The following is a 57,671-nucleotide window of genomic DNA, read 5'->3' as shown; positions in this document are numbered from 1 at the left end:
ACGTCTGATGCATGGCCACCACGGCCGCGGAACTGACCACCGCGCCCGTCGGCACCACCGGCACCAGCGCGCCGATCACGACGAGCAGAAACAGCGACGGATAGCCGACGGCCTGCTGCGTCGACTCCGGCGGCAGCACCGTCACCGTGGGGATCATCACTGGGTGACCTCCGGACGGACGCTCTCGCCGTGCCCGAGCAGATGCACCGCCACCTCCGGCGTCCGCAGCGCCGCCTGCCGTACGAACTCCTCGCCCGGCGCGTGGAACTCGTGCGGCCGCACCGCGTCCAGGCCGATCGGCCAGTACGTGCCGAAGTGCACCGGCACGGCGCTGCGCGGACCGATCCGGGCGAGCGCCTCGGCGGCCCGGCCGGCGTCGAGATGCCCGTGGCCGAGGTGCGGGCCCCAGCCGCCGACCGGAAGGAGCGCCACGTCCACCTCGCCCACCGCCTCCGCCATGGAGTCGAAGAGTCCGGTGTCGCCCGCGAAGTACGTACGGGCCTCACCGCACACCACATATCCGAGCGCGGGCGTCCGGCGCGGACCCACGGGCAGCCGCCGGCCGTCGTGCTGGGCGTGCACGACGCGTATCCGCACGTTGCCGACCGGCACCTCGTCGCCCGGCTCGACCTCGACGAGCCGCAGCCCGGTGAGCCGGCGCAGGCCCGGTACCTGAGCGGGAGCGCCGCGCGGGACCAGGACCGTGGTGCCCGGGGCGAGCCGGGCCATGGAGGCGGGATGCAGATGGTCGGCGTGCAGATGGGAGACCAGGGCCGCGTCCGCGACGGCCGCCTCGGGCGGGGGTACGGCGCCGCGGCGCCGGCGCAGATGCGCGAGACGCCGGACGAACAGCGGATCGGTGAGCAGCCGGGTGCCCGAGTCCTCGACCGTGCAGCTGGCATGGCCCCACCATGTGATCTCCACCGGCACCCACGGCCTCCCATCGCTCTCTCCCTACGAGACTACGGGCGGAGTAGGGTCTGCCGCTGAGGGACCGGCACGCCCCAGGGGCGGCCTCCCCGACGGTCGGGCCGCAGGACGAGGGGACACGAGCGCATGGCCAAGGTCCGGGTGGCGGCCATCGCCAGCCTGACGCCGCTGGAGCGGCTGGACGAGGAGCCGTTCCTGGTGGACTCCCGTGCCCAGCACGCCCAGTGCGCCCGCTGGGCGGAGAAGCGCGGCTATGTGATCACCGCGGAGCTGCTGACCCACGGGCTGCGCTTCGACCACTGCAGTCTGTGGGAGGACGCCGAGGCGGGCCGGGTCGATCTGTTCGTGGCACCCAGCCGCCGGGTGCTCGAGTGCGCCCTGGACTCCGCGGACGCCTTCGCCGCCGAATGCGCCCGGCGCGGACTGCGCCTGGAGACGACCGGCCTGGACGAGCCCGGATACGACGCGACGGCCAAGGCCCGGCTGCACCGCCGGCTGTCCATGCCGACGGCGGGATACGACGGGACCTGAGCAGGGCCGGCTGATCGCCGGGCCGGTGCCTTCGCCGGGCCACTGCCTTCGCCGGGCCGGCGTCGAGCCGTCCGAATCCGGCCGATTGCTGCGCATACCAGCCGGTGTGAGCTGCCCCGCGCGGTCCGTCCCGCCTCGTATGACACGCTGGGCCGAGGGCTCGAAGGCGGTGCCCGGAACGTGAGGTGACAGTGGTCCGGCGGCAGTGGCGGGCGATCGGCAAGGCCCTGTGGCGCGTCGTCGCCGTCTGGGCGGTCAGCACGGTGACCATGCTCGCGCTCGCGGGCATCCTGCCCGACTTCCGGCTGCAGTCCGCCGACGGCGACACCGCCACCCGGATCGGCATCACGGCGGCGCTCGGCGCCGGCGCCTTCGGCCTCCTCGGGGCGCTGGTCTGGCCGATCCTGGTGCGGGCCCTGCTGCTCGTACCGGCGCTCGTACTCGGCCTGCTGGTCTTCTTCCTCAACGGCTCACTGCTTCTGGTGGCCCTGCGTCTGATCCCGGACGGCCGGGGCGAGGCCAATCCCGAGACCGCGGTCGTGGTGGCCGCCGTGATGTCGGCGGTCGCCTCCGCCACCTCCACCGCGCTCGCGGTGCGCGACGACGATGCGTACCGCCGCCGGATCTACCGTCTCGCCGACCGCCGCGGACGGCTCGCCCCGCCTGCGGGCACACAGCCGCCCGGAACCCTCTTCCTGCAGTTGGACGGCGTCGGCCACGACGTGCTGCGGCACGCCGCGGACAGCGGTCTGATGCCGACCGTCGCCGGCCTCATCGAGTCCGGGCACCGGCTGACCCCCTGGCGCACCGACTGGTCCAGCCAGACCGGCGCCAGCCAACTGGCCATCCTGCACGGCACCAACCACGACATCCCCGCCTTCCGCTGGTACGAGAAGGACACCGGGGTGGTGATGGTCTGCAACCGGCCGGCGAGCGCCGCCGAACTGCAGCGGCGTGCCGTGGCCCGCACCGGCCACGGCGGACTGCTGACCGTCGACGGCGCCAGCCGCGGCAACCTCTTCAGCGGGGGAGCGGACCAGTTGGCGCTCGTCCTGTCGATCGCCGCGCGGCGCGGCCGGGCGAACCGCTCCCGGGCCGGGTACTTCGCGTACTTCTCCGATCCGGCCAACGCCGTACGGACCGCCCTGTCGTTCGTCGCCGAAGTCGGCCGGGAGATCGGCCAGTCCGTACGGGCACGGCTGCGCAAGGACCGGCCCCGGGTCGGCCGCGGCGGTCTCTATCCGTTCATCCGGGCCTTCGCGACGGTCGTCGAGCGGGACGTCGTGGTGGCCGCGGTGATCGGGGACATGCTGGCCGGCCGCAGCGCCGTCTACGCCGATCTCGTCGCCTACGACGAGGTGGCCCACCACTCGGGGCCGCGCAGTCGCGACGCGGAGCTGGTGCTGCGGCGCCTCGACCGCTCGCTCGCGCTGATCACCCGGGTCGCCGAGCACGCGCCGCGGGACTACCGGATCGTGCTGCTCTCCGACCACGGGCAGAGCCCTGGCGAGACGTTCCGTGCGCGGTACGGGCTCGGGCTCGGTGACCTGGTGCGGGCCGGGTGCGGGCTGCCGGTGCCGCGGCGGGCGACGCGCACGCACAGCGGTGCCGAGGCGCGGTCCGCGGTGCTCGCGGCGTTGCACCGGCCGGTCGAGGAGGGCGGCGAGGAGCGGGGGCTCAGCCGCCGGGCCGAACCGATCGTGTTGGCCTCCGGCAATCTCGGTCTCGTCTCCTTCCCGGGTGTGCCGCACCGGATGACCCGGGAGGAGATCGACCGTCGCAACCCCGCGCTGCTGACCACGCTGGCGAACCATCCGGGCATCGGCTTTCTGCTGGTACGCAGCGAGGAGCACGGGCCCGTGGTGCTCGGGGCGAGCGGCGCGGAGGTGCGGCTCGCCGAGTTCGCCGGGGATCCGGCCGCGGCGCCGGGGCCGTTGGCGCCGTTCGGGCCGGGGGCAGCCGCGGCGGTGCTGCGGACGGACGGGTTTCCGCATGTCGCGGACATCATGGTCAACTCGGCGTACGACCCCGAGGACGGGGAGGTGTTGGCCTTCGAGGAGCAGATCGGGTCCCACGGGGGGCTCGGGGGCGAGCAGTCTCGGGCGTTTCTTCTGTCACCGGCGGCGTTCTCCGAACCGGTCGCCGGGGGCGGCGAGTTGGTGGGGGCGGAGCAGGTGCACGGGGTGCTGCGGCGGTGGCTGCTCCCTGCGGGGAGTGCGGAGGATTGTCCCGGGGTGCCCCCGGACGGGGTGCAGGATGTCCCCAAACTCCCCCAGACTCCGTCCGGGTGCGACCCCCAGACGGGCTGAATCTGCCGGGTTCGGTGGGTGTGCGCGCGGCGCACGGAAATTGGGCTGCGGCGTCCGCCCCGTAGCGCGCAGACTGGGCACTCCGAATTTTCGAGGAGGGCCCCACCTTGCAGGCTGCCGTGTCCGTGACCCCGTCGCGGGTGCCCGAGTTGTTGCTCGGTCTTGCGACCGTGCGGCCCGTGTTCATCTGGGGGGCGCCCGGGATCGGGAAGTCGTCTCTGGTGCGGGCCTTCGCGGAGTCGCTGGGGCTCGAGTGCGTCAGCCTGCTCGGTACGCAGCTCGCGCCCGAGGACCTGATCGGGGTGCCGCAGATCCGGGACGGCCGCTCCGTGTTCTGCCCGCCCGAGGCCATCGCCCGGGACGAGCCGTACTGCCTCTTCCTCGACGAGTTGAACGCGGCGACGCCCGACGTCCAGAAGGCCTTCTACTCGCTGATCCTCGACCGCAGGATCGGCGGCTACGAACTCCCGGAGGGCTCCCTGGTCATCGGCGCAGGCAACCGCGCCACCGACAACGCCCTGGCCCGCCCCATCGCCTCCGCCCTGGTCAACCGCCTCACCCACATCCACCTCGAGGCCTCCCCGAGCGACTGGCTGACCTGGGCCGCGAACAACGGCATCCACCCCTGGATCACCGACTACCTCACCGACCGGCCCGACCACCTGTGGTCCAAGCCGCCGCGCACCGAGGAGCCGTTCTCCACACCCCGGTCCTGGCACATGCTGTCCGACGCCCTGCACTCCTTCGGACCGGCCCTCGACGAGGAGACCCTGAAGATCGTCGCGCACGGCACGCTGACGCCCGCGCACGCGGTCTCGTTCTGCGGGTACGCCAAGATCGTGCGGCATGCGTACGGCATCGAGGCCATCATCAAGGGCGACGCCTCCTGGCCGCGGCGCCTGGAGGACCGGGACCTGCTCTACTACCTGGCCGACGCGTTCCGCGGCCGACTGATCAAGGATCTGCCCGCCTCCAAGGAGCAGGTCTCCACCGCCGGACGGCAGACCGCGTTCCGCGCCAAGTCGCTGCTCGTGCAGCTCGCCGAGATCTCCGTGGAGGTCGCCCAGACCGTCATCGCCGACGACGCCGACGGCCAGCCGGTGCTGCCCGCCTGGTTCCTGGTGGAGGCCGCCCGCGACCTGCCGCGCCTGGTGGAGGCGCGCCGGTGAGCCGGACCCGTGGCCGCCGGGCGGCGCAGCGCCCCGACCCGGCGGCCGAGGCATTTCTGGAGGGGCTCGCGAAGCTGCGCCGCAATCCGGCGCTCGCCGCCGTCGGCGCCCACTTCTGCCGGGACAAGGACTGCAAGCTGGCCCCGGCGCACGGCCTCGCGCGCGTGGACTCCGACGGCACCGTGCACGTCCACCGCACCCGTCGCGTCGAACCGTCCGAGTGGGCCTGGGCGTTGGCGCACTGTGTGATCCACCTCGGCTTCGGCCACGTACCGGCCGCCCGAGGCGTACGCGTACAGCCCGACCGCTTCGATCTCGCCGCGCGCTGCGCCGTGGTCAACCGCTTCCTGCTCACCTTCCCGGTGGGCAGCCCGCCGGACGACCTGCCCGCCGACTACCCCGGCGGCGAGGAGGAGGAACTCGCGGCCCGCTGGCGGCGCGACGGCATTCCGCCCGACTACCAGGACTGCGGTACGGGAGACCGGGACGGCGACCAACTCCTGCTCACCTGGGGCTCGTTGGACCCGCCGCCGGACTGGCAGCTGGCCTTCGCGCACTCCCTGACCCGCACCATGTCCGAGGCCATGGACGTCGCGGGCGGGCTGCGCGAGTCGGTCGGCGCGGAGGCCGCGCCGCGCCACCCCTGGGGCCAGGCGCTCAACTGGTTCGTCTCGTCGTACCCGCTGCTCGGCGGCATCGCCTCCGGCATGAAGCTGGTCGCCGACGCCGAACTGGCCCGTGCGCACGACATCGCCGTCGCCGCCGTGGACGCCGGAGCCGGCGAGATCTACGTCAATCCGCACGCGAACCTGAGCGCCGAGGAATGGCGCTTCGTGCTCGCCCACGAGATGCTGCACGCCGCCCTGCGGCACGGCGACCGCTGCGGCGCCCGCGACCCGTACCTGTACAACGTGGCGGCGGACTACGTCATCAACGGCTGGCTGGTCGAGATGCAGGTCGGCGACATGCCGGCCGGTCTGCTGTACGACCCGGCGCTCGCGGGCCTGTCCGCCGAGGAGGTCTACGACCGGATCGCCGGCGATCTGCGCCGGATGCGCCGCCTCGCCACCCTGCGCGGCAAGGGCACCGGCGACATCCTCGGCGCTCCGCTGCGCGAGGCGGGGGAGTACGTCGACCTCGACACCTTCTACCGCCGCGGGCTCACCCAGGGCTTCGACCTGCACCGGCAGGGCGAGCGCGGGACGCTGCCCGCCGGCCTGGTGCAGGAGATCCAGGCACTGACCCAGCCACCGCTGCCCTGGGACGCCCGACTGGCCCGCTGGTTCGACGAGTTCGTGCCGAGCCCGCAGCCGGTGCGCACATACGCCAGGCCCGCACGGCGGCAGGCCGCCACCCCCGACATCCCGCGGGCCGGCCGGTACTTCCCGCCCGAGGAGATCCAGCGCTGCACCTTCGGCGTCGTCCTCGACACCTCCGCCTCGATGAACCGCACTCTGCTCGGCAAGGGCCTCGGCGCCATCGCCTCGTACGCCACGGCCCGGGACGTCCCCGCGGCGCGGGTGGTGTTCTGCGACGCGGCCCCGCACGACGCGGGCTATCTGCCGGTGACCGGCATCGCCGACCGGGTGCGGGTGCGCGGCCGCGGCGGCACGGTGCTGCAGCCGGGGATCGATCTGCTGCACCGGGCCGACGACTTCCCGCCGGGCGCCCCCATCCTGGTGATCACCGACGGCGACTGCGACACCCTGCGGGTCCGGCGGGAGCACGCGTACCTGCTGCCGCGTGGCGGACGGCTGCCGTTCACCGCACGGGGGCCGGTGTTCCATGTGACCTGACGCCGGATGTGGTCGGATGGACCGCGTACGGCAGCTCTCCCGAACGAAAGGCATGCATCGTGGCGACCACGCGCAGCGCGCACACCGTCTGGAACGGCAACCTCCTGGAGGGCCAGGGGAAGGTCGCGTTCGACTCCTCCGGGGTCGGCCAGTTCCCCGTCTCCTGGCCCTCGCGCGCGGAGGAGGCGAACGGCAAGACCAGCCCCGAGGAGCTGATCGCCGCCGCGCACTCCAGCTGCTTCTCGATGGCGCTGTCCGCCGGGCTCACGAAGGCGGGCACGCCTCCGACGAAGCTGGTGACCCAGGCGGAGGTCACGTTTCAGCCCGGTACGGGCATCACGGGGATCCACCTGAGTGTGGAGGGGGACGTGCCGGGTCTCGACGAGGACGGGTTCCTGGAGGCGGCACAGGGTGCCAAGGCCAACTGCCCGGTCAGCCAGGCGCTTTCCGGCACGGACATCACGCTGAGTGCGAAGCTGAGCTGACGCAGTCGCCGGAGGGGCTCATCTCTCGAGCCCCTCCGGTCAGGACCCCGTCCGCTCCCACCCCCGCCGCTCCGGCCGCGGCCCCAACTGCGACTCGTCGCGACTGCGGTACACGACATACGGCCGGAACAGATACTGCACCGGCGCGCTGAACATATGGACGAGCCGCGTGAACGGGATCAGCGCGAACAGCACAAGCGCCATCACCACATGGATCTGATACGTCAGCGGCACCCCCACCATCAGCTCCGTCTTCGGCTGCAGTGTGAACAGGCTCCGCACCCAAGGCGCAATGGATTCGCGGTAGTTGTAGCCGTGGTCGAACGTCGAGTTGGTGAGCTTGGCCCACATCCCCATCACGAGCGATCCGAAGAGGACCACGTACATCAGCTTGTCGTTCGCCGTGGTCGCCCGGAACACCGGCGCCTTGGTGCGCCGCCGGTAGATCAGCATCACGATGCCGGCCACCGCGAGCACCCCGGCCACCGTCCCGCCGTAGAGGGAGATGACGTGGTACGCGTGCTCCTTGAGCCGCACCGCGTCCGTCCACGACTCCGGGATGAACAGGCCCATCAGATGGCCGACGAGCACGAAGAGGATCCCGTAGTGGAACATCGGCGATGCGATGTTCAGGAGCTTCGACTCGTACACCTGTGAGGAGCGGGTCGTCCAGCCGAACTTGTCGTAGCGGTAGCGCCACACCGTGCCGGCGATGAGCAGGGCCACCGCGACGTACGGCAGCACACCCCAGAGCAGCGTCCTCATGAGTTCTCTCCGGTCAGTACGGGCAACAGGCGTGCGGCGCCGAAGGGTTCGAGTCCGACGTCCTCGCGCGGCGGCCCGCCGCGGGCGAGCGCATGGGCCTCGGCGCGGTCCTTCGGCGTGGGTCCTGGCAGGGTGGCGCACACCGCGTCGAGCACGCCGGCGTACGGGGTGCCGTGGTCGGTGAGGGCGAGCCGCAGTAGTTCGAGGCCCGGCCGGTACTCCTCCAGGAGCACCGGCCCGGCCTGCGCGGTGAATTCGAGGACCGCCGGCAGGAAGTCCGGGAGCTCCTCGCCGGTGAACTCCAGGCCGTGCTCCCGGTACACCTCCTTGAACTGCACCAGGGTCATGCCGCGGCGCCGGGTGTCACCGTCGCGCCACCAGCTCAGATACAGGCTGTGCCGGTTCTTGAAGTCGAAGACGCCGACGTAGTGGGCGGCCAGTTCGCCGGGTCCGGACTGCTCGGCGAAATCGACGAACTCCCCCAGTTCCGGGGCCGCTTGGCGGACCAGGGGGAGCCCGGACCAGAAGGCGCCGTCGGGGTAGCCGAGGCAGTGCGCTGCCGCCTGGTACAGCACGGCGTGTCGGTTCACGAGCTCTCCTTTCACGAGCCCTCCTTGATGTCCTCGACGCGCGGTTCCTCGTCGGCGGTTTGCTTGTCCCGCAGGCGGTGGAAGTTCTCGATCGTCACCAGGGGCAGGTTCTTGCGCCCGGAGTCCTGGCCGAAGGGACCCTCGCCGCCCATGCCGGGCCCGTCCTCGTAGTCGAGACTGCAACTGTCCGGCAGTGCGGACTCCTCGAGGCGCTGCGCGTCCCCGACCGCCGCCGTCGGGATCACATAGCGGTCCTCGTACTTGGCGATCGCGAGCAGCCGGTACATCTCCTCGATCGTGCGCGCGTCCATCCCGACCGACTCTGCGATCGACGGATCGGGCTGCTCGCCGAGATTCACCGCCCGCATGTGCGAGCGCATCGCGGCGAGCTTCGTCAACGAGGCCCGTACGGGGGCGACATCACCCGCCGTGAAGATCTCCGCCAGATACTCCAGCGGGATGCGCAGGGTGTCGATCGCGCCGAAGAGATTGCCCGCCTCCTCGCCGTCGAAGCCGGTCTCGGTGAGCGCGTCCACCACCGGCGACAGCGGCGGGATGTACCAGACCATCGGCATCGTCCGGTACTCCGGATGCAGCGGAAGCGCCACCTTGTACGTGCTGATCAGGGCGCGCACGGGGGAGCGGCGGGCGGCCTCGATCCAGTCGTGCGCGATCCCCGCCCGCTCCGCCTCGCGCCGCACCTCGGGGTCCTCCGGATCGAGGAACACCCCCAACTGGGCCTCGTACAGGGCCTTGTCGTCCTTGGTGGAGGCCGCGGCGGTGACCTTGTCCGCGTCGTAGAGGATCACCCCGAGGTAGCGGAGCCGGCCCACGCAGGTCTCCGAGCACACCGTGGGCAGGCCCACCTCGACCCGCGGGTAGCACATCGTGCACTTCTCGGCCTTGCCGGTGCGGTGGTTGAAGTACACCTTCTTGTACGGGCAGCCGGTGACGCACATCCGCCAGCCGCGGCACTGGTCCTGGTCGACCAGGACGATGCCGTCCTCGCTGCGCTTGTACATCGCCCCCGACGGGCAGGACGCCACGCACGACGGGTTCAGACAGTGCTCGCAGATCCGCGGCAGATAGAACATGAAGGTCTGCTCGAAGGCGAACTTCACCTTGTCCGCGGCCTGTTGGCGGGTCTTCTCCACCATCGGGTCCTGGCCGCCGTGCTCGGTGGCGCCGCCCAGATTGTCGTCCCAGTTCGAGGACCACTCGATCTTCATGGGTTTGCCGCTGATCAGCGAGCGCGGCTCGGCCACCGGATAGTCGTCACCGAGCGGTGCGTCGGTGAGGTTCTTGTACTCGTACGTCCAGGGCTCGTAGTAGTCCTTGATCTCCGGCAGCTTCGGGTTGGAGAAGATGCCGGCGAGCTTCTTGAGGCGGCCGCCGTTCTTGAGCTTGAGAGCGCCGCGCTTGTTGAGCGTCCAGCCGCCCTTCCACTGCTCCTGGTCCTCGTAACGCCGTGGATAGCCCTGCCCCGGGCGGGTCTCCACGTTGTTGAACCAGACGTACTCCATGCCGGTGCGGTTGGTCCATGCCTGCTTGCAGGTGACCGAGCAGGTGTGGCACCCGATGCACTTGTCGAGGTTCATGACCATCGCGATCTGTGCCATGACACGCATAGTTCGAGCTGCTCCCCGCTCTAGTAGGACACTGTCTGGGAACGTCTGCGGATGACCGTCACCTCGTCGCGCTGATTGCCGGTCGGGCCCAAGTAGTTGAAGGCCCAGGAGAGTTGGGCGTAGCCGCCGATGAGATGGCTGGGCTTCATCAGGACCCGGGTGAGGGAGTTGTGGATGCCGCCGCGGCGGCCGGTGGTCTCGGCCTTCGGCACATTGACCGTGCGTTCCTGTGCGTGGTGCATATAGACCGTGCCGGCCGGCATGCGGTGCGAGACGATGGCGCGGGCCACCACCACACCGTTGCGGTTGACCGCCTCGATCCAGTCGTTGTCCTTCACCCCGATGGACTCGGCGTCCTGCGGGGACATCCAGATGCACTGGCCGCCGCGGGACAGGGACAGCATGAAGAGGTTGTCCTGGTACTCCGAGTGGATCGACCACTTGTTGTGCGGGGTGAGGTAACGGACCGTCACCTCCTTCTCGCCGTCAGGCCCGAGGACCGGTTCGTTGAAGAGGCGGTGCATGTCGAGCGGCGGCCGGTACACCGGCAGTGCTTCGCCCAGCTCGTGGATCCAGTCGTGGTCGAGGAAGAAGTGCTGGCGTCCGGTGAGGGTGTGCCAGGGCTTGAGATGCTCGGTGTTGAGGGTGAACGCCGTGTAGCGGCGCCCGCCCGACTCGCTGCCCGACCACTCCGGCGAGGTGATCACCGGGACCGGCGCGGCCTGCGTGTCCGCATACGTGATGCGCTTGCCCTCGGCCTCCGCGGCCAGATGCGCCATCTCCTGGCCGGTGCGCTCCTCCAGAGTGTGGAAGCCCTGGGTGGCGAGCCGCCCGTTGGTGGTGCCGGACAGCGCCAGGATGGTGTTCGCGGCCTTCACCGCCGTGTCCAGGAGCGGGCGCCCGTCGGCCGGACCACCGTGCGCCGTGCCGTTGCGCCTGGCCAGGTCCGCGATCTCCTCGTCGGGCCGGAAGGCGATGCCCTTCACCGGCAGACCCAGCTTGTCGGCGAGCGGACCGAGCGAGGCGAACTTCGCACCGATCGCCGTGTAGTCCCGCTCCACCACGGTCAGTTGGGGCATCGTCCGGCCCGGCACCGGCTCGCAGTCCCCGCGCCGCCAGTCCAGGCACACCCCGCCGGGCTGCGCCGTCTCGCCCGGGGTGTCGTGCTGCAGGGCGGTGGCCACCAGGTCCTTGCGTACGTCCAAGTGGCCTGCGGCGAGTTCACTGAGCCGCTGCGCAAGCCCGTGGAAGGTGTCGAAGTCGGTGCGCGCCTGCCAGGGCGGGTCCACGGCAGGGGTGAACGAGTGGACGTACGGGTGCATGTCGGTCGACGACAGGTCGTGCTTCTCGTACCAGGTCGCCGCGGGCAGCACCACGTCCGAGAGCAGAGTGGAGGAGGTCTGCCGGAAGTCGAGCGAAAGCAGCAGATCGAGCTTTCCCTCCGGTGCCTCCTCGTGCCACGTCACATCCCGCGGCCGTTCGTCCTCGGACGCCTCCGTCGCGTTCAACGACGAGTGGGTGCCGAGGAGATGGCGGGTGAAGTACTCGGCGCCCTTCGCCGACGAACCGAGCAGATTGGCCCGCCACAGGGTCAGCACCCGCGGCCAGTTCTCCGGCGCGTCCGGGTCCTCGCAGGCGAACTTCAGGCTGCCCGCCTTGAGCCCGGCCACCGCGTCCGCGACCGGGTCCGCACTGTCGGCGAGATCGAGCGGATTGCGGTCGAAGGTCGGATACGAGGGCATCCAGCCCGCGCGCGCCGACTGGGCGAGGCAGTCGGCCCCCGTCATCCCGTCGAAGCGGCCCTCACCGAGCGGCGAGGCGAGCACATCGGCGCCGAACCGGTCGTAGCGCCACTGGTCGGTGTTGAGGAACCAGTACGCGGCGCCGATCATCTGCCGCGGCGGCCGGCTCCAGTCGCCCGCACCGGCGAGGGTGGCCCAGCCGGTCGAGGGGCGGCACTTCTCCTGGCCGACGTAGTGCGCCCAGCCGCCGCCGTTGCGCCCCTGGCAGCCGGTCAGCTGCAGCAGCGCGAGGAAGGCACGGTAGATGGTCTCGGAGTGGAACCAGTGGTTGGTGCCCGCGCCCATCAGGATCATGCAGCGGCCCTCGGACCGCTCCGCGGTGTCCGCGAACTCCCGGGCGATACGGACCGCCGCCGCGGCCGGCACCGAGGTCAGCGCCTCCTGCCAGCCCGGCGTCCCCGGCGCGTCGACATCCTCGTACGACGACGGCCAGTCACCCGGCAGACCGTCGCGGCCCACCCCGTACTGGGCGAGCAGCAGGTCGAAGACCGTGGTCACAAGCGGCCCGTCCTGGCCGCCGAGCCGGGTGGCCGGCACCCCGCGGCGCAGCACCTCGCCACGTCCCTGCCCGTGCTCACCTCCCTCGGTGTCGAACCGCGGAAGCAGCACCTCCACCCCGGCGGCCACGTCGCTGCCCTGCAGCGAAAGGCGCGGCTCGATCTCACCCAGGTCCAGATTCCACTTGCCCTTGCCCGACTCGGTCCAGCGGAAGCCGAGGGAGCCGCCCGGCACCACCGGCTCGCCCGTCACGTCGTCGAGCACCACGGTCTTCCACTCGGCGCCCTCGGAGGTGTCCCCGACATCGCTCGCCCGCAGGAACTTGTGCGGCACCCAGGCACCGTCACGGCGGGTGAGGGTCACCAGGAACGGCAGGTCGGTGAACTTCCGTACGTAGTCCGAGAAGAACGCGGACTGTTTCTCCACGAAGAACTCGCGCAGGATCACATGCCCCATCGCGATGGCAAGGGCGCCGTCCGTGCCGGGGTGCGGATGCAGCCACTCGTCCGCGAACTTCGCGTTGTCGGCATAGTCCGGGGCCACCACCACGACCTTCTGGCCGCGGTAGCGGGCCTCCGCCATCCAGTGCGCGTCCGGGGTCCGGGTCACCGGCACATTGGAGCCCCACATCATCAGATACGCCGCGTCCCACCAGTCACCGGACTCCGGCACATCGGTCTGGTCGCCGAACACCTGCGGAGAGGCGACCGGCAGATCCGCGTACCAGTCGTAGAACGACAGCATCGGGGCGCCGATCAGACTCATGAACCGCGCGCCCGCCGCATGCGACACCATCGACATCGCGGGGATCGGGGAGAAGCCGGCGACCCGGTCCGGGCCGTACTTCTTGATGGTGTGCACATGCGCCGCGGCGACGATCTCCTGCGCCTCGTCCCAGGTCGCGCGCACCAGACCGCCCTTGCCGCGGGCCTGCTGATAGCGGCGCCGGCGCTCCGGGTCGTCCTGGATGTCCGCCCAGGCGAGCACCGGATCACCGAGCCGCCGCTTCGCCTCCCGGTACATGTCGAGCAGCACGCCCCTGATGTACGGGTAGCGCACCCGGGTCGGCGAGTAGGTGTACCAGGAGAAGGCGGCGCCGCGCGGGCAGCCGCGCGGCTCGTACTCGGGGCGGTCCGGGCCCACCGAGGGATAGTCCGTCTGCTGGGTCTCCCAGGTGATGATGCCGTCCTTGACGTACACCTTCCAGCGGCAGGAGCCCGTGCAGTTCACCCCGTGCGTGGAGTTGACGACCTTGTCGTGGCTCCACCGGTCGCGGTAGAAGGCGTCCGCCGCCCGGCCGCCCTCGATCTGCACACTGTGCATGTCCGGTGCGGCGGTGCCCCGGCGGAAGAACCTGCCGGCGCGCAGCAGCGCCGCGCCGGGTTCGGTGACGGGGTCGGTCGAGTGGTCGGTCACCGGACGGCTCCCTCGGGTCTGCGCGTGGGCACGTTGGTCGTATCCGGGAAGTCCTGTGCGGTGCTCGCGGTGTCCGGTGCGTGCTCTCGGCGTGCCGGCCGGAAGTCCTCGTACTGGATGTACTTGGGCTTTCGGCCGGTGCGGCGAGAGTGCGTGCCGGGCGCCGTGTGCGCCGTGCAGGACTTCCCGGATACGACCTAAGACCCGAAGTTAGGCGCGCGACGGGGGAGCCACCTCTCCGTGGGGGCCGTACGGGTTGCGCGCGGCGCCGGTGCGGGGGGAGGGGTGTACGGCTCAGGTGTGCTGCGGGTCCCGGTCACGCAGCATCCACAGCGCGAACCCCGAGCCGAGGACGATGACTCCGGACACCACGCTGAGCGCCACCTGGGTCGCCCCGGAGAACAGGATGCTCGTGAACACGTTGAAGAGCAGCGAGCAGACGAGCACGAACCAGAGCAGGGCCTTCATGGCGAACTCCCGTGAGGTGAGCGGCGACGCGCGGCCGACGCGGCGCGTCCTGATGTCTCCATCCTGAGCGACGAGCACCGGCCCCCGGCAGGGCACAGACCCGTCGACCGATGGTGTAGCCCGCTCCACCCCGCTGACCAGGTCAGGTCACATACGCTGAGCGCATGGACGAGGCGGTACGCAGGGCCGGGCGGGCGACGCGGCATCTCGCCGTCGGCTTCGGACTCGGCTGCGCCTGCTACGTGCTGCTCGGGATCGTCCTCGTCGGCCTCGCGGCGACCGCCCTGGTGGTCGGTGCCGGGATGCTGCCGGAGACCGTGATGACCGTACGCCGCTTCGCCGGCTTCGAGCGCCGGCGGGTGGCCGCCCGCACCGGAGTCCCGGTCCCCGACTCGTATCCGCCGCTCACCGGACCGCTCGCCGAACGGCTGCGGAACGCCACCACCGACCCCAGCACGTACCGCGATCTGCGCTGGGTGGTGGCCCAACTCGTCTACGGGCTCCTGCTGTTCTACATCGCCCTGATCGTCTGGGTGCCCGCTCTGCTCGTCGACGCCGTCTGGTGCGGACTGTGCCGGCGGCGGCCGGTCGCCCTGCCGGTGCTCGACTTCCTCGCCGACCTCGAATGCGTCTGGGCGCGGGCTCTGCTGACCCCTTCGGACAGCGCGGGCCTGGCCCGCCGGGTCGAGGAGCTCGCCGAGACCAGGGCCGGCGCGGTGGCCGCGCACGGCGCCGAGCTGCGCCGCATCGAGCGCGATCTGCACGACGGCGCACAGGCCCGCCTGGTCTCCCTCTCGATGCGGATCGGCCTCGCCAAACGCGCCTACGACGCCGACCCGGTGGCCGCCCGCGCCCTGCTCGACGAGGCACAGGACCAGGCCGAGGAGGCCCTCGCCGAGCTGCGGCACGTGGTGCGCGGCATCCACCCGCCGGTGCTCACCGACCGGGGCCTGGACGGTGCGGTACGGGCGCTCGCCGCGAGCAGCGGGCTCGACGTGGAGGTCGTCACCGCCGAAGGCGACACCGACGGGCCGCGCGCACCCGCCGCAGTGGAGGCCGCCGCGTACTTCGCCGTGGCGGAGGCCCTCACCAATGCGGCCAAGCACAGCGGCGCCGAACGGGCCACGGTCACCCTCGACCGCACGCCTCGGCTGCTGCGGGTCCGGGTGCGCGACGAGGGGCGCGGGGGCGCGGAGGCAGCGCTCGGGAGAGGCGCAGGTGCCCTCGGTGCGGGGCCCGAACACCCCCTCGGCACCGGCCTGTTCGGCATCCGCCGCCGGGTCGCAGCGCTGGACGGCACCGTGCGGGTGACCAGCCCCGACGGGGGACCTACCGAGATCGAAGTGGAGTTGCCGTGCGCGTGGTGATCGCCGAGGACAATGCCCTGCTCCGGGAGGGCCTGGTCCTGCTGCTGCGCTCCAGCGGCCACGAGGTGGCGGGAGTCGCGGCCACCGGCCCGGAGATCCTGCCCCTCCTGGTCGAGCAGCGCCCGGACGCCGCGGTCCTGGACGTACGGATGCCGCCGGGCTTCCGGGACGAGGGACTCAGGGCCGCCCTCGAAGCGCGCGTGCAGCTGCCGGGGCTTCCGGTGCTCGTGCTCTCCCAGTACGTCGAGGAGACCTACGCGGCCGAACTGCTCGGCGGCGGTGCGCGCGGGGTCGGCTATCTGCTCAAGGACCGGGTCGGGCGGGTCGACGAGTTCCTCGATGCGCTCGGCCGGGTGGCCGAGGGCGGCACCGCGCTCGACCCCGAGGTGGTCACCGAGCTGATGTCGCGCCGGCGCCGCGACGACCCGCTCGCCACCCTCACCCCGCGCGAGCGCGAGGTGCTGCAGCTGATGGCCGAGGGGCACGACAACGCGACGATCGCCAACTCCCTCGTCATCACGGAACGTTCGGTGCACAAGCACATCGGCAATGTCTTCACCAAGCTGGAACTGCCGCCCAGCGACAGCGGGCACCGCCGAGTACGGGCGGTACTCGCGTACCTCAACGCCTGAGACCGCCGGCCGGCCTGCGCTGCTCGCGGCAGCGGCGGATACCGTGGTACTCGGCCGGCCGGCCGCTCAGCGCAGCGCCCCGCGGGCCGGGGCCAGCGTGCCCACGAGTGCGGTCACCGCGACCACTCCCACGATCAACACCCCCTGCAGCAGCGGCAGATACGGCAGTACCCGCGCCGTGGCGAAGCTGAATGCCAGCAGTGGTACGGCCGCCACCCCCGCACCCACCAACAGCCCTGTCGCGGCGATCAAGGCGGCCTCGGCGCGCAGCATCCCGCGCAGCTGGGCGCGCCCCGCGCCGACGAGGCGCAGCAGACGCAGTGCGGGCCGCCGTCCGATGCCGATCAGCGTCAGGGTGCTCAGTACGGCGATCACCGTGAACGCGCCGATCGCCGCGACCGCGACACCGCCGAGAATCTCGGCCGGACGCTCGTCGTCCACCACGAGCCTGATCGGATCCGGATTCTGACGCAGGGTCACGGCGCCGGTGTGGTCGAGGGACGGACCCAGGTGCTCGCCGATGTGCGCCCGCACCGCGGCGGGGTCGCTGCCGCGGGTGACCGCGATGAGCGCCTCCGTGCTCTGCGGCCGGCTCGTGTGCGGCGCGAGAGTGCCGCGGGAGAACAGGAAGTCGCCCAGGGCCAGGGCGCGTTCGTGCACCGCCACGACGCGCAGTGAGCGCTCCGTGCCGTCACCGAAGCGGATACGGACCCGGTCGCCGGGATACAGACCCATGGACCGGGCGCGGTCCTGGCCCACCGACACCGTGCCCGCACCGAGCTGCGACAGCGAGCCCTCGACGACGCCCGGATCCAGGGTCCGGCGCAGCGAGTTCGGGGTGACCCCGAGGGCCGGCAGGCGTTCGAGGCGCGGTGAGCCCGCCTCGCGGTCCGCCAGGACCACCGTGCTGCGCAGTACGTCGTTCACGGCGGCGACCCCCGGTGTCCGGCGGACCCGGTCGAGCGCACCGGACGGCAGACCGTCGCCCGTGGCCGTCACGGCCAGCTCGGCGCGCAGCGCGGCCACCGCCTGCTCGTCGCCGGCCCGTCTCATCGTCGCGCCCGCCGACAGCTGCACCAGGACGAACGCGGTGACCAGGACGACGGGCGTGATCGCCGCACCGAGGCGCCGCGCTCCCGCCGCGCACTCCGCCGCCGCGAGCCGCCCCGCAGGACCGCCGAAGCGCCGCAGTGGTACCGCCACCACCCGCGTCGCCCCGCGCGCGATCCACGGGCCGAGCACGGCGCAGCCGACGACCATCGTCAACGCCGCCGTACTGGCCGCGGCCGCCGCCACCGAGCCGCTCCCCAGAGTCGCGGTGCCGGCCGCACTGACACCGAGTCCGAGGAGCACCAGGCCGGCGATCCGCCGGGCCGGCCGCTCACGGGTCGGCTCGACCGCCGTGGCCCCCAGCGCCTCCGCCGGACGGGCCCGGGCGATGGGCCCGCAGCCGAGGAACGCGGTGAGCCGGGCGATGCCCACGGTCAGACCGGCCGTGACCAGGACCCCGGTGAACAGCCAGCCGGGCGTGGCCGGTTGGAATCCTGCGGGGAGCGCGCCGCCCGAGCGCAGCAGCCCGAGCAGACCGAAACAGGCCGGCACCGACGTGGCTGCGCCCAGCAGCGCCGGCCACACCGAGATCCGCAGCACCTCCCGGCCCACGGCCGCCCGCAGCTGACGCGGGGACGCGCCCACCGCCCGCAGCAGCGCCAACTCGCCCGCGCGCTGGCGCAGCGCCTGCCCGACGAGCGAGACCGTCACCAGGACCGCGATCAGGACCACCGTTCCCGAGACGGCCCCGCACATCTCCAGGAGTGCGGACCGCGCGGGCGCCGCCGCCAACTGCTCGGCCGCGCCCCGCCCGTCACCCGTGAACACCCGCAGCGAGGAGCTGTCGTCGGCAGCCCGCACCTCCGCGCGGGCGTCCCGCGTCTCCGCACGGTCCAGGGCGTCCCGCACCCGCGAGTGCAACTCGCCCGCGCCCAGGCCCGGTTCGGCCACCAGACCGATGGCGTCCGCGGTGTCCGGATGCCCGGACAGCCGCCGCGCCTCGCCCGCGGCGAAATGCACGGCGTCCGTGCCCTCGGCCACGCCCACCACGGTGTACGTACGGGCCACCCCGCCGGACCGCACCCGCATCCGGTCGCCGGGTGACGCCCCCTGGCCCTGTGACACCACCACCTCTCCCGCCGCGCGCGGACCCCGGCCCGAGCGCAGTTCGTACGGGGCGAGGCGCGCAGCGTCCCAGGAACCGCCGGTCAGGGCCCGCTCCCCGTCGCCGCCCGTCACCGGGAAGGTGCTGTCGGGAACCGCCGCCCGCACCCCTGCCACCTGCGTGAGCAGGCCGACCGTGCGCCACGGCACCCCGATCCGCTCGGTCAGCGCGGCCTCGGCCGTCTCGGGATCGCTGCCCCACGGCTTCGCCCGATAGCGCGTCGTCTGGTCGGCGGCCACCACCGCGTCGGCGGCCGCATACCGCTCCACGCGCGCGTGACCGAGCGCTGTCGCTCCGACGACCAGCGCGAACGTGCCGAGCAGCAGCGAGGCGAGCGCGAGCGACGCGACCACCGCGGCCCACGCCCTGCGGTGCGTACGACGCCAACGCGCGGCGATGAGTGCCACCCCCGGTGCGGCACTCATCGGCGGCCCAACTCGTGCAGCAGGCGCCGCACTTCGCCCGCATCGGGCGTGCCCATCCGGGCCGCGAGGCACCCTCCGTGCAGGAACACCGCCTCGTCCGCCCAGGCCGCCGCCACCGGATCGTGCGTGACCATCAGCACCGTGCGTCCGGCGTCCGCGGCCCGGCGCAGCAGGGCAAGCACCTCGGCCGCGGTCACCGGGTCGAGGGCGCCCGTGGGCTCGTCGGCGAAGACCACGTCGGGATCGGTGACCAGCGCTCGGGCCACCGCAACCCGCTGCTGCTGGCCGCCCGAGAGCAGGTCCGGGCGGTCGTCCGCGCGGTCCGCCAGACCCACGGCGTCGAGTGCGGCCCGCGCCCGCCCGGCCTCCTCCTGCTGCGTCCCGGCCGGCCGGCGCGTACGCCCCGGGCCGCCCGCAAGGAGCAGCGGCAGCGCGGCGTTCTCCAGGACGCTCAGCGACGGCACCAGATTCAAGGACTGGAAGACGAAACCGACCCGGTCGCGGCGCAGCCGCGTGAGTGCCGCCTCGCCGAGCCCCGTGAGACTCGTCCCACCGATCCGCACCGTCCCGGCGGTCGGCCGGTCGAGTCCCGCCGCGCACTGAAGCAGCGTCGACTTGCCCGAACCGGAACGGCCGAGCACGGCCACCATCCGGCCCGCCGGCACCCGCAGGCTCACCGCGTCGAGCGCGGTCACCCCGCCTCGGTAGGCGCGGCTCACCCCGTCCAGGGCCAGGGCAGGGGCCGGCTCGGCCTGCACCGTCCCGGCAGGGCCACCGCCGCCCACGACCCGAGTACCACCACGACGCCAGAACATCTTCACGCCCCTTCGATTCGCCCCCGCACCAGGTGGCCGAGAACCGCCCGGACCCGCCCAGGGGGCCGAGGACTTCCTGCTCCTCACGCTAGGAATCCGCGGAATCGATCACGAGGGCGCAGACACCCGTCCCCTGGGTGGAGCCTGCTCCACCGCGCCGGCGCCCTTACCTCCGACGTAATCGACCGACCTCGCCGGCCCCGGCATCGTGAGAGGCACCGGGCCCCGGGACGGCGCACTCCGCCCCGGTGTCCGGCCCACCACCTGTCCGTGCACCCATCCACCACGGAGGTCACCATGTCGACGTATCAACTCGCCGCAATCGCCCGCACCCCCGAGCCGCGGACCGCGCTGCGCCGCTTCCTCGCCGCGGACGCCCTGGTGACCTCCGCCAACGGACTGGCCTATCTCGCCCTGTCCGGACCGCTCGGCCGCCTGCTCGGCGTGGACTCCGGGCTGCTGCTCCCGCTCGGCGCCGGCCTGGTCGCGTATGCGGTGGCCGTCGGCCTGATCGCCCGGCGGGCCGAACCGCCCGCCCTCGCCGTCCGGGCGGTCGTCGAGGCCAATCTCGCCTGGTCGGCGCTCAGCCTCGTCGCGCTCTTCGCCTGGCTCTCGCCGTCCACCGCCGGCGCCGTGTGGATCCCGCTGCAGGCGCTGGTGGTGGCAGGGTTCGCGGCTCTGCAGCACACCGCCCAGCGTGCTCTGAGGGCCTGAGCCGTGCTCTCAGGCCCTGAGCCTGCGATCGCGCACCGGGCTCAACCCGCCAGCGCGTTCAGGTACTTGACCGTCGCCGGGTCGGCCGGGAGCAGCGTCTCGATGGCCAGCTCGGCGACCGTCACATCCATCGGTGTGTTGAACGTGGAGATCGACGACACGAAGGACAGCAGCTGCCCGTTGTGCTCGATACGCAGCGGCAGCGCGAAGTACGGCGCAGAACCGGGACCCGTACGCTCATCGCTCGCCGTACTCCCCGGATCGTCCACCGGGTACGCGGCGACCTCCTCGTACAGCGCCCGCAGGGCGTCGGAGCGCTGCAGGGCGATCTGCCGGTCCATCTGATGCAGCAGATGCCCCCGCCACTCGGCCAGATTGCGGATGCGCGGGGCGAGCCCCTCCGGGTGCAGGGTCAGCCGCATGGCGTTGATCGGGGGCTCGAGGAGATGGCCGGGCAGCCCGTCGAGCAGGAGCATGATCGCCCGGTTCGCCGACACCACCTGGTACGTGGCGTCCACCACCAGCGCCGGATACGGCTCGTACCCCTGCAGCAGCTGCTCGACCGCCTCCCGGAACGTGCCGAGGGCGGGGTCGTCCAGCGGGGTCTCGGGGAACCTGGGCGCGTACCCCGCGGCGAGCAGCAGCGCATTCTGCTCCCGTACGGGTACGTCGAGGTGCTCGGCGAGGCGGAGCAGGAACTCCTCGCTCGGGCGCGACCGGCCCGTCTCCACGAAACTGATGTGGCGGGCCGAGGAGTCCGCGCGCAGCGCCAGGTCCAGCTGGCTGATCCGGCGCTGCTCCCGCCAGCCCCGCAGGAGCGGGCCTACTCCCTTGCCGGGCGCGCCAGTTGTCATGGGGAGACGGTAGCCGATCGGTGGGCGTCCGGCCGTTTCGCGTGGCAGGCTTGAAGCAGGGGGCGAGTCCCACCCGTACCACGCATCGAAGGAGCGCGGTCATGCCGGACGCACCGCTGTCGCAGCAGGACATCGCCACCCGCCTCACCGAACTTCCGGGCTGGAGCCACGAGGACGACCGCCTGGTGCGTACGTACCGGGTGAGCTCGCACTTCGCGGCGGCCGCCCTCGCCATGCACATCGCCCAGGTGCAGGACGAGCTCGACCACCACTCCGATCTGACGCTCGGCTACAACACGGTCGGCATCGCCGTGAACACGCACAGTGCGGGCGGTGCCGTGACCGCCAAGGACTTCACGCTGGCGGCCCGGATCCAGCTGCTCGCGGCGGCGCACGGGGCGGACTGAGCCGCGCGAGCGGCCTTTTGCGGTATCGGCAAGGCGGGTTGCTCCCGTGCTGGAGGCGGCCGAGGGTGGAGCCGTAGCCGGCGATACGACGGAAGGCAGAGGGCGGCGGGTCATGGGCGGTCATCACGGGCACGGGCAGGGACATGCGCAGGCGCAGGCGCAGGGACATGCGCACGGGCACGGTGGGGCGGATCTCGACTGGGGCGCGATGGGGGACACCCTGGAGCGCCGCGGAGAGCTGTATCTGCCGCTCTACCGGCAGATCATCGACGACGTGCGGGAGATGGCCGCCGCTCCCCGGCGCATGCTCGACGCCGGCAGCGGCCCAGGGGTGATCTCCGCACTGCTCGCCGAGTCCTTCCCCGACGCCGCGGTGACCGCCGTCGACGAGGCGCCCGAACTGCTGCGGCGAGCGCGGGAACGGGCCGAACGGATCGGCATGGGCGACAGGGTGGCCACTCTGCAGGCCGAACTTCCCGACGGCCTGGGTGACTTGGCCGACCTCGACCTCGTATGGCTCGGGCAGGCGCTGCACCACATCGGCGATCAGGGCGCCGCGCTGGGTGAGTTCGCGCGGCGGATGGCGCCCGGCGGTGTGCTCGTCCTGCTCGAGGGCGGGCTGCCGGCGCGGTATCTGCCACGCCAGTTCGGGATCGGCCGGCCCGGGCTCGAGGCGCGGATCGATGCACTGCATGCGGAGTGGTTCGCGGAGATGCGGGCGGGGCTGCCGGGGGCGAAGGAGGAGCCGGAGGACTGGTCCGCGCTGCTCGCCGGGGCGGGGCTGCGGCATGTGGTGTCCCGTACGTATCTGCTGGATCTGCCCGCGCCGCTGTCCGAAACGGGGCGGGAGCATGTCGTGGCGACGGTCTCGCGCATGCGGGACGGCCTTCTGGACGGCCTGACGTCCGAGGACCGGCGCACGCTGGATCGGCTGCTCGATCCGGCGGATCCGGAGAGCCTCCACCAGCGTCCGGACGTCTTCGTCCTGGATGCGCAGACGGTGCACTTCGCCGCCCTGCCGGGCTCCTCCGACTGATTCAGCCCGTCCGGGGATCCGGACGAGGACCGGGGGAGTTCGAGGCGGGGGACCCGCAGACGGACCGAATCCGGTGCCGTACGGGCCGGCGGTGCGCGGGCGCTTCTCAAAAGCGGAAGTCCGCCTATGGTGGTAATACGCTCCGGTCCGGAAGGGGGCCGTGATGATCGAGGAACTCGCCATCGCCGGCGCCGCAACCGCATCAGCCGCGGTCGTGTACGTCGCCGCCGCCGCCCGAGTCGTCAAGCAGTACGAACGGGGCCTCGTATTCCGTCTCGGCCGTATCCACGGCCAGGCCCGTGGACCGGGTTTCACCCTGGTGATCCCCGCAATCGACCGCATGCGGAAAGTGAATCTGCAGATCGTGACTCTGCCGGTCCCCGCGCAGGAAGGAATCACCCGCGACAACGTCACCGTGCGGGTCGACGCCGTCGTGTATTTCAAGGTCGTCGATCCGGAGGACGCGATCGTCCGCGTGGAGGACTACCGTTTCGCGGTTTCCCAGATGGCACAGACTTCGCTGCGTTCCATCATCGGAAAGAGCGAGCTGGACGATCTCCTTTCGAATCGCGAGAAATTGAATCAGGGCCTGGAATTGATGATCGACAGCCCGGCGGTGGAATGGGGCGTGTCCATCGACCGGGTCGAGATCAAGGACGTCTCGCTGCCGGAGACCATGAAGCGGTCCATGGCGCGTCAGGCGGAGGCGGACCGTGAACGCCGCGCCCGGGTGATCAACGCGGACGCGGAGCTGCAGGCGTCGAAGAAGCTGGCCGAGGCGGCGCACGAGATGTCGGACGAGCCGGCGGCGCTGCAGCTGAGGCTGTTGCAGACGGTGGTGGCCGTGGCGGCCGAGAAGAACTCGACGCTGGTGCTGCCGTTCCCCGTCGAGCTGTTGCGCTTCCTGGAGCGCGCCCAGCAGAACCAGTCCGCTCAGCAGAACCAGTCCGTACAGCAGGATCAGTCCGCCCAGCTGAGCGAGGCACCCCGGCAACCCGAGTCCCCGGCACCGGACCCGGCACCGGCCACCAAGAGCACTACCACCAACGCCCACCCGACCCCGCACGAAGGAGCCCGGCCGTAGCCGAGCTCCTCCTCAGGTGTGCTGCCGTGTACTGCCCGGCGGGTGGCCGGAGTTGTGGCCTCAGACCACGTTCATCTCCGCCGGGTCGGAGCCCAGGCGGCGGCCCTCGTCGAGGGCCGCGATCGCGCCGAGGTCCTCGTCGTCCAGCTCGAAGTCGAAGACGTCGATGTTCTCCTCGATGCGGGACGGGGTCACGGACTTGGGGATCACCACATTCCCCAGCTGAAGGTGCCAGCGCAGCACGATCTGGGCCGGCGTCCTGTCGTGCTTGCGGGCGACGGCCGCGATGGTCGGCACCTCCAGGAGGCCCTTGCCCTGGCCGAGCGGCGACCAGGCCTCGGTCGCGATCCCGTGTGCCGCGTGGACGGCGCGCGACTCCGCCTGCTGCAGCTGCGGGTGCAGCTCGATCTGGTTCACCGCCGGCACCACGGACGTCTCGCCGAGCAGCCGGTCGAGGTGCGCGGGAAGGAAGTTGGAGACACCGATGGCCCTGGTGCGGCCGTCCTCGAGCAGCTTCTCGAAGGCCTTGTACGTCTCGACGTAGGTGTCACGGGCCGGCACCGGCCAGTGGATCAGGTACAGGTCGACATGGTCGAGGCCGAGCTTGTCGAGGGAGGCGTCGAAGGCGCGCAGGGTGGCGTCGTACCCGTGGTCGGAGTTCCACAGCTTGGTGGTGACGAAGAGCTCCTCGCGGGCGATGCCCGATGCGGCGATGGCGCGGCCCGTCCCCGCCTCGTTGCCGTACACGGCCGCAGTGTCGATGCTGCGGTAACCGGCCCCGAGCGCGCTGCCGACCGCCTTCTCCGCCTCGTCGTCCGGCACCTGCCAGACGCCGAAGCCGAGCTGCGGCATGCGGACGCCGTTGTTGAGAGTGATGGTGGGGACCTTGCTCACGGACTCTTGATCCTTACGTGGTGGGGAGTTGTGCCAAGTTCCAACGATCATCGGCTCTCCAGCATTCCCGGGACCGGTGACAGTTGTGTGTGGGTCCGCCGGAGGAGTTCCGCCCCGGGACCCTGCTCAGCTCGCGGCCGTGCCGAGATACGCGTCCCGCACCTGCGCATCCGCCCGTACCTCGGCGGCGGAGCCCTGTGCGAGGACCGATCCCAGATCGAGTACGACCACCCGCGAGCACAGCTCCATCACGAACGCGACGTTGTGCTCCACAAGCAGGACGGCGCACCCCTCCTCGTCCGCGAGGCGCCGCACCACCGCGGCGAGCCGCGAGCGTTCTTCCTCGGTCATCCCGGAGGCCGGTTCGTCCAGGAGCAGCACCCGTGGCGGATCGGCCACGGCGCGGGCCAGCTCCACCATCCGGGCCCGGCCCACCGGCAGCGCTCCCGCGTACGCGTCGGCGTGCTCGCCGAGCCCGCAGAGCTCCAGCACATCGGCCGCCCGCGCCCGCCGGGCACGCTCCCCGGCGCGACGGGTGGGCGAGGCGAGCAGGTCCGCGGCGAAACCGCCTCCGCCGCCCCGCCACTCCTGGGCGACGACGAGATTGTCGGCCACCGTGAGCTGTCCGAAGAGCTGCTGACGCTGGAAGGTCCGGCGCATCCCGTGCCGGGCGCGCCACACCGGGGAGCGGTGCGTGACGTCCCGGCCGTCCAGGACGATGCGTCCCGCGTCCGGCCTGCGGATGCCGGACAGTACGTCGAAGAGTGTGGTCTTCCCGGCACCGTTCGGCCCGATCAGACCGCACACCTCGCCTGCGCCGACGCCGAGGCTCACCCCGTCCAGGGCACGGACACCACCGAACCGCACACCTACGCCCTCGGCCCGCAGGATGTGCCTTCCGGCGGCACCGCCACCGCCTTCCGGCGGCCTGCTGCCGGTGACCACGCCGACGTGGTCTGCGCCCGCCTCGCGCGGGCCACCCGCGCCCGTCCCACTCATACCCGCCGTCCCACTCACGCCCGCGCCACCCCTTCCGCTGCAGCGCCGCCCCCCGCCCGGCCGCCGCTGTCCGCCGTCCCGTCCGGCGTCGCCGCCCCGCCCGCGATGCCGAGATACGCCTCCGTGAGGCGTTCCGTGCGGACCTCCGCGCGTGGGCCGCACCATGAGACGCGGCCCTGCGACAGATAGGCCACCGTGTCCGCCACGCCCAGGATCTCCGCGGCCTTCTCCTCGACGAGCAGCAGTGCCGTCCCGGCCGCGCGCAGTTCCCGGAGCAGCGTGAACACCTCGTCCACCACCCGCGGCGCGAGGCCGAGCGACGGCTCGTCGGCGATGAGCACCTGCGGTGGCTTCTGCAGCAGCGGCGCGAGCGCCAGCAGCTGCTGTTCACCACCGGACAGCGAGCCGGCGGCGACCCCGCGGCGATCGGCGAGGCCGGCGAAGCGCCCGTACACCGCATCCCGATCCGCACGGTCCGGCAGGTGCAGGGTCAGGTTCTCCTCGATCGACAGGGCCGGGAAGATGCCGCGCCCCTCGGGAGCGAGCAGCACGCCGGCCCGTGACCTGGCGACCGGCCCGCCGTCGGTGGCGTCCCGCCCGGCGACGTACACCCGTCCGGACGACGACGACAGGAGGCCGGCCGCCACTCGGCAAGTCGTGGACTTCCCGGCCCCGTTGGGCCCGAGCAGCGCCAGGATCTCGCCGCCGTGCACGGCCAGGTCCACTCCGTGGAGTACGGATGCGCCGTCGTATCCGGCGTGCACGCCGCGCAGTTCGAGCGCCGGCGGACCCGAGTCGGGGGCCTCGGGCGCGGGGCGCGGCGACGGTACGGCTCGCTCGACCGGGGGCGCATCCGCACGCGCCGCCCCCGCCCTTGCCGCCCGCCGCCGGTGCAACCGTGTGGGCAGCGCCGCACAGTAGCCGTCCGGGTCGTTGGCGAGCGCGAGTCCGGCCAGGCCGAAGAGGATCACCGGCAGATGCGCGGACTCCGTCACGTAGTCGGCGAGCACATGCGGTACGAGGGCGAAGACCAGCCCTGCGACCACGGCGAACTGCGGCCGGCGCACCCCGGCCGCCACCACCACGGCCAGCCAGATCAGTCCGGTCATCGCAGTGAAGTCGGTAGCCGTGACGCGGGTGTTGTACGACGCGTACATCACCCCGCCGAAGCCCGCGAGCCCCGCGGAGAGCGTGAAGAGCAGCAGCTTCGTACGGACCACCGAAACGCCGGAGGCCAGCGCGGCGGCCGGCGCCGAGCGCACCGCCAGCATCGCCCGTCCCGAGGGCGAGGCGCGCAGCGCGCTGAGTGCCGCCACCGCGGCCGTGACCAGGACGACCATGGCCACACCCATCGCCCGGTCGTCGCCCAGATCCACCGGACGGGGAGGGCGATGGGGCGTACGGCGGCGTCGACGCCCGCTGGGCTCAGGCGTGGTACAGGGCCTCGACCTCGGTCGCGTACGCCTGCTCGATCGCCTTCCGCTTCAGCTTCAGGGACGGCGTGAGCAGCCCGTGCTCCTCGGAGAACTGGTGCGCCAGTATCCGGAACGTACGGATGGACTCGGCCTGCGAGACCAGGGTGTTGGCCGCCACCACGGCCCGGCGCACCTCGGTCTCCAGATCGTGGTCACGGACCAGCTCGGCCGGCGTGAGCTTGGGTTTGCCCCGCATGTTCAGCCAGTGGTCTATGGCCTCCGCGTCCAGGGTGACCAGGGCGGCGATGTACGGGCGGTCGTTGCCGACGACGATGCACTGGGCCACCAACGGGTGGTCGCGCACCCGCTCCTCCAGCTGGGACGGCGAGACGCTCTTGCCGCCCGAGGTCACCAGGATCTCCTTCTTGCGCCCGGTGATCGTCAGATAGCCGTCGTCGTCGAGGTGCCCCAGGTCCCCGGTGGCCAGCCAGCCCTCGTTCAGGGTGGCGTCGGTGGCCTTCGGATCGCCCAGATACCCCTGGAACACATGGCGTCCGTACACCCACACCTCGCCGTCGTCCGCGATGTGGATCGTGCTGCCGGGGATCGCCTGCCCGACCGTGCCGAAGCGGGTGCGCTCCGGCGGGTTGGCGGTCGCGGCCGCGGTCGTCTCGGTGAGTCCGTACCCCTCGTAGATGATCACGCCGGCGCCCGCGAAGAACAGGCCGAGCCGGCGGTCCATGCCCGAGCCGCCCGACATCGCATGCCGTACGCGGCCGCCCATCGCGTCCCGGATCTTGGAGTACACCAGCTTGTCGAAGAGCTGGTGCTGCATGCGCAGACCGGCCGACGGGCCGGGCCCGGTGCCGAAGGCCTTGTGCTCGAGCGCATCCGCGTACTTCACCGCCACCTCGACGGCCTTGTCGAACGCACCGAGACGTCCCTCGGACTCGGCCTTGCGCCGCGCCCCGTTGAAGATCTTCTCGAAGATGTACGGGACGGCCAGGATGAACGTGGGCCGGAGCAGCTGCAGATCCGGCATCAGCGCCGAGGCGCTCAGATCCGGCTGATGCCCGAGCTTCACCCAGCCGCGGATCGCCGCGACCTGCACCATGCGGCCGAACACATGGGCCAGCGGCAGGAAGAGCAGGGTGGCCGCCTCGTCCCCGCGCTTGGAGTGGAAGACCTCCTCCCAGCGCCCCACCACGGTGTCGGACTCGTACATGAAGTTGGCGTGCGAGATCACACAGCCCTTCGGGCGGCCCGTGGTGCCCGAGGTGTAGATGACCGTGGCGACCGAGTCCGGCATCACGGCGCGCCGGTGGCGCTGCACCACGTCGTCGCCGATGTGCGCGCCCGCCGCCGTGAGTTCACCGACCGCCCCGGCATCCATCTGCCACAGACGCTCCAGATACGGCAGCCGGTCGATCACCGAGCCGATCGTCATCGCATGGTCCTCGTGCTCCACGATGCAGGAGGACACCTGCGCGTCGTGCAGCATCCAGAAGACCTGCTCGGCCGACGACGTCGGATACAGCGGCACCACCTGCGCGCCGATCGTCCACAGGGCGAAGTCGAAGAGCGTCCACTCGTAGCGGGTACGGGACATGATCGCGACCCGGTCGCCGAATCGCACCCCGCCGGCGAGCAGGCCCTTGGCGAGCGCCACGATCTCGTCGCGGAACCCGGCGGCATCGACATCCCGCCACTGACCGTCCACCTTGCGGCCGAGCACGGTCCGCGTCGGATCGTCCTCGGCATGGTCGAACACGACATCGGCGAGCCCGCCTACCGGCGGCGCCGAGGTCAGGGGTGGGGAGGTGAACTCGCGCAATGGTTCTCCTGAGACGGGCCCTGGGTGCGCCTCGCACTGCTGCGCCTCGCACAGCGCCGTGACCGTACCCCACGGCGGCAGGCGGGCGGGAGGGGGTGTCCGGGGTCGGACACGCGGTAATCGTCACAGGTCAGCAGCCGAAATCCGGCCACAAGGGTGGAGGCCGGGGCAGAGTCCTGACCACCCGGTAAGTTCCGCTGCCGTAATCTCCACCGAATTTGTACGCCTCGGTCACGGACCCGACGCGTCGGCTGCGTCTTTCGACCGTTCAGGGCCTGCCCCGGTGCAGCCGGTCACCGCCCGCGAGGATCGACCGGGCCAGGGCCCGGGCCGCGTCCCCGGCGCGGTCCCGGCCGCCCCGACCGTACAGCAGCACGAAGTCCACGTCCCCGAGCTCCGGCAGTCCCGACCTGATCCGCTCGAGGCCCGGCGGGACGAGGCCGCGGGTGTGGGCCATCACGCCGAGCCCGGCGCGGGCCGCGGCGAGCAGGCCGTTCAGGCTGCCGCTGGTGCAGGCGATGTGCCAGGACCGGCCGTCCCGCTCCAGGACGTCGAGCGCCCGGGCGCGGGTGATGCCCGGGGGCGGATAGACGATCAGCGGCACCGGACGGGCAGGGTCGAGACGCAGGCCCGCGGCGCCGATCCACACCAGCTCGTCCCGCCAGACCACGGACGACGGATCGCCCGGCACGTCCTCGGGGCGGCGCTTCGCGAGCACCAGATCGAGCTGGCCGTCGGCGAGGCGCCGGTGCAGAGTGCCGGACAGCTCCACGGTCAGTTCCAGATCGACCTCGGGGTGCGCGTGCCGGAAGGACTTGAGGATCTCCGGCAGCCGGGTGAGCACGAAGTCCTCCGAGGCCCCGAAGCGCAGCCGCCCGCGCAGCCGGGTGCCGGCGAAGAACTCCGCGGCCCGCTCGTGCGCACCGAGGATCGTGCGCGCGAAGCCGAGCATCGCCTCGCCGTCGTCGGTGAGTTCCACGCTGTGGGTGTCGCGGGTGAACAGCAGCCGCCCGGTCGCCGCCTCCAGGCGCCGTACGTGCTGGCTGACCGTCGACTGCCGCAGGCCCAGGCGGCGGGCGGCCTGGGTGAAGCTCAGAGTCTGCGCCACGGCCAGGAAGGTGCGCAGCTGCGCCGGGTCGTACATACGGCGACGCTATCGCGAACCGTGATGACAGTCAGTCCGGCGGAACGGATTCCCGATCACGGTGATCAGGTGGACGATGGAGAGGGCACGTTCCGCGCCGCCCCAGAAGTCCGAACAGTCCGAGCAAGCAAGTGGAGCACCGTGAAGCGCCTGCAGTGGCCGTCCTGGATGCCGATCGATCCCTACATCGCATCCCTGATCGCAACCGTCGGCCTCGCGGCCCTGCTCCCGGCGAGGGGCACCGGCGCCGACATCGCGTCCGGCGCCTCCACCACCGCGGTCGCCTTCCTGTTCTTCCTCTACGGAGCCCGCCTCTCCACCCGCGAGGCGCTCGACGGGCTGCGCCATTGGCGGCTCCATGTCACGGTCCTCGCCTGCACGTTCGTGGCGTTCCCGCTGATCGGCCTGGCAGCCCGCGGACTCGTCCCGTACGTCCTGACGCCGGCGCTCCACAGCGGGCTGCTCTTCCTGTGCCTGGTGCCGTCCACCATCCAGTCGTCGATCGCCTTCACCTCGATCGCCCGCGGCAACGTACCGGCCGCGATCTGCGCCGGCTCCTTCTCCTCGCTCGCCGGCATCGTGCTCACGCCGCTGCTCGCCGCGCTGCTCATCGGCGGTCAGGCGGCGTTCTCCGCGGACGGCGCGGTCAAGATCGTGGCCCAGCTCCTGGTGCCGTTCCTCGCCGGGCAGTTCCTGCGCCGCTGGATCGGCGGCTTCCTGGCCCGCCACAAGAAGGTGCTCTCGTACGTCGACCGCGGATCGATCCTGCTGGTGGTCTACACGGCGTTCAGCCAGGGCATGGTGGCCGGCATCTGGAGCCAGGTGACACCGCTCCGGCTCGGCGCGCTCCTCGTCGTGGAGGCGGTGCTCCTCGCGGTGATGCTGACCCTGACCTGGTACGGCGCGCGGCGGCTCGGCTTCGGGCGGGCCGACCGGGTGGCCGTCCAGTTCGCCGGCTCGAAGAAGTCCCTCGCCGCCGGACTGCCCATGGCCACCGTGCTGTTCGGCGCGCATGCCTCGCTCGCGGTGCTGCCGCTGATGCTCTTCCACCAGATGCAGCTGATGGTCTGCGCGGTGATCGCCAAACGGCGTGCGCTCGATCCGGCGGAGCCGGCGACCTCCGGTACCGAGGTCAGTCGCCGCGCACCAGCCGCAGCTGGACGAACCGCGGCCGGTACAGGGACACGTTCCGGGTGACGTGCGAGGCGGCCACCTGGGGCGTGGCGTCCAGCCAGTTCACGTCGTAGCTGAGCAGGAGACGGCCCTTGCGGGCGGCCACGTCCGGATGCGCCTGCGGGTTGTACACGGCCGCGTCCTTCTCCGGGGCGCTGTCCTGCGGCAGCGGCGGGGCGAAGCCCTTGGCCGGACCGTGCCAGGGTCCCGTCGGGCCGCACGACCAGTACGAGGTCACGGTGGTGAGCCCTTCGGCCCCGGCAGCCATGGTGAACAGCACCCAGGTCCCCTCCTCGCGGACCACGGTGAAGGCGGAGCCGACCCCCTTGGTGGGGCCGCCGGACTCGGCGCCCCCGCGGCCCGCGCTGCCCTGCGGGGTGGCGCCGTCGCCGAGCACCGGCTCGGCGCTGCCGCCGCGATCCGTGAACCGCTCGCCGTCCCAGTACTCCCAGGCATCAGGGTCGGCGAGGCTCCCGTCCGGCACACGCGCCACATACGCGTCGGACGCCGGCTTGGCGGCAGCCTTGCCGTCGTTGCCGCCGAAGACGTACGTATGGCCGTCGTCGTCGAGCGCTGCCGTGCCGTACAGGACGCGATGCGCCGGATCCTGCACCCCGGACTGGTCGGAGACCTCGGTGATGCCCTCGACCCGCAGATCCGGCAGCGACAGAGTGGCCACCTCGGTGGCCGTCGGCACTCCGTAGATCCACGGCCCGGTCCCGGTGGCGCGGCTCCACAGCAGCACCCGCAGCACCTTCTCGTCGGCGCCGGGGGAGCGGGGCTCCACCTTCGCGGCGACCGGCCAGCGCCACTGCCCCGGTCCCGGGTCGGGGAACACCGGAGCGGGCAGTGTGCGCTCCAGGCGGCCCGAACGGGACATCACCACGGCCGAGTTGCGTACGAAGGGGGCACTCTGATCGCGCCAGGAGTGCGGCTGCCCCGACAGATTGGGCGGCGGATGCACCGGGCCGAGATAGCTGTCGGAGAACAGCCACAGCAGACGCCCGTCCGGCAGCCGCACGGAATGCGTGCCGTCGCCTCCGGTCCAGTCGTCCGTCCGGGCCGGATCGTCCCCGTAGCGGGTGAACTCGCCGTTCGTCCGCTCGTCCGGCTCCCAGGCCCCCACCTTGCGCGGCGCGCAGGCGGCCTTGTCGTCACTGTCGTCGCCCGGCAGCGCGACGAGCAGCGCGGCACCCAGGGCGAGAACGAGCAGCAGCACGAGCCCGAGCCCCCGCCGACGCGGGCCCCCGACACCCACCTCCGCCGCACGCACCCGCTCCGCGATGGTCACCCGGGGACGCTAACCCGCGCGAAGGACGCGGTCCATGCCGACCAACACACGGTGTCCCGTCTCACAAGGCCCCCGGGCCCACTCTCAACCCCGCGCCCACGCAGGCCAGTCGGGGACACAATGCGCTCGGCCCGCACAATTCAAGCCCGTCCGGCGTTTGACGACATCGGTAGGCCCGCGCCGACACATGTGGGACGATGACGCAAGACGGCGAACCCCAAGAACGACGAACCCCAAAGACGGGGCCCGCGGCCGACGCAGGGGGCGCTCCCCGCCGACTCGCGAGCCCCGCCGTCGTGGGGACGCGGGCACCGCCCGCGACTCAACCCGAGCGCCCGGCCACCGAGGCCGGCAACGCAACACGATCCACCCCCGCGTACACGTTCATCGACGTGCCCCGCAGAAAACCGACCAGCGTCAGCCCCGTCTCCTCGGCCAGGTCGACCGCGAGCGACGACGGCGCCGACACCGCGGCAAGCACCGGAATCCCGGCCATCACGGCCTTCTGCGCCAGCTCGAACGAAGCACGCCCCGACACCATCAGGACGGTCCGGGCCAGCGGCAGACGTCCCTTCTGCAGCGCACGCCCGACCAGCTTGTCGACGGCGTTGTGCCGGCCCACGTCCTCCCGTATGTCGAGGAGTTCACCCGCCTCGGAGAAGAGCGCGGCCGCGTGCAGCCCACCGGTCCGGTCGAAGACGCGCTGCGCGGCCCGCAGCCGCTCCGGAAGCGAGGCGAGCAGTTCGGGGGTCAGACGGACCGGGGCAGTGGCCCCGTCAGGCCCCGCCGCATCGTCGATCGGCCAGTGCGCCTGCGTACGCACCGCATCCAGGCTCGCCTTCCCGCACAGTCCACAGGACGACGTCGTGTACACATTCCGCTCGAGCGTGATCTCCGGGACGGCGACCCCGGGCGCGAGCTTCACATCCACCACGTTGTACGTATTACCGCCGTCCTCCGTCGCCCCCGCGCAGTACACGATCGACTGCAGTTCGTCCGCCCGTGCGAGCACGCCCTCGCTGACCAGGAAACCGGCCGCGAGCGCGAAGTCGTCGCCCGGGGTCCGCATGGTGATCGCCAGCGGCCGGCCGTTCAGCCGGATCTCCATCGGTTCCTCGGCGACGAGGGTGTCCGGCCGGGTGGTGACCGCGCCGTCCCTGATGCGGACGACGCGGCGTCGCTCGGTGACGCGTCCCATGTGCTCAGTCCCGGTTCTGTACGTGTTGGTAGCCGAAGCGGCCCTTGATGCAGAGGTTGCCGTGGGTCACCGGATTGTCGTGCGGTGACGTGACCTTCACGATCTCATTGTCCTGCACATGGAGCGTCAGGTTGCAGCCCACACCGCAGTACGCGCATACCGTGGTCGTCTCGGTCTGCCGCTCCTCGTCCCAGGTCCCGGCCGCCCGCATGTCGAACTCCGACTTGAAGGAGAGCGCCCCGGTCGGGCACACCTCGATGCAGTTGCCGCAGTACACGCACGCCGAGTCGGTGAGCGGGGCGTCGTGCTCCACGGCGATCCGGGCGTCGAAGCCGCGGCCCGCGACCGAGATGGCGAAGGTGTTCTGCCACTGGTCGCCGCAGGCGTCGACGCACTTGTAGCAGAGGATGCACTTGTCGTAGTCGCGGACGTACAGGTCGTTGTCGATCCGAGGGGACTCGCCGAGGCGGGCCGCGTCGGGCCCGAAGCGGTCGGGCTCCGCGCCGTACTCCTCGATCCACTCCGCGGCCCGCGGTGTGGTCGACAAGTCGACGGAGGACGCGAGGAGTTCGAGCACCAGCTTGCGGCTGTGCCGGGTGCGTTCGGTGTCCGTGCGCACCTCCATGCCGGGTTCCGCGCGGCGCGAGCAGGCCGGCGCGAGCGTGCGGGCGCCCTCGACCTCCACGACACACACCCGGCAGGCGTTCTTCGGCCGCAGTGTGTCGCCCTCGCAGAGCGTCGGCACGTCCTTGCCGGCGGCCCGGCAGGCGTCGAGGACCGTCGAGCCCTCCGGCGTGCGGACCGGCTCACCGTCCAGGGTGAACTCGATGAGGCGACGGGGCGGCCCGAGCGGTATCGAAGTCATGCGTGGCTCCCAGTCATTCGTAGGCTCCCAGACGGTCGACCGCGGACTCCACGGCATTCCACGCGGTCTGCCCGAGACCGCAGATCGAGGCGTCCCGCATCGCGGCTCCGACCTCTCTGAGCAGGGCGATGTCCGAGGCCGCGGCGGCGCCCGTACGGTCGGCGATCCGGTGCAGTGCCTCCTCCTGGCGTACGGTGCCGACCCGGCAGGGCACACACTGGCCGCAGGACTCGTCGCGGAAGAACTCGGCGATCCGCAGCAGGATCCGGGGCAGCGGCACGGTGTCGTCGAGGACGAGCACGACTCCGGAGCCGAGGGTGGTGCCGGCCTCCCGGGTGCCTTCGAAGGTGAGCGGTATGTCCAGCTCGTCGGGTCGTACGAAGCCGCCGGCCGCGCCGCCGAGCAGCACCGCACGCATCCGCTCGGGCGGACCCGCGAGTTCGAGCAGATCGCGCAGGGTCGCGCCGAACGGCAGCTCGTAGACGCCCGGGCGGTGCACGTTCCCCGAGACGCAGAAGAGCTTCGGGCCGGTGGAGCGGGCGGTGCCGATCGCGGCGTACGCCTCGGCGCCGAGGTTCAGGATCGGCAGCACGTTGACCAGCGTCTCCACGTTGTTCGCGGCGGTCGGCTTGCCGAACAGGCCCTTCTCGACGGGGAACGGCGGCTTGGAGCGCGGCTCGCCCCGGTACCCCTCGATCGAGTTGAACAGGGCGGTCTCCTCGCCGCAGATGTAGGCGCCCGCGCCACGGCGGATCTCGATGTCGAAGGCGTAGCCCTGGCCGAGCACGTCGTCGCCGAGCAGTCCGCGCAGGTGCGCCTGGTCGATGGCGTGCTGGAGGCGGGCGAGTGCGCGGGGGTATTCGCCGCGGAGGTAGAGGTATCCGTGGTGGGCGCCGGTCGCGTAGCCCGCGATGGTCATGGACTCGATCAGGGCGTACGGGTCGCCCTCCATCAGGACCCGGTCCTTGAAGGTGCCGGGCTCGGATTCGTCCGCGTTGCAGACCAAGTAGTGGGGGTGGTCCGGCTGTTCGGCGGTCGCCTGCCACTTTCGTCCCGTCGGGAAGGCGGCGCCGCCCCGGCCCACGAGGCCGGCGTCCGTGATCTCCTTGATGACCGCGGTGGGGCCGATGGCGAAGGCCCTTCGCAGGGCCGTGTAGCCGCCGTGTGCGCGGTAGTCGTCCAGGCTCTCGGGGTCCACGGCCCCGATGCGTTTCAGGAGGATGAGGTCCTCCTGGCCTGCCTGTGGGGCGGCCGCCCCGGGGTTTTGTTCCGGGGCCGCGGCCTCGGGGGTGAGGGTGACGGCGGCCGGTCGGGCCGGTGCGAAGACGGCGGTCGCCGCCGGGGGCGGATTCCCCACCCCGCCCCTTCCCGAAAGTCCTGTCGGACGGGCCTCCTCAATCGCCGGAGGGGCTTGATAGAGCCCCTCCGGCGATTGAGGAGTTTCGGGAAGGGGCGGGCTGGGGTGATTGCTCGCCGCAGGCGGACCGGCCCGGACCAGCAACGCCGCAGGCGCACGTTCGCAGAGGCCGAGGCAGGGGCTGGACTCCCAGTCCACACCGCGGCCCGCGAGGGCGGAGCACAGCTCCGCAGACCCCCGTGCCGCACACGCGAGATCCGTACAGACACGAAGGACGGTCGCGGGCCGCGGCTTCACCGCAAAGAGCGAGTAGAACGTGGCCACCCCATAAGCCTCCGCAGGCGGAACCGTGAGCCGCCGGCACAAATACCCGAGCGCCCCCTCACTGATCCACCCCACCCGATCGTTGACCGCATGGAGCCCCGGCAGCAGCAGATCCCGCCGCTCGCGGGCGACCCGCCCGCCCCGCGCCCACCGCAGATCCGCGTCCGTGCGGTCGTCCGCTCCCTCCCATGCCGTCTCCGGCGGTCCGAGCAGCGCATCGATCGCCGCCCGCTCCTCGTCCGTCGGCTTGCTGTCACCGAATCGCAGATCCACTGGCTCACCCCTGGTGGGAACGCGCCGCCGGCACCGGCAGCTTCTCGATACGGATGGCCGAGGCCTTGAACTCGGCCGTACCGGCGATCGGGCAATTCGCCTCGATGGTCAGGGAGTTGGTGTCCACCTCGTCCGGGAAGTGCATCGTCATGAAGGCGAGCCCCGGCCGCAGCCCCGGATCCACCCAGACCGGTGCCTCCACGGTGCCGCGCCGTGAGGCGACCCGTACCTGCTCGCCGACCGTCACCCCGTACCGCTCCGCGTCCTCGGGGCACAGCTCCACGTACTCCCCGCGCCGCAGCGGCGAGGCGAAACTCCCGCTCTGCACACCGGTGTTGTACGAATCGAGCCGACGGCCCGTGGTGAGCCGGATCGGGAACTCCTCGTCGGTGAGGTCCACCGGCGGATCGTGCTCCACAAGCCCGAAGGGTGCCGCCCTGCCCCGCTCTCCGGGATCGGCCGCCCAGAGCCTGCCGTGCAGAAAGCTCGACGGCAGCAACTCCGGGTCGGGGCATGGCCATTGCAGCCCCTGGTGCTCCTCGAGGCGCCCGTACGTCATCCCGAAGTGGTCGGGCGACAGCGAGCGAAGCTCGTCCCAGACGGCCTCCGCGTCGGCGAACTTCCAGTCGTGTCCCAGGCGTTCGGCCACCTCGCAGATGATGTCGATGTCCTCGCGCGCCTCACCGGGCGGCGCCAGCGCGGCCCGTACCCGCTGCACCCTGCGCTCGCTGTTCGTCGTGGTGCCGTCGGTCTCCGCCCACGAGGCGGTGGCCGGCAGCACCACGTCCGCCATCTCGGCGGTACGGGTGAGGAAGATGTCCTGCACGACGAGGTGATCGAGGGCCTGCAGCCGGCGCATCGCCTGCTCGCTGTCGGCCTCGGACTGCGCCGGATTCTCGCCGATGCAGTAGACCGCACGCAGTGTGCCGTGCTCCATCGCCTCGAACATGTCGGTCAGCGTCATCCCGTACCTCGGCGGGATCACCGTGTCCCAGGCGCGTTCGAACTTCGCCCGGTGTTCGTCGTCGAGGATGTCCTGGAAGCCGGGCAGCCGGTTGGGGATGGCGCCCATGTCGCCGCCGCCCTGGACGTTGTTCTGCCCGCGCAGCGGCTGCACCCCGGAGCCGAAGCGGCCGACATGCCCGGTGAGCAGGGCCAGGTTGATCAACGCCCGTACGTTGTCCGTGCCGTTGTGGTGCTCGGTGATGCCGAGGGTCCAGCAGAGCTGGGCGCGCTCGGCGGTGGCGTAGGCATGGGCGAGGTCACGGATCGCGGCCGCGGGCACACCCGTCACCTTCTCGGCGAGCGACAGCGTCCAGGGCTCGACGAGCGCGCGGTAGTCCTCGAAGCCGCTGGTGGCGCGCTCGATGAACGCCGTGTTGTGCAGACCGGCCCGGATGATCTCCCGGCCCACCGCATGCGCAAGCGGGATGTCGGTGCCGACATTGGGACCGAGCCAGCTCTCCGCCCACTGCGCGGTGTCCGTGCGGCGCGGATCCACCGCGTACATCCGCGCTCCGGACCGGATGCCCTTCAGGACGTGCTGGAAGAAGATCGGGTGCGCGAAGCGGGCGTTGGAGCCCCACATCACGATCAGATCGGTGTGCTCGACCTCCGCGTACGAGGAGGTGCCGCCGCCGGAGCCGAAGACGGCGGACAGACCGGCGACGCTCGGGGCGTGACAGGTGCGGTTGCACGAGTCCACGTTGTTGGTGCCCATCACGACGCGGGTGAACTTCTGTGCCACATAGTTCATTTCGTTGGTGGCGCGGGCGCAGGACAGCATCGCGAAGGCGTCCGGTCCGTGCTCGACGCGTGCGGTACGGAAACCGTCCGCGGCCCGCGCCAGCGCCTCGTCCCAACTCGCCCTGCGCAGCGGACCGTTGCGGTGATCGCGGACCAGTGGGTGGGTGAGTCGGGTGTAGTTCCGGGTGTCTCGGTCTCGCTTCTTCACGCTGCGCTCCTCGGGGAGGCTGATGGCGACCGCGCGCTATTGCATACAGTATTCTGTACGCCGGTTCCGCGCTCAACGGAAGCCTCTGGGAACAGATTTGTGCTGCGGCGGCCGACTGCAGGGCGCCGGGCCGAAGCCCCGCCCCTCCGCTCGGATCCTGCCGTGCCGCCGGGATCCTGCCGGGATCCGGTGCGCCCCGGGTCCTCGCGGACCCGACCGGACCCCGGCAGGACTCGGGTCGCTCCGCGGGCGTGCGCGTCGGGCAGGGGAGGCGCCCTACGCGGCGACGCCGCGCGCGAGCAGGTCGGAGATGGCGTCGACGGTCCGCAGGGTCGGCACCTCGACGCCGGTGATGTCCGCGAGTTCGACCACCGCGGCGAGCAGTACGTCGAGCTCGAGCGGCTTGCCCTTCTCCAGGTCCTGGAGCGTGGACGTACGGTGCTCGCCGACCCGCTCGGCGCCCGCGAGCCGGCGCTCGACGGAGATGTCCGGGCGGCAGCCCAGGGCATGCGCGACCGCGAGCGTCTCCCGCATCATCAGCTCGATCACCTGCCGGGTCGACCGGTGCCGGCACATCTGCAGCATGGTCGCCCGGGTCAGGGCGCTGATCGGGTTGAACGAGATGTTGCCGAGCAGCTTGATCCAGATGTCGTCGCGGAGTTCGGGCTCGACCGGGCACTTCAGGCCGCCCGCCACCATGGCGTCGCTGAATTCGGTGCAGCGCGCCGAGCGCGAACGGTCCGGCTCGCCGATCGAGAACCGGGTGCCCTCCAAGTGCCGTACGACACCCGGGCCCTCGAGCTCGGTGGCCGCATAGACGACACAGCCGATCGCGCGCTTCGGTGCGAGTACCGCACTGACCGAACCGCCGGGGTCGACGCTCTCCAGGCGCTGTCCGTCGTGCGGCCCGCCGTGCCGGTGGAAGTACCACCAGGGGATGCCGTTCTGCGCGGCGATCACCGAGGTCTCCTCGTGCATCAGCGGCTCCACCAGCGGCCCGCACGCCGCGTACGAGTGGGCCTTGAGGCCGAGGAAGACATGATCGACCGGGCCGACGTCGGCCGGCCGGTCGGTGGCATGCACACGGGCCGTCCAGTCGCCGCGCGGACTGTGCACCCGGACTCCGTGCTGCCGCATGGCCGCCAGATGCGGTCCACGGGCGATGAGATGGACATCGGCTCCCGCGCGGTGCAGCGCGGCTCCGACGTAGGCGCCGATGGCACCGGCGCCGACGATGGCGACTTTCACGAGGCTCTCCGTTCGGTTTGAGGGGGACCGAGCGTTGCCGAGGTGTGTGGAGCGGTGTCGACTAAATATTGTCTACAGTATGGAATGCGCCCGGACAAGGTGCGGGAGCGGGTGCCGTACGAGTGCCACGTGAGCGCTCCGGCCTCGTCCGTGGTCCGAAGGCTCCAACGAGTGCGAGCGAATCCTGTCGCTTTACCTGCCTTCGTACTCGTCAGTCGCTCAGCACACTGAGGCATCCGCAGTCCGCAGACCGTCGACCCAGGGAGATCCCGTATGACTGGATCGCGCATCGCCGCGGTCGGCCACTACCAGCCCGCGCGCGTACTCACCAACGAGCAGCTCGCGGAGATGGTCGACACCAGCGACGAGTGGATCAGCAGCCGGGTGGGCATCCGCACCCGGCACATCGCGGGCCCCGACGAGCCGGTCGGCGAACTCGCCGCACACGCCGGAGCCAAGGCGCTCGCCGCCGCCGGCATCGGACCCGCCGACGTCGACCTGATCCTGGTCGCCACCTCCACCGCCATCGACCGGTCCCCGAACATGGCCGCCCGGGTGGCCGCCCGCCTCGGCGTCCCCGAGCCGGCAGCCATGGACGTCAATGTGGTCTGCGCCGGTTTCCCGCACGCCCTGGCTACCGCCGACCACGCCGTACGGGCCGGTGCCGCCCGCCGCGCCCTGGTGATCGGCGCGGACAAGATGTCCGAGGTCGCCGACTGGACCGATCGCAGCACCTGTGTCCTGGTCGGCGACGGCGCCGGTGCCGCCGTCGTGGAGCCCGCGCCGGCGGGGCAGGAGCCGGGCATCGGGCCCGTGCTGTGGGGCTCGGTCCCGCAGATGGGCAACGCCGTACGGATCGAGGGCTCGCCACCGCGCTTCGCGCAGGAGGGCCAGTCGGTCTATCGCTGGGCCACCACCCAACTTCCGCCCATCGCCCGCAAGGTGTGCGAGCGGGCCGGTCTGACGCCGGAGGACCTGGCCGGCATCGTCCTGCATCAGGCCAATCTGCGGATCATCGAGCCGGTCGCAGCACGCATCGGCGCGGTCAATGCCGTCGTCGCCCGCGATGTCGTCGACTCCGGCAACACCTCGGCCGCGAGCATCCCGCTCGCCCTGTCCAAGCTGGTCGAGCGGGGTGAGATCCAGCCCGGCGACCCGGTGCTCCTCTTCGGCTTCGGCGGCAATCTGTCCTACGCGGGGCAGGTCGTACGCTGCCCGTGACCGGGTGCATACGCTGCCCGTGACCGCACGCGGGTACGCACTGTGACGAGTCCAACTCCGCCCGGGTATGGCTTCGGTGCTCGGTAGACTGTATTCAATAGCCAATGTCGCCGTACGCCCGCGGACGCAGTCGTACGGCGAGGCTGCTCCGCCGTCGAGGAGGGGACGCGAATGCTGTCCACCGGACTGCCCCAGGGTGCCGTGCCGAAGCTCGAGCGGCCCGGACCGCTGCGCGAGCGGGTGTACGAGGCACTGCTCGAGCTGATCACGACCCGTGCCCTACGGCCCGGGCAGCACCTGGTCGAGAGCGAACTGGCCGGACATCTGGGCGTATCGCGCCAGCCCGTGCGCGAGGCGCTGCAGCGGTTGAACACCGAGGGCTGGGTCGATCTCCGGCCCGCCCAGGGCGCGTTCGTGCACGAGCCGACCGAGGAGGAGGCGGATCAACTCCTCACCGTACGCACCCTCCTGGAGGCCGAGGCGGCCCGTCTCGCGGCGGCGAATGCGGGGCGGCCCGGCATCACCGCGCTCGAGGAGCTGTGCGCCAAGGGTGAACAGGCCGTCGCCGACGGGGAGGTGGACGCCGTCGTCGCTGCCAATGCCGCCTTCCACGCCAAGGTGATGGAACTCGCCGGCAATGTCGTCCTCGCCGAACTGGCCGGGCAGGTCGACCGCCGGGTGCGCTGGTACTACACCCCCGTGGCCCGGCAGCGCGGCAAGCAGTCGTGGATCGAGCACCGTGCGCTGATCGCCGCGATCGCGGACCGGGACGAGCAGCGGGCCACCGCGGTCATGCGCGCCCACACCGAGCACACCCGGACCACGTACCACCAGCGCACGGAATCCTGACCGGCCCGGCCCGGCCCGGTCGCCGTTTGACCTTGACACCGTGACAAGCCCTTCACTGTGGCCGAGGAGGTGGTCACGGTGGCCAGGGTGGAACAGGACGTGCAGCAGTACGTGCAACAGGACACAGCAGTGGCGCGAGCGCTCGGAGGTGGCAGCTCGTCGGTCCGACTGTCGGCGGCCCTCGCGGCCGGCTCGACTCCGGACTCCGCATACGTGCACAAGCTCGTCGAACGCTGCGCGATCGAGCCCGACTTCTCCGTACGCGAGATGCTCACCTGGGCGCTCGTCCGGCATCCGCGGGAGCTGACCGTACCGGCGCTCGTCGGCGAGCTGCGTTCGGAAGGTGCGCAGGCGCGGAGTCAGGCCCTGCACACGCTGTCCAAGATCGGCGACCCGGCGGCCTGGCCGGCGATCACCCGCGATCTGCTCACCGATGCCGACGCCGAGGTGGCGCGCAGCGCCTGGCGGGCGGCCGTCGTGCTGGCGCCCGAGCCGGAGCGGCCCGGCCTCGCCTCGGTCCTCGGGACCCAACTGGGGCGCGGTGAGCGGGAGATGCAGCTGAGTCTCAGCCGGGCTCTGATCGCGCTGGGTGAGGTCATCGTGCCGATCCTGGAGGCTGCCGCGAAGGATGCCGACGAACGGGTGAGCCGGCATGCCGTCGCCACGGAACGGCTGCGACAGGACCCGGATGCCGGGTTCGACTTTGCGATCGAGGAGGCGAAGCGCATCGTTGCCCTGGGCGCATCCGGCCGGGACGGATGACGGGACAGTCGGCGCGAGTGAGGGCAGTGCGGGGTGACGGACGGTGTTGATGCGTGGTGACCTGCAGTGTTGATCGGTGAGGTGGCGCGGCGGTCCGGGGTCAGTGCCCGCATGCTCAGGCACTACGAGTCCCTCGGTCTGGTGCGGCCCACGGAGCGAACCGGATCCGGATACCGGGAGTACTCCAGCGACGACATCCGTCGGATCTTCCACATCGAGAGCCTGCGCTCGCTCGGCCTGTCGCTGCGCGAGGTCGGCCGTGCGCTCGACGACCCCGGTTTCGCGCCGTCGGAGCTCGTCGACGACCTCGTCCGCCAGGCGCGCGAGCGCATCGCGGCCGAGACGGAGCTGCTCACCCGGCTGAGCCGCATCGGTGCCGCGGAACCGGACGACTGGCAGGAAGTCCTGCAAGCCGTCGCGCTCCTCAGGGCGCTGGGGTCGACGAGCGCCGTCACCCGGCAACGCGCGGCGCTGTCCTCGGTCGAGGAGGTGCCGGTGCCGGTCGATGCGCTCGTCGAGGCGGTACTGAGCGAGACGGACACCAATGTCGCCGGGGCCCTGCGCTGGGCGCTCGCGCAGTCGGGCGGACGCGGGCCCGAGTTGCTCGCGCAGGCCCTGGAGGCGCCGGAGGCCGCGGTGCGGCGGCGCGCCGTCCGGTCCCTTGCCGGGATGGAGGGCGACACGGCCTCCGCCGCGCTGCAGGAAGCGCTCGGCCACCGGGACCTCGTGGTCCGCCGGTGCGCGGCGCTCGCGCTCGGTGCGCGCGGAGTGGCCGACGCGATCCCGACGCTGATCGACATGATCGCCGCGGAGGTGAACGACGTCGACGCGGCCGATGCGCTGAGCGTGCTTGCCGCGGGAGCGGGGCAGACCGGCGCAGCCGGCCCGCTCCTTGCGGACCGGATCGCCGAGGGACTCGTCGCCCGGCTCGACCGCAGCACCTCGGACTCCTCCGCCCGCCGACGGCTGACCCAGGCGCTGGCGGACATCCCGGGCGCGGTGACGGACCGCGCGCTGGTCCGTCTGGCGCGGGACGAGGACCGCGGGGTGGCGGTCACGGCCACCTATCTTCTGCAAATGCGCGACGGAGGGTAGTTGGACGGTCACTGTGGTGATGCCTCCTGAGGCGGCTTTGTCCTGGGGGTGGAGAAAGTTGTCGGTGATTCCTGCGCAAGTTCTTCCCACTCCGTGCAGCCGCTGCTACGTTCCCCTCGAAAGCACGACGGCGACGGATGCCTGACACGGCGGGAGGGGCGGCGTGAGACGTATGACGGCTCGACCCGCGAACGCGCACCAGGCGCGACTGCTCCGCCTGCTGCGCGACGGCGGCCCCAACTCCCGGGCCCAGCTTGGGGATCAGGTCGACCTGTCCCGGTCGAAGCTGGCCGTCGAGGTGGACCGGCTGCTCGAAACCGGCCTCGTCATCGCCGACGGACTCGCCGCATCGCGCGGCGGCCGGCGCTCCCACAACATCCGGCTCGCACCCGAACTCCGCTTCCTGGGCGTGGACATCGGCGCCACCTCGGTCGATGTGGCCGTGACCAACGCCGAGCTCGAAGTGCTCGGTCACATCACCCAGCCCATGGACGTACGGGACGGCCCGGTCGCCGTCTTCGAGCAAGTCCTCGCGATGGCGGCGAAGTTGAAGGCGTCCGGTCTCGCCGAGGGCTTCGACGGAGCCGGGATCGGCGTGCCCGGTCCGGTGCGCTTCCCCGAGGGCGTCCCGGTCGCCCCGCCGATCATGCCGGGCTGGGACGGCTTCCCGGTCCGCGAGGCGCTCAGCCAGGACCTGGGCTGCCCGGTGATGGTCGACAACGACGTGAACCTGATGGCGATGGGCGAGCAGCACGCCGGCGTCGCCCGGTCCGTGCACGACTTCCTCTGCGTCAAGATCGGCACCGGTATCGGCTGCGGCATCGTCGTCGGCTCCGAGGTCTACCGTGGTACGACGGGCAGCGCCGGCGACATCGGCCACATCCAGGTCGACCCGGACGGCCGCCCGTGCGCCTGCGGCAACAAGGGCTGTCTGGAAGCCCACTTCAGCGGATCGGCCCTGGCCCGCGACGCCGAGGAGGCCGCGCAGGACGGCCGTTCCCCGGAGCTCGCCGGCCGCCTCGAAGCGGCCGGAGCGCTGACCGGAGCCGATGTCGCCGCGGCCGCCGCGGCCGGTGACCCCACCGCCCTCGAGCTGATCCGCGAGGGCGGGAACCGCACCGGACAGGTCATCGCCGGTCTGGTCAGCTTCTTCAATCCCGGGCTCGTGGTGATCGGCGGCGGGGTGACCGGTCTCGGTCACAACCTGCTCGCGGCCATCAGGACCCAGGTCTACCGCCAGTCGCTGCCCCTCGCGACCGGCAATCTGCCCATCGTCCTGGGCGAGTTGGGCCCCGTCGCCGGAGTCATCGGCGCGGCCCGGCTCATCAGCGACCACCTGTTCTCGCCGGCCTGAGACCGGCGCAGCACCACCGGCACCACTCGTAAGACGGCACTACAGGCACCACAGGCACCACCCGCACCACGGCACTACGGCACCACAGGACCCATCCGTACCCGTACCGCGCACGCCCGAGCACCACCACGAGCCGCACGGCACCACCGAGTCGCCCGAGCACCACGAGCCGCACCAGCACCACCGAGTACGAGCCAGCAACACCCGTACCGGCAGCGAGACTTCAGCGCGCAGCTGCTGCCCGGCCGGCGTACGGGCCCGCCTTCGGGCCGCCCGCACGCATCACATGTCCGATCTGCCCAGCGCATCCACGCCAGCACCTGGCCGAGCCCTGCCCGCTCACCGGCCCGCACCCGCCGAGGGGAACCGACATGGCACCAGAGCACGACACACCTCCCTCAGACCGTGTCCGCGGGGAACCACAGAACCGCGCCGCACCCCTGCTCAGCATGGACGGCATCGTCAAGTCGTTCCCCGGCGTGCGTGCCCTGGACGGAGTGGCCCTGGAGGTCGCCGCCGGGGAGGTGCACTGCCTGCTCGGCCAGAACGGTGCCGGCAAGTCCACCCTGATCAAGGTCCTGGCCGGCGCGCACCAGCCGGACGAGGGACGGATCAGCTGGCGCGGCGAGGACGTCACCCTGCGGTCCCCGATCGCCGCGATGCGGCTCGGCATCGCCACCATCTACCAGGAACTCGACCTGGTCGAGGACCTGTCGGTGGCCGAGAACGTCTTCCTCGGACATGAGCCCACCACCGCCGGATTCGTGGTCCGTAGCGGCGACGCCCGCACCGCCACCGCCGAACTCCTCGCCCGCCTCGGGCACTCGGAGATCCAGCCCGCACAGTCGGTCGGCTCGCTCTCCGCGGCCCAGCAGCAGATCGTGTCCATGGCCCGCGCGCTCTCGCACGACGTACGGCTCATCGTGATGGACGAGCCGTCGGCGGCACTCGACCCGGACGAGGTGGACAACCTCTTCCGGATCGTCTCCGGACTCACCGCCGAGGGCGTGGCCGTCGTCTACATCTCGCACCGCCTGGAGGAGATCCGCCGGATCGGCGACCGGGTGACCGTACTCAAGGACGGCCGCACGGTCGCGGTGGGCCTGCCCGCCGAGTCCACCCCCACGCGCGACATCGTTTCCCTGATGACCGGCCGGAACGTCGAGTACGCCTTCCCGGAACGACCGGACCACCCGGCCACCGGCGAGGTGATCCTGCGGACCGAAGGGCTCAGCCGGGAGGGCGAGTTCGCGCCGATCGACCTGGAACTCAGGCCGGGGGAGATCGTCGGTCTCGCCGGTCTGGTCGGCTCCGGACGCTCCGAGATCCTGGAGACGGTGTACGGCGCGCGCACCCCGACCTCGGGACGGGTCTACGTGGACGGCCGCGCGCTCAAGCCCGGCAGTGTGCGCCACGCGGTGCGGGCAGGACTGGGGCTCGCCCCGGAGGAGCGCAAGGCCCAGGCTCTCCTGATGCTCGAATCGGTCACCCGCAATGTCTCGGTGTCCTCCATGTCCCGCTTCTCGCGCGGAGGTTGGCTCGACCGGGGCAAGGAGCACGACGCGGCCAGAGACGCCGTGCGCTCCCTGTCGCTGCGGCCGGACAACCCGGCCGTCCCCGTCCGCACCCTGTCCGGCGGCAACCAGCAGAAGGCGGTCCTGGCCCGCTGGCTGCTGCGCGGCTGCCGGGTGCTGCTGCTCGACGAACCGACCCGGGGCGTCGACGTGGGCGCACGCGCCGAGCTCTACTCCGTCATCCGGCGGCTCGCCGACGAGGGCCTCGCCGTCCTCCTGGTGTCCAGCGAAGTGCCCGAGGTGCTCGGTCTCGCCGACCGGGTCCTGGTGCTGCGCGAAGGCCAGGTGGTCCACACCGCGCCCGCGGGCGACCTCGACGAACACCGCGTACTCGATCTAGTCATGGAAGGGAGCCCGGCGTCATGACGCAGTCCGCATCGCCGGCCAAGGAGGACGGCGGATCGGGGCCCGGCCCCGGCACCTGGAAGAGGACCGCGAAGAGCGGGGGTGAGGGCCCCGCGCGGACGGCGTTCTTCCGTGCCGACGTACGGACCCTCTCGCTGATCGGCGTACTGGCCGTCCTCGCCGTGATCGGCGGCGTCACCAAGCCCGATCAGTTCCTCGACACCAGCAACCTGCAGCTGATCCTGACCCTGGCGTCCATCATCGGCGTGGTGACGGTCGGCATGACCTTCGTCATCGTCGGCGGCGGCATCGACCTCTCGGTCGGCGCCATCGTGGCGCTCGCCTCGGTGTGGGCTACCACCGTGGCCACCCAGGAGTACGGGTTCGCCGGGATCCTCTTCACCTCGATCGTGGTGGGCGTGGCCTGCGGTCTGGTCAACGGGGTGCTGGTCGCGTACGGGAAGATGGTCGCCTTCATCGCGACCCTCGCCATGATGGCCTCGGCGCGCGGGCTCGCGCTGCAGATCACCGGGGGCAACACCCAGACCGTCGAGATCTCGTCCGTCCTCGACCTGCACGCCCGCGAGTCGTACGTCCTCGGCATCCCGCCCCTCGTGCTGATCTTCGCCGCGGTCACCGTGATCGGCTGGCTGGTCCTGAACCGCACCACCTTCGGGCGTCGCACCGTGGCCATCGGCGGCAACCCCGAGGCGGCCCGGCTCGCCGGCATCGACGTCCGCCGCCAGCGCCTGTACCTGTATCTGCTGTCCGGACTGTGCTGCGGCATCGCCGCGTTCATGCTGATCGTGCTCTCCGGATCGGGTCAGAACACCAACGGCAACCTCTACGAGCTGGACGCCATCGCCGCGGCCATCATCGGCGGCACCCTGCTCACCGGCGGCCGGGGCACCATCGTCGGCTCCGTCCTCGGCGTACTGATCTTCACCACGATCAGCAACATCTTCGTGCTCAACAACCTGGAGACCGCCGTCCAGCAGATCGCCAAGGGCGCGATCATCGTGGCCGCCGTCCTGGTCCAGCGCCGCACCTCCACCGAATGAGCCGTACGACCACCGAGTGGTCGCTCCCTCCGACGCAAGAGCCGCACCCCCACGGGCGAGCCGAACCCCCAGCCGGCGAGCCGCACTTCACCCACCAGAGTTCCTTTCCGCGAAGGGTCCGTCATGCCTGAGAACACCAGCCGCAGAGGACTGCTCTTCGGAGCGGCCGCCGTGTCCACCGGTGCGTTCCTCACCGCGTGCACCAGCAACGATCCGAAGGAGAGCAGCGACGACGACGCCAAGGACGCGCCCGTCGCCGACGAGAAGCCCGGCAAGAAGGTCACCATCGGCTTCGCCGGACCGCAGGCCGACCACGGCTGGCTGAACGCCATCAACGTGCAGGCCAGGGCGCGCGCCAAGAAGTACAAGGACGTCACCTTGGAGATCACCGAGGGCTCCAACGACACGGCCGCCCAGATCGGCCAGATCGACACCCTCATCAACAAGAAGGTCGACGTCCTGGTCATCCTGCCCGCCGACGGCAAGGCCATGACCCAGGCCGGCCTCAAGGCGATGCGCGCGGGCATCCCCGTCGTCAACCTCGACCGCATCTTCGACAACCCGCAGGCGTACCGCTGCTGGGTCGGCGGCGACAACTACGGCATGGGCCTCAACGCCGGCCATTTCATCGGCGAACAGCTCAAGGACAAGAAGAACGCCAAGGTCGTCGAACTGGCCGGAGTCGACAACCTGGAGCTCACCAAGCAGCGCACCCAGGGCTTCGACGCGGCCCTCAAGAACTACCCGAACATCAAGAAGGTGGCCCGTCAGGCCGCCGACTTCACCGTCGAGTCCGGGCAGTCCAAGATGTCCCAACTCCTGCAGGCCCAGAAGAGCTTCGACGCCCTCTGGAACCACGACGACGACCAGGGCGTCGGCGCGCTGCGCGCCATCAAGCAGGCGGGCCGCGACGAGTTCCTGATGGTCGGCGGAGCCGGTGCCAAGTCCGCCATGGACGCCATCAAGGCCGACAACAGCGTGCTCAAGGCCACCGTCCTCTATCCGCCGACGATGGCCGCCTCCGCCATCGACCTGGCGCGCGCACTCGGCCAGGACAAGGGCATCAGCGGTCTCGCCGAGTTCGAGATCCCCACCTCGCTCACCCTGTACTCCGCCGTCGTCACCAAGGACAACGTCGAGGAATACCTGCCCACCGGCTTCAAGTGATGCCGCGGCACGACCGAGCACCCAGGGGGAGTGGTGAACGTCCCGTACGGCACCCCCTACGCGTCGACGAGGAGGACCACCGCATGCAGGACACGCAAGTTACCGGGGCCGATGCCCCGGCCGCGACGCCACTCGGCGTCGGCATGGTCGGCTACGCGTTCATGGGCGCCGCCCACTCACAGGGGTGGCGCACCGTGGGCCGGGTCTTCGACCTGCCGCTGCGCCCGGCGATGGCGGCCGTCTGCGGGCGCGATCCGGCCGCGGTGCGGGAGGCGGCCGACCGGCTGGGCTGGGCGGCCACCGAGACCGACTGGCGTGACCTGGTGGTACGCGACGACGTACAGCTGGTCGACATCTGCAGCCCTGGTGACAGCCATGCGGAGATCGCGATCGCCGCGCTCGAGGCCGGCAAGCATGTGCTCTGCGAGAAGCCGCTGGCCAACACCGTCGCGGAGGCGGAGGCCATGGCCGACGCCGCGCGGCGGGCGCGGGCCCGCGGGCAGATCGCCATGGTGGGGTTCAACTACCGCCGGGTGCCTGCGATGACGCTCGCCCGCAAGCTGGTGGCGGACGGCCGGATCGGCGCCGTACGGCATGTGCGGGTCACCTATCTGCAGGACTGGCTGGTGGATCCCGAGGCGCCGCTGACCTGGCGCCTCGACCGGGAGCGGGCGGGCTCCGGCGCGCTCGGCGACCTCGGGGCGCACATCGTCGACCTGGCGCAGTTCGTGGTGGGTGACGCCATTGTCGGTGTCTCGGCGATGACCGAGACCTTCGTACCGGAACGGCCGGCCCTGGCCGGGGCGGTGGGCGGGCTCGGCGGGGCCGCAGGGCAGGAGCGGGGGCCCGTCACCGTGGACGACGCCGCGGTGTTCACCGCGCGGCTCGGCTCCGGAGCGCTCGCGTCCTTCGAGGCGACCCGGATGGCGGCGGGCCGCAAGAACGCCCTGCGCCTGGAGATCAACGGCGAACGGGGCTCGCTCTCCTTCGACCTGGAGCGGCTCAACGAGCTGTATTTCCACGACGAGAGCGTGCACGGCGAGGAGGCCGGCTTCCGCCGCATCCTGGTCACCGAGCCGGGCCATCCGTATCTGGAGGCCTGGTGGCCGCCCGGCCACGCGCTCGGATACGAGCACACCTTCGCCCATCAGGCCCGTGACCTGGTGCAGGCGATCGCCGCCGGCAGTGACCCGGCGCCCTCGTTCGACGACGGTCTGCAGGTGCAGCGCGTGCTCGCCGCGGTCGAGGAGAGCGCCGAGAAGAACTCCGCCTACACGCCCGTGCAGGGGGTGCAGTGACACCGACAGCGCCCCGACTCATCGCACAACCACAGCATGCACCGGTCAAGGAGGCCCGGACATGACCCGACCCTTCACTCTCTTCACCGGACAGTGGGCCGACCTGCCACTCGAAGAGGTCTGCCGGATGGCCCGCGACTTCGGCTACGACGGGCTCGAACTCGCCTGCTGGGGCGACCACTTCGAGGTCGACCGGGCGCTGGCCGAGCCGGGCTATCTCGACACGCGGCGCCAACTGCTCGACAAGTACGGCCTCAAGTGCTGGGCGATCTCCAACCACCTCACCGGACAGGCCGTCTGCGACCATCCGATCGACGAGCGCCACCAGGCGATCCTGGCGAGCCGGATCTGGGGCGACGGCGACGCGGAGGGCGTGCGGCAGCGGGCCGCCGAGGAGATCAAGAACACCGCGCGGGCGGCCGCCGCCTTCGGCGTGGACACCGTGATCGGCTTCACCGGCTCCTCGATCTGGCATCTGGTGGCCATGTTCCCGCCCGTGGTGCCGGGCATGATCGAGCGCGGCTACCAGGACTTCGCGGACCGCTTCAACCCGATCCTCGACGTCTTCGACGCGGAGGGCGTCCGCTTCGCGCACGAGGTGCACCCCAGCGAGATCGCGTACGACTACTGGACGACCAAGCAGGCACTCGAAGCGGTCGACAACCGGCCCGCGTTCGGCCTGAACTTCGACCCGAGCCATTTCGTCTGGCAGGACCTGGACCCGGTCGGATTCCTCTACGACTTCCGGGACCGGATCTACCACGTCGACTGCAAGGAGGCCCGCAAGCGTCTCGACGGGCGCAACGGCCGGCTCGGTTCCCATCTGCCGTGGGGCGATCCGCGCCGCGGCTGGGACTTCGTCTCGGCCGGTCACGGCGACGTGCCCTGGGAGGACGTGTTCCGGATGCTCCGCTCCATCGACTACCAGGGCCCGATCTCCGTGGAGTGGGAGGACGCCGGGATGGACAGGGTGCAGGGTGCGCCCGAGGCCCTCGCCCGGCTCAAGGCCTTCGACTTCGAGCCGCCGACCGCGTCCTTCGACGCGGCGTTCGGCGGCGGGGACCAGGCCTGATCAGACCCGGGCCCGCATTGCTGCGACGGCCCGGGGCGGGCGACCGCCCGGCGGAAGTGGTGAGCCGCCGGGTCGGTCCGACCTGCCCGTGAGCCGCTTTGTCCTGCGTCGGGAAAAAGCCCAAGTCCCGTGCTGTGCAAGGGCTTTCCGTACGAGACAAAGCTAGCTACCGTCCCTGAGGTGTACAGGACATAGGACGCAACCCGTTCCGAGGTGACGGCGCACCCCGGAGCATGCCAATCCCCCCTGAGGGGTGCCCCGAACTTCCCCCACGGCACCCCCTGAGACAGCCCCCACCGGAGGCATTGCGTGCACAGCAAACGGCCCAGACTCCGCAAACCACTGGCGCTCCTCACCGGAGCGCTGCTCGCCGGCACCTCGCTCACCCTCTCCGCCCCCACCGCGGGCGCCGCCGACCCGGACGCCGGACGTCCGGCCGCGGCACCGGCCGCTGAGGACTTCCAGCAGGTCACCCTCGCCAAGGGCGAGGAGGAGATGGGCGAGCCCATGACCATGGCACTGCTCCCCGACGGCCAGGTCCTCCACACCTCGCGCGACGGCGCCCTGCGGCTCACCGACACCGGCGGCACCACCACCCTGGCCGGCACCCTCGACGTGTACTCGCACGACGAGGAGGGCCTCCAAGGCGTCGGCGTGGACCCGCAGTTCGAGGAGAACCGCGCGATCTACCTGTACTACGCGCCGCCCCTGGACACCCCTGCGGGCGACGCCCCCGAGAACGGCACCGCGGCCGACTTCGAACCCTTCGACGGCGTCAACCGCCTCTCCCGCTTCGTCCTGAACGAGGACGGCACCCTCGACAAGGACAGTGAGAAGAAGGTCCTCGACGTACCCGCGAACCGCGGGACCTGCTGCCACGTCGGCGGCGACATCGACTTCGACGCGGACGGCAACCTCTACCTATCGACCGGCGACGACTCCAACCCCTTCGCCTCCGACGGCTTCACGCCGATCGACGAGCGCGAGGACCGCAACCCGGCCTTCGACGCCCGGCGCAGCGCCGGCAACAGCAACGACCTGCGCGGCAAGGTCCTGCGCATCAAGGTCGCCGACGACGGCTCGTACACGGTCCCCGAGGGCAACCTCTTCGAGGAGGGCACCGAGAAGACCCGCCCCGAGATCTACGCGATGGGCTTCCGCAACCCCTTCCGGATCAGCGTCGACAAGCCCACCGGCGTCGTCTACGTCGGTGACTACGGGCCCGACGCGGGCGCGGCCGACCCGGAGCGCGGACCGGCCGGTCAGGTCGAGTTCGCCCGGGTGACCGAGGCGGGGAACTTCGGCTGGCCGTACTGCACGGGCAAGAACGACGCCTACAACGACTACGACTTCGCCACCGGCACCTCGGGCGAGAAGTTCGACTGCGCCGCCCCGAAGAACACCTCGCGGCACAACACCGGCCTGACCGATCTGCCGCCCGCCCAGGAGGCCTGGATCCCCTACGACGGCGACTCCGTCCCCGAGTTCGGCAACGGCTCCGAGTCCCCGATGGCCGGCCCCGTCTACCACTACGACGCCGACCTCGACTCGCAGGTCAAGTTCCCCGAGGAGTTCGACGGGAACTTCTTCGCCGGAGAGTTCGGCCGCCAGTGGATCAAGCGCATCGAACACGACGGCGCCGGCGACGGCACGGTGCAGTCCATCAACGACTTCCCCTGGACCGGCACCCAGGTGATGGACATGCAGTTCGGGCCGGACGGCGCGCTCTACGTCCTCGACTACGGCACCGGCTACTTCAACGGTGACGAGAACTCCGCGCTCTATCGCATCGAGAACGCCACCGAGGGCAACTCGCCGGTCGCCGAGGCCAAGGCGGACGTCACCAGCGGACAGGCACCGCTCGAGGTCAAGTTCACCTCCGAGGCCAGCGACGCCGACGGCGACGAGCTGACGTACAGCTGGGACTTCGGCGACGGAGCGACCTCCGAGGAGCAGAACCCGACGCACACCTTCGAGGAGAACGGCACCTACGCCGCGACGGTCACCGTCGAGGACACCACCGGGCGCACCGGATCCGCCTCCGCGCACATCACCGTGGGCAACACCGCACCCGAGGTGAAGCTCGAACTCCCCAAGGACGGCCAGCTGTTCACCTTCGGTGACAAGGTGCCGTTCAAGGTGACGGTCACCGACGCCGAGGACACCGAGATCGACTGCAGCAAGGTCACCGTCACCCACATCCTCGGCCACGACAGCCACGGCCACCCGGTCACCTCGGCCAACGGCTGCGAGGGCACCCTGCAGACCTCCGAGGACGGCGAGCACGACCCGAACGCCAACATCTTCGGAGTCTTCGACGCCGAGTACACCGACGAGGGCGCGAACGGCCAGCCGCCGCTGACCACCCACGACCAGAGCGTCACCCAGCCCAAGCACCGGCAGGGCGAGTTCTACGACGACTCCGAGGGCGTCGAGACCACCAACCGCGAGTCGGCGCACGGCGGGAAGGTCGTCGGGGAGATCAACGACGGCGACTGGATCTCCTTCAAGCCGTATGTCCTCGACAATGTCACCGAGCTCGCCGCACGCGTCGCCTCCGACGGCCCCGGCGGCACCATCGAGGTCCGCGAGGGCGCCGTGGACGGCACCCTGCTCGGCTCCGTCGACGTCGAACCGACCGGCGGCTGGGAGACGTACACCGATGTGAGCACCGCCCTGGAAGCGGGATCGGCGGACAGCACCGACCTCTTCCTGGTCTTCAAGGGCGAAGGCTCCGACGCCCTGTTCGAACTGGACGACTTCACCTTCACGACGAGCTGAACAGGAGGTCACCATGCGCGCAACAGCACGTGCAGCCACTGCGGCAGCAGCGGCCGCCCTGCTCATCGGCTGTGTGTCGGGCCCTGCCTCCTCGCAGGACCCGGGGGCGTCGAAGGACGACGCCGCGGCCGCGAAGAAGGTGCTCGTCTTCTCGAAGACGGCCGGCTTCCGGCACGACTCGATCCCCGACGGGATCGCCGCCATCCAGGAACTGGGCGCGGAGAACGACTTCGCCGTGGACACCACGGAGGACGCCGGGGACTTCACCGCCGACAACCTCGCCCAGTACGACGCCGTCATCTGGCTCTCCACCACCGGCGACGTACTCGACGAGGCCCAACAGGAGGCCTTCGAGGGGTACATCAACGACGGCGGCGGCTATGTCGGCATCCACGCGGCCGCCGACACCGAGTACGACTGGCCGTTCTACGAGGGCCTCGCGGGCGCCTACTTCGAGTCGCACCCGGAGATCCAGGAGGCCACCATCGACGTGGAGGACCGCGGCCACCCGGCCACCGGACACCTCGACGCCACCTGGGACCGCACGGACGAGTGGTACAACTACCGCTCCAACCCGCGCGATCGCGCCCGCGTCCTCGCCACCCTCGACGAGAGTTCGTACAACGGCGGCAGCATGGGTGAGGACCACCCGTTCGTCTGGTGCCAGGAGTACGAGGGCGGCCGGTCCTTCTACACCGGGGCCGGGCACACCAAGGAGTCGTTCACCGAACCCGCCTATGTGCAGCACCTGTTGGGCGGCATCAAGTGGGCCACCGGAGACGCCCAGGCCGACTGCCGACCCGAGCAGGACTACACGCCGATCTTCGACGGCACGTCCACCGAGGGCTGGCAGCAGGCCGGACCCGGCTCCTTCACGCTCGAGGACGGCACCCTCACCAGCGAGGGCGGCATGGGCCTGTTCTGGTACGAGGCCCAGGAGTTCGAGTCGTACTCACTGAAGCTGGACTGGCGGATGGAGGGCGACGACAACTCCGGGATCTTCATCGGATTCCCGGCCTCCGACGACCCCTGGTCCGCGGTCGACAACGGCTACGAGATCCAGATCGACGCCACCGACACCGAGGACAAGACCACCGGGTCCGTCTACGGCTTCCAGTCGGCCGACATCGAGAAGCGCGATGCGGCCCTCAACCCGCCGGGTGAGTGGAACACCTACGAACTGCGGGTGGAGGGCGAGCGCCTGAGGATCTACCTCAACGGCGTACTGATCAACGACTTCACCAACACCGACCCGGCCCGGAGCCTCGAACAGGGACACATCGGCATCCAGAACCACGGAGCCGAGGACCAGGTCTCGTTCCGCGACATCCGGGTCAAGGAACTGACCGGCACGCCCCCCGAGGGCGACTAGACGGCGGCGGGCGGGGGACGCCGGACCCCCGCTCGCCGTCTCCATCCACCGGACCGGCCCGCGGCGNCCGGACCGGCCCGCGGCGGCTCAACCGTGCCGCCGCGGGCGGCCGGCCGCCACCGGCCGGCGGTCCGGTGCTCCGAGTGTCCGGTGTGCGCCGCCCGGCGGTGCACACCGGAAGTACGCGGGCGGGCGCGCATCCGTGGGCCGCGAGCCCCGGGTGCGCGACCGCCGTGCGTGCGAACCGGTGCGTGAGGACGCTTCCCGCGTCCCGTCGCTGAATGATCAGGAGGCAGTCGTGTCCACGTCGTCCAGGTCCCGTTCCGAGTCCGCGACCGCCGGGAGCTCCCCGGACCCCACCCGAGCCGGCACACCGTCCGACGGACCGGGGGGCGGGCCCGCGCCCGTCGGGGTCTGGCTGATCGGCGCCCGCGGCTCCGTCGCCACCACGGCGATCGCCGGCTGCGCCGCGGTGGCCGCGGGACTGCACCCCGCGACCGGCATGGTCACCGAGACCGCCGCCTTCGCCGGCAGCGGACTGCCCGCACTCGGATCGCTCGTCTTCGGCGGCCACGACACCGTCGACTGCCCGCTGCCCAAACGCGCCGAGGCGCTCGCCGCCGGCGGCGTCCTGCCGCACGGACTGCCCAGCGCACTCGGCTCCGAACTCGCCGCCGCCGACGCGGAGATACGCCCCGGCGGGCCCCTGCCCGGCGACACCCGCGACGACGAGGAACTCATCGCCCGATTCGCCGACGACCTGCGGGACTTCCGGACACGCCGCGGCCTCGACCGGGTCGTCGTCGTCAACGTCGCCTCCACCGAACCCGTGCCCGAGCAGGACGACCGCCTGCCCGCCAGCTCCCTCTACGCGGCCGCCGCCCTGCGCGCCGGCTGTCCGTACGTCAACTTCACCCCCTCCACCGGCCTGCACCACCCCGCCCTCGCCGAGACCGCCGCCGAGGCCGGACTGCCGTACGCCGGACGGGACGGCAAGACCGGCCAGACGCTGCTGCGCGCCGTGCTCGCGCCGATGTTCGTGCAGCGCGCGCTCGACGTACGCGCCTGGTCAGGCACCAATCTGCTCGGCGGCGGGGACGGCGCGGCACTCGCCGACCCGGGCGCCGCGGCCGCCAAGAACGCCGGCAAGGAACGCGTCCTCGCCGATGTGCTGCCCGGCAGCCCCGAGGGCGAGGTGCACATTGACGACGTGCCGGCCCTCGGCGACTGGAAGACCGCCTGGGACCACATCGCCTTCGACGGATTCCTCGGCTCCCGGATGGTCCTGCAGACCATCTGGCAGGGCTGCGACTCCGCGCTCGCGGCGCCCCTGGTCCTCGACCTCGCACGGCTGCTCGCCCGCGCCCACGAGGCGGGTCTGAGCGGACCGCAGCCGGACCTCGGCTTCTACTTCAAGGATCCGGACGGCGGATCGTCCGCGCTCGGGGAGCAGTTCGGCGCCCTGCTCGACCTCGCCGGCCGCCTGGCGCCGACCGCCGAGGGGGACCCCGCGTGAGCACCCGCGACTGGGCCGAACTGCTGCGTATATCCGCGGTGTTCACCGTGCCCGGGGACGCACTGGCCGGAGCCTCCGCCGCGGGACTCCGGCCCAACCGCGGCACCCTCCTCGGCGTCGGCTGCTCGCTGTGCCTGTACGAGGCGGGCATGGCGCTGAACGACTGGGCGGACCGGGCCGAGGACGCCGTGGAGCGCCCGGAACGCCCGCTGCCGTCCGGCAGGATCTCCCCGGCCGCCGCGCTCTCGGCCGCGGGCGCGCTCACCGCCGCCGGGCTCGGCCTGGCCGCGCTCGCCGGC

Annotated in this window: 47 protein-coding genes (1 of these 47 running past the window's edge); 26 read left to right on the top strand and 21 right to left on the bottom strand. The window is 71.5% G+C overall.

What is annotated here, in order from left to right:
- Together DY218_RS15460 and DY218_RS15455 are read right to left on the bottom strand one after the other, a co-directional pair.
- Positions 1-157, bottom strand: partial view of a DedA family protein gene (locus DY218_RS15460; RefSeq protein WP_128556603.1) — the 5' portion only. Its footprint begins 467 nt before the window's first position; 157 of the gene's 624 nt are visible here — the first part of the coding sequence; it begins with the start codon at positions 155-157; its stop codon lies beyond the left edge, outside the window.
- Positions 157-930 (bottom strand): MBL fold metallo-hydrolase, encoded by a 774-nt coding sequence (locus DY218_RS15455; RefSeq protein ID WP_128556602.1) that lies wholly within the window; start codon positions 928-930, stop codon positions 157-159. Before DY218_RS15455 ends, DY218_RS15460 begins: the two co-directional genes overlap by 1 nt.
- A gap of 126 nt (positions 931-1,056) precedes the next feature.
- Here DY218_RS15455 and DY218_RS15450 point away from each other — a divergent pair, with 126 nt between their 5' ends.
- The 5 genes from DY218_RS15450 to DY218_RS15430 all read left to right on the top strand — a co-directional run bounded on the left by DY218_RS15450 (position 1,057) and on the right by DY218_RS15430 (position 7,220).
- Complete coding sequence (locus tag DY218_RS15450) at positions 1,057-1,461, top strand: hypothetical protein (RefSeq protein WP_128556601.1); 405 nt, start codon at positions 1,057-1,059, stop codon at positions 1,459-1,461.
- Positions 1,462-1,652: 191 nt separating this feature from the next.
- Positions 1,653-3,770: a phage holin family protein gene (locus DY218_RS15445; RefSeq protein ID WP_128556636.1), complete on the top strand. Its 2,118-nt coding sequence runs from the start codon at positions 1,653-1,655 to the stop codon at positions 3,768-3,770.
- Between the two features lie 107 nt (positions 3,771-3,877).
- Entirely contained in the window at positions 3,878-4,939 is a 1,062-nt protein-coding gene (locus tag DY218_RS15440) for an ATP-binding protein (protein WP_128556600.1), read from the top strand.
- Complete coding sequence (locus DY218_RS15435; RefSeq protein ID WP_128556599.1) at positions 4,936-6,735, top strand: vWA domain-containing protein; 1,800 nt, start codon at positions 4,936-4,938, stop codon at positions 6,733-6,735. Before DY218_RS15440 ends, DY218_RS15435 begins: the two co-directional genes overlap by 4 nt.
- Before the next feature lie 59 nt (positions 6,736-6,794).
- On the top strand, positions 6,795-7,220 hold the full coding sequence (locus DY218_RS15430; protein WP_128556598.1) for an OsmC family protein: 426 nt from the start codon (positions 6,795-6,797) through the stop codon (positions 7,218-7,220).
- 39 nt (positions 7,221-7,259) lie between these two features.
- Here the strand turns inward: DY218_RS15430 and narI are convergent, their stop codons facing one another.
- The 5 genes from narI to DY218_RS34560 form a co-directional block, all read right to left on the bottom strand.
- A complete protein-coding gene (gene narI / locus DY218_RS15425) occupies positions 7,260-7,985 on the bottom strand; it encodes a respiratory nitrate reductase subunit gamma (protein WP_128556597.1) in 726 nt (241 codons plus the stop codon).
- Positions 7,982-8,575, bottom strand: coding sequence for a nitrate reductase molybdenum cofactor assembly chaperone (narJ, locus tag DY218_RS15420; protein ID WP_128556596.1), 594 nt, complete (start codon positions 8,573-8,575; stop codon positions 7,982-7,984). The genes narI and narJ overlap by 4 nt, the downstream gene beginning before the upstream one ends.
- 11 nt (positions 8,576-8,586) lie before the next feature.
- Complete coding sequence (gene narH, locus DY218_RS15415) at positions 8,587-10,203, bottom strand: nitrate reductase subunit beta (protein WP_128556595.1); 1,617 nt, start codon at positions 10,201-10,203, stop codon at positions 8,587-8,589.
- 20 nt (positions 10,204-10,223) lie between these two features.
- Positions 10,224-13,919: a nitrate reductase subunit alpha gene (locus tag DY218_RS15410; RefSeq protein ID WP_128556594.1), complete on the bottom strand. Its 3,696-nt coding sequence runs from the start codon at positions 13,917-13,919 to the stop codon at positions 10,224-10,226.
- A 294-nt stretch (positions 13,920-14,213) separates the two neighbouring features.
- The gene (locus DY218_RS34560; RefSeq protein WP_199566743.1) at positions 14,214-14,387 is read right to left on the bottom strand and encodes a hypothetical protein; all 174 of its coding nucleotides are present in this window, start codon (positions 14,385-14,387) and stop codon (positions 14,214-14,216) included.
- Between the two features lie 164 nt (positions 14,388-14,551).
- Here DY218_RS34560 and DY218_RS15400 point away from each other — a divergent pair, with 164 nt between their 5' ends.
- Positions 14,552-15,754, top strand: a complete 1,203-nt coding sequence (locus DY218_RS15400) for a sensor histidine kinase (RefSeq protein WP_128556593.1) — start codon at positions 14,552-14,554, stop codon at positions 15,752-15,754.
- On the top strand, positions 15,742-16,386 hold the full coding sequence (locus DY218_RS15395; protein WP_128556592.1) for a LuxR C-terminal-related transcriptional regulator: 645 nt from the start codon (positions 15,742-15,744) through the stop codon (positions 16,384-16,386). Before DY218_RS15400 ends, DY218_RS15395 begins: the two co-directional genes overlap by 13 nt.
- Before the next feature lie 66 nt (positions 16,387-16,452).
- Here DY218_RS15395 and DY218_RS15390 read toward each other — a convergent pair whose 3' ends face one another.
- Both DY218_RS15390 and DY218_RS15385 read right to left on the bottom strand, forming a co-directional pair.
- Positions 16,453-19,026 carry an ABC transporter permease gene (locus tag DY218_RS15390; RefSeq protein ID WP_128556591.1) on the bottom strand — a complete coding sequence of 858 codons (2,574 nt, stop codon included), beginning with the start codon at positions 19,024-19,026 and terminating at the stop codon, positions 16,453-16,455.
- Positions 19,023-19,841 carry an ABC transporter ATP-binding protein gene (locus tag DY218_RS15385; protein ID WP_128556590.1) on the bottom strand — a complete coding sequence of 273 codons (819 nt, stop codon included), beginning with the start codon at positions 19,839-19,841 and terminating at the stop codon, positions 19,023-19,025. The genes DY218_RS15390 and DY218_RS15385 overlap by 4 nt, the downstream gene beginning before the upstream one ends.
- 297 nt (positions 19,842-20,138) lie before the next feature.
- Here DY218_RS15385 and DY218_RS15380 point away from each other — a divergent pair, with 297 nt between their 5' ends.
- The gene (locus tag DY218_RS15380; RefSeq protein WP_128556589.1) at positions 20,139-20,555 is read left to right on the top strand and encodes a hypothetical protein; all 417 of its coding nucleotides are present in this window, start codon (positions 20,139-20,141) and stop codon (positions 20,553-20,555) included.
- Between the two features lie 41 nt (positions 20,556-20,596).
- On the opposite strand, the gene DY218_RS15375 is transcribed toward DY218_RS15380, so the two are convergent.
- The gene (locus DY218_RS15375; protein ID WP_128556588.1) at positions 20,597-21,409 is read right to left on the bottom strand and encodes a helix-turn-helix domain-containing protein; all 813 of its coding nucleotides are present in this window, start codon (positions 21,407-21,409) and stop codon (positions 20,597-20,599) included.
- 101 nt (positions 21,410-21,510) lie between these two features.
- Here DY218_RS15375 and DY218_RS15370 point away from each other — a divergent pair, with 101 nt between their 5' ends.
- From DY218_RS15370 to DY218_RS15360, 3 genes are all read left to right on the top strand, one after another.
- Entirely contained in the window at positions 21,511-21,816 is a 306-nt protein-coding gene (locus DY218_RS15370; protein WP_128556587.1) for a 4a-hydroxytetrahydrobiopterin dehydratase, read from the top strand.
- Between the two features lie 112 nt (positions 21,817-21,928).
- Entirely contained in the window at positions 21,929-22,852 is a 924-nt protein-coding gene (locus DY218_RS15365; protein WP_128556586.1) for a class I SAM-dependent methyltransferase, read from the top strand.
- Positions 22,853-23,015: 163 nt separating this feature from the next.
- A complete protein-coding gene (locus tag DY218_RS15360) occupies positions 23,016-23,936 on the top strand; it encodes a slipin family protein (protein WP_128556585.1) in 921 nt (306 codons plus the stop codon).
- Between the two features lie 60 nt (positions 23,937-23,996).
- On the opposite strand, the gene DY218_RS15355 is transcribed toward DY218_RS15360, so the two are convergent.
- The 5 genes from DY218_RS15355 to DY218_RS15335 form a co-directional block, all read right to left on the bottom strand.
- The gene (locus DY218_RS15355) at positions 23,997-24,830 is read right to left on the bottom strand and encodes an aldo/keto reductase (RefSeq protein WP_128556584.1); all 834 of its coding nucleotides are present in this window, start codon (positions 24,828-24,830) and stop codon (positions 23,997-23,999) included.
- 126 nt (positions 24,831-24,956) lie between these two features.
- Positions 24,957-25,829, bottom strand: coding sequence for an ABC transporter ATP-binding protein (locus DY218_RS15350; RefSeq protein WP_128556583.1), 873 nt, complete (start codon positions 25,827-25,829; stop codon positions 24,957-24,959).
- A gap of 14 nt (positions 25,830-25,843) precedes the next feature.
- Entirely contained in the window at positions 25,844-27,205 is a 1,362-nt protein-coding gene (locus tag DY218_RS15345; RefSeq protein ID WP_233521612.1) for an ATP-binding cassette domain-containing protein, read from the bottom strand.
- Between the two features lie 49 nt (positions 27,206-27,254).
- Positions 27,255-29,078, bottom strand: a complete 1,824-nt coding sequence (locus DY218_RS15340) for an AMP-dependent synthetase/ligase (protein WP_128556582.1) — start codon at positions 29,076-29,078, stop codon at positions 27,255-27,257.
- A gap of 268 nt (positions 29,079-29,346) precedes the next feature.
- The gene (locus tag DY218_RS15335) at positions 29,347-30,222 is read right to left on the bottom strand and encodes a LysR substrate-binding domain-containing protein (RefSeq protein ID WP_128556581.1); all 876 of its coding nucleotides are present in this window, start codon (positions 30,220-30,222) and stop codon (positions 29,347-29,349) included.
- 141 nt (positions 30,223-30,363) lie between these two features.
- On the opposite strand from DY218_RS15335, the gene DY218_RS15330 reads away from it, so the two are divergent.
- On the top strand, positions 30,364-31,419 hold the full coding sequence (locus DY218_RS15330) for a bile acid:sodium symporter family protein (protein WP_128556580.1): 1,056 nt from the start codon (positions 30,364-30,366) through the stop codon (positions 31,417-31,419).
- Here DY218_RS15330 and DY218_RS15325 read toward each other — a convergent pair.
- From DY218_RS15325 to DY218_RS15300, 6 genes are all read right to left on the bottom strand, one after another.
- Complete coding sequence (locus DY218_RS15325; RefSeq protein WP_407703630.1) at positions 31,355-32,686, bottom strand: hypothetical protein; 1,332 nt, start codon at positions 32,684-32,686, stop codon at positions 31,355-31,357. The two genes, DY218_RS15330 and DY218_RS15325, sit on opposite strands and share 65 nt — an antisense overlap.
- 322 nt (positions 32,687-33,008) lie before the next feature.
- Positions 33,009-33,884 (bottom strand): formate dehydrogenase accessory sulfurtransferase FdhD, encoded by an 876-nt coding sequence (gene fdhD, locus DY218_RS15320; protein ID WP_128556579.1) that lies wholly within the window; start codon positions 33,882-33,884, stop codon positions 33,009-33,011.
- Positions 33,885-33,888: 4 nt separating this feature from the next.
- Positions 33,889-34,749: a 2Fe-2S iron-sulfur cluster-binding protein gene (locus DY218_RS15315; protein WP_128556578.1), complete on the bottom strand. Its 861-nt coding sequence runs from the start codon at positions 34,747-34,749 to the stop codon at positions 33,889-33,891.
- A 13-nt stretch (positions 34,750-34,762) separates the two neighbouring features.
- Positions 34,763-36,703, bottom strand: a complete 1,941-nt coding sequence (locus tag DY218_RS15310; protein WP_199566742.1) for an NADH-ubiquinone oxidoreductase-F iron-sulfur binding region domain-containing protein — start codon at positions 36,701-36,703, stop codon at positions 34,763-34,765.
- 4 nt (positions 36,704-36,707) lie between these two features.
- Positions 36,708-38,657 carry a molybdopterin oxidoreductase family protein gene (locus tag DY218_RS15305; protein ID WP_128556577.1) on the bottom strand — a complete coding sequence of 650 codons (1,950 nt, stop codon included), beginning with the start codon at positions 38,655-38,657 and terminating at the stop codon, positions 36,708-36,710.
- 276 nt (positions 38,658-38,933) lie between these two features.
- Positions 38,934-39,905, bottom strand: coding sequence for a 2-dehydropantoate 2-reductase (locus DY218_RS15300; protein ID WP_128556576.1), 972 nt, complete (start codon positions 39,903-39,905; stop codon positions 38,934-38,936).
- Between the two features lie 273 nt (positions 39,906-40,178).
- Between DY218_RS15300 and DY218_RS15295 the strand changes: the two genes are divergently transcribed.
- The 14 genes from DY218_RS15295 to DY218_RS15230 form a co-directional block, all read left to right on the top strand.
- Positions 40,179-41,126 carry a beta-ketoacyl-ACP synthase III gene (locus tag DY218_RS15295; RefSeq protein WP_128556575.1) on the top strand — a complete coding sequence of 316 codons (948 nt, stop codon included), beginning with the start codon at positions 40,179-40,181 and terminating at the stop codon, positions 41,124-41,126.
- Positions 41,127-41,297: 171 nt separating this feature from the next.
- A complete protein-coding gene (locus DY218_RS15290) occupies positions 41,298-41,975 on the top strand; it encodes a GntR family transcriptional regulator (protein WP_128556574.1) in 678 nt (225 codons plus the stop codon).
- An 87-nt stretch (positions 41,976-42,062) separates the two neighbouring features.
- Positions 42,063-42,737 carry a HEAT repeat domain-containing protein gene (locus DY218_RS15285; protein ID WP_407703631.1) on the top strand — a complete coding sequence of 225 codons (675 nt, stop codon included), beginning with the start codon at positions 42,063-42,065 and terminating at the stop codon, positions 42,735-42,737.
- 66 nt (positions 42,738-42,803) lie between these two features.
- The gene (locus tag DY218_RS15280; protein WP_128556573.1) at positions 42,804-43,832 is read left to right on the top strand and encodes a MerR family transcriptional regulator; all 1,029 of its coding nucleotides are present in this window, start codon (positions 42,804-42,806) and stop codon (positions 43,830-43,832) included.
- Between the two features lie 172 nt (positions 43,833-44,004).
- A complete protein-coding gene (locus tag DY218_RS15275; protein WP_128556572.1) occupies positions 44,005-45,186 on the top strand; it encodes an ROK family transcriptional regulator in 1,182 nt (393 codons plus the stop codon).
- Positions 45,187-45,635: 449 nt separating this feature from the next.
- Positions 45,636-47,126 (top strand): sugar ABC transporter ATP-binding protein, encoded by a 1,491-nt coding sequence (locus tag DY218_RS15270; RefSeq protein WP_128556631.1) that lies wholly within the window; start codon positions 45,636-45,638, stop codon positions 47,124-47,126.
- Entirely contained in the window at positions 47,123-48,166 is a 1,044-nt protein-coding gene (locus DY218_RS15265; RefSeq protein WP_128556571.1) for an ABC transporter permease, read from the top strand. The genes DY218_RS15270 and DY218_RS15265 overlap by 4 nt, the downstream gene beginning before the upstream one ends.
- A gap of 123 nt (positions 48,167-48,289) precedes the next feature.
- Complete coding sequence (locus tag DY218_RS15260) at positions 48,290-49,333, top strand: substrate-binding domain-containing protein (protein WP_128556570.1); 1,044 nt, start codon at positions 48,290-48,292, stop codon at positions 49,331-49,333.
- Positions 49,334-49,416: 83 nt separating this feature from the next.
- Entirely contained in the window at positions 49,417-50,631 is a 1,215-nt protein-coding gene (locus DY218_RS15255; RefSeq protein WP_128556569.1) for a Gfo/Idh/MocA family protein, read from the top strand.
- 61 nt (positions 50,632-50,692) lie between these two features.
- Positions 50,693-51,703 (top strand): sugar phosphate isomerase/epimerase family protein, encoded by a 1,011-nt coding sequence (locus tag DY218_RS15250; protein WP_128556568.1) that lies wholly within the window; start codon positions 50,693-50,695, stop codon positions 51,701-51,703.
- A 309-nt stretch (positions 51,704-52,012) separates the two neighbouring features.
- Positions 52,013-54,484: a PQQ-dependent sugar dehydrogenase gene (locus DY218_RS15245; RefSeq protein ID WP_233521611.1), complete on the top strand. Its 2,472-nt coding sequence runs from the start codon at positions 52,013-52,015 to the stop codon at positions 54,482-54,484.
- Positions 54,485-54,497: 13 nt separating this feature from the next.
- Positions 54,498-55,856 (top strand): ThuA domain-containing protein, encoded by a 1,359-nt coding sequence (locus tag DY218_RS15240; RefSeq protein WP_128556567.1) that lies wholly within the window; start codon positions 54,498-54,500, stop codon positions 55,854-55,856.
- A 418-nt stretch (positions 55,857-56,274) separates the two neighbouring features.
- Positions 56,275-57,372, top strand: coding sequence for an inositol-3-phosphate synthase (locus tag DY218_RS15235; protein ID WP_233521618.1), 1,098 nt, complete (start codon positions 56,275-56,277; stop codon positions 57,370-57,372).
- On the top strand, positions 57,288-57,671 hold a 384-nt coding region (locus tag DY218_RS15230), incomplete at its 3' end, for a UbiA family prenyltransferase (protein WP_199566745.1). The genes DY218_RS15235 and DY218_RS15230, both read left to right, overlap by 85 nt.

Origin of the sequence: Streptomyces triticagri, from assembly GCF_003429565.1 — a bacterium.
Lineage (GTDB): Bacteria > Actinomycetota > Actinomycetes > Streptomycetales > Streptomycetaceae > Streptomyces > Streptomyces triticagri.
Note: the sequence above shows the minus strand (reverse complement) of the source record. Positions and strands in the feature narration are given on the sequence as shown.

Coding starts and splice junctions, on each gene's coding strand:
- DY218_RS15335 (WP_128556581.1), bottom strand. CDS start 30,222: ATGTACGACCCGGCGCAGCTGCGCACCTTCCTGGCCGTGGCGCAGACT.
- DY218_RS15375 (WP_128556588.1), bottom strand. CDS start 21,409: ATGACAACTGGCGCGCCCGGCAAGGGAGTAGGCCCGCTCCTGCGGGGC.
- DY218_RS15295 (WP_128556575.1), top strand. CDS start 40,179: ATGACTGGATCGCGCATCGCCGCGGTCGGCCACTACCAGCCCGCGCGC.
- DY218_RS15385 (WP_128556590.1), bottom strand. CDS start 19,841: ATGTTCTGGCGTCGTGGTGGTACTCGGGTCGTGGGCGGCGGTGGCCCT.
- DY218_RS15350 (WP_128556583.1), bottom strand. CDS start 25,829: ATGAGTGGGACGGGCGCGGGTGGCCCGCGCGAGGCGGGCGCAGACCAC.
- narI (WP_128556597.1), bottom strand. CDS start 7,985: ATGAGGACGCTGCTCTGGGGTGTGCTGCCGTACGTCGCGGTGGCCCTG.
- fdhD (WP_128556579.1), bottom strand. CDS start 33,884: ATGGGACGCGTCACCGAGCGACGCCGCGTCGTCCGCATCAGGGACGGC.
- DY218_RS15265 (WP_128556571.1), top strand. CDS start 47,123: ATGACGCAGTCCGCATCGCCGGCCAAGGAGGACGGCGGATCGGGGCCC.
- DY218_RS15390 (WP_128556591.1), bottom strand. CDS start 19,026: ATGAGTGCCGCACCGGGGGTGGCACTCATCGCCGCGCGTTGGCGTCGT.
- DY218_RS15360 (WP_128556585.1), top strand. CDS start 23,016: ATGATCGAGGAACTCGCCATCGCCGGCGCCGCAACCGCATCAGCCGCG.
- DY218_RS15250 (WP_128556568.1), top strand. CDS start 50,693: ATGACCCGACCCTTCACTCTCTTCACCGGACAGTGGGCCGACCTGCCA.
- DY218_RS15255 (WP_128556569.1), top strand. CDS start 49,417: ATGCAGGACACGCAAGTTACCGGGGCCGATGCCCCGGCCGCGACGCCA.
- DY218_RS15450 (WP_128556601.1), top strand. CDS start 1,057: ATGGCCAAGGTCCGGGTGGCGGCCATCGCCAGCCTGACGCCGCTGGAG.
- narH (WP_128556595.1), bottom strand. CDS start 10,203: ATGCGTGTCATGGCACAGATCGCGATGGTCATGAACCTCGACAAGTGC.
- DY218_RS15380 (WP_128556589.1), top strand. CDS start 20,139: ATGTCGACGTATCAACTCGCCGCAATCGCCCGCACCCCCGAGCCGCGG.
- DY218_RS15315 (WP_128556578.1), bottom strand. CDS start 34,749: ATGACTTCGATACCGCTCGGGCCGCCCCGTCGCCTCATCGAGTTCACC.
- DY218_RS15270 (WP_128556631.1), top strand. CDS start 45,636: ATGGACGGCATCGTCAAGTCGTTCCCCGGCGTGCGTGCCCTGGACGGA.
- DY218_RS15275 (WP_128556572.1), top strand. CDS start 44,005: ATGACGGCTCGACCCGCGAACGCGCACCAGGCGCGACTGCTCCGCCTG.
- DY218_RS15260 (WP_128556570.1), top strand. CDS start 48,290: ATGCCTGAGAACACCAGCCGCAGAGGACTGCTCTTCGGAGCGGCCGCC.
- DY218_RS15400 (WP_128556593.1), top strand. CDS start 14,552: ATGGACGAGGCGGTACGCAGGGCCGGGCGGGCGACGCGGCATCTCGCC.
- DY218_RS15370 (WP_128556587.1), top strand. CDS start 21,511: ATGCCGGACGCACCGCTGTCGCAGCAGGACATCGCCACCCGCCTCACC.
- DY218_RS15240 (WP_128556567.1), top strand. CDS start 54,498: ATGCGCGCAACAGCACGTGCAGCCACTGCGGCAGCAGCGGCCGCCCTG.
- DY218_RS34560 (WP_199566743.1), bottom strand. CDS start 14,387: ATGAAGGCCCTGCTCTGGTTCGTGCTCGTCTGCTCGCTGCTCTTCAAC.
- DY218_RS15365 (WP_128556586.1), top strand. CDS start 21,929: ATGGGCGGTCATCACGGGCACGGGCAGGGACATGCGCAGGCGCAGGCG.
- DY218_RS15290 (WP_128556574.1), top strand. CDS start 41,298: ATGCTGTCCACCGGACTGCCCCAGGGTGCCGTGCCGAAGCTCGAGCGG.